The organism is Pseudomonas sp. 65/3-MNA-CIBAN-0223 (genome assembly GCF_040310425.1).
In the GTDB taxonomy this organism is placed as follows: Bacteria; Pseudomonadota; Gammaproteobacteria; order Pseudomonadales; family Pseudomonadaceae; genus Aquipseudomonas; species Aquipseudomonas gregormendelii.
This window is the reverse complement of the sequence record NZ_JBEOPV010000006.1, coordinates 111322-168992: the sequence shown is the minus strand read 5'-3', so window position 1 is coordinate 168992 and position 57671 is coordinate 111322. Positions and strand designations below refer to the sequence as shown.

The following is a 57671-nucleotide window of genomic DNA, read 5'->3' as shown; positions in this document are numbered from 1 at the left end:
ATCGCCCTGGGCCAAGCCCTGGAAGCGCGCCTGAACATCCTCGGCCAGATGAACCAGATCATTGGCCAGTCGCGTACCGAACTGTCGGAAAACGCTCCGACCATGATCGCGATGAAAATCGACACCGACAAAATCCGTGATGTCATCGGTAAAGGCGGCGCGACCATTCGTGCGATCTGTGAAGAGACCAAGGCTTCGATCGACATCGAAGACGACGGCTCGATCAAGATCTTCGGCGAAACCAAGGAAGCGGCTGAGGCAGCACGCCAACGCGTTCTGGGCATCACCGCTGAAGCTGAAATCGGCAAGATCTACGTGGGTAAGGTTGAGCGCATCGTCGACTTCGGCGCATTCGTCAACATCTTGCCTGGCAAGGACGGTCTGGTTCACATCTCGATGCTGAGCGACGCTCGCGTTGAGAAAGTGACCGACATTCTGAAAGAAGGCCAGGAAGTGGAAGTGCTGGTACTGGACGTGGACAACCGCGGCCGTATCAAGCTCTCCATCAAAGACGTGGCAGCTGCCAAGGCTTCGGGCGTTTAATTACCCCCTTCGCTTGAAAGCTTTGACGTTGTAAAAAATGCCCCGCAGTGAACGCTGCGGGGCATTTTTTTGCTCTGTACAGAAAGATCAAAAGATCGCAGCCTGCGGCAGCTCCTACTCGGTTTCAATGTACGAGCTGCCGCAGGCTGCGATCTTTTGTTTTTAGGGCGTATGAAGTTGCCTGACTCTATAGTCAGTGCTAGGTTTAGCCCACTGCCCGTGTAGCTCAGCCGGTAGAGCAGCGCACTCGTAACGCGAAGGTCGCAGGTTCGATTCCTGTCTCGGGCACCAGCGACACGTTGTTTTCAGATGATCCACGAATGGTTCTGAAGGCCAGACAAATCGGGCTTCAATCGGTTTATTTGCGTCAGAGAGATCCTTGATGATCCAGATCCATCTTCCATTCCCCCGATCAAAGAGAACGCCATGACCGTTAAAGAAGTGTCCCAGGAAGCTCGTCACGAAGAAGCGCTGAAGAAGTATTTGCTTGAGTCCCCCCAGCTGGCTGATGAGATCAAGGACCTGCCCGCTGACGATCAGAAAGACCAGATCCAGTGGGCGTTCGAGGACGAAGCAGAATCCCAGGGCCTGCAACCCTGGGAGCTGACGCTCAAGTACACCTCGACACCGGAAGAGTTCGAAGCTGCGCGCCTGGTTTTGCACAAGGAAGCAGCCGAAGTCCTGGGCGTGGAGTGGGACGAGTACTGCGAGATGAATAATCTCGTCGTCTGACCCTTGCAGGAGCAATCCTGCTCGCGATGGGCGCTTACGATAACCCGTGTTTACCGGGTAAACACGGTGTTTTCAGGCTCATCGCGAGCAGGCTCGCTCCCACAGTATTGAAATCAGATACTCAAGCGCATCGACAGATCAACCGCCTTCACATCCTTGGTCATCGCACCGATCGAAATATAATCCACACCGGTTTCAGCAATCGGCAGCAGCGTGCTTTCGTTGACCCCGCCGCTGGCCTCCAGCTTCGCCTTGCCACCGTTCAGGCGCACGGCTTCGCGCATGTCATCCAGGCTCAGCTCGTCGAGCATGATGATGTCGGCACCCGCTGCCAGCGCTTCCTTCAGCTCACCCAGGCTTTCCACCTCGATCTCCACCGGCTTGCCCGGGGCAATCTTGTGCGCGGCGTTGATGGCTTCTGGAATGCCGCCGCAGGCCGCGATGTGGTTTTCCTTGATCAGGAACGCGTCATACAGGCCAATGCGGTGGTTGTGGCAACCGCCGCAGGTGACCGCGTACTTTTGTGCCAGGCGCAGGCCGGGGAGGGTTTTACGGGTGTCGAGCAGCTTGACCTCGGTGTGTGCAACGAAATCCGCCAGGTACCGGGCGCGAGTGGCAACGCCCGACAGCAGTTGCAGGAAATTCAGTGCGCAGCGCTCGCCCGTCAGCAGCGAGCGCGCCGGGCCTTCGAGGTGAAACAGCGCCTGATTGGGTTGCACCCGGTCGCCGTCACTCACCTGCCAGTGCACGGCGACTCGCGGGTCCAGCTGCCGGAACACGGCATCGACCCAGGCGGTACCGGCGATGACGGCGGCGTCACGGGTAATGATGGTGGCTTTGGCCAGGCGTTCTGCCGGGATCAACTGTGCAGTGATGTCGCCGCTGCCGATATCTTCAAGCAACGCACGGCGCACGTTGGCTTCGATTTCGGCAGTCAAATCGGCGAGACGTAGATTCGGCATAAAGGGCTCCACAAACAAAGTGCTCCGATTATAGGGCCATGGCACGCGGCAACCCAAGGCATCAGAGGCCCTGCGCGCTGGTGAAACCTGCATTTGGTCGCCTGGCCCGGGAGATCAATCGTGGCAAGTGATCGCGCAGGGAGGGTCTATCGCGGCATACTGGGGGCCAATACAGTCGACCCTGAAGGAGCCAGTATGCAGTTGGACCCCGCGAGTGGTTGGTGTGAAGGCGCCCAGGTCTGTCCTTCGCCCAACTTCAATGCGCGCCCTACGGATGAAATTTCCCTGCTGGTGATCCACAACATCAGCCTGCCGCCAGCGCAATTCGCCACCGGCAAGGTGCAGGCGTTTTTCCAGAATCGCCTGGATGTCACGGAGCATCCGTATTTTGCGGGGATTGCCGATCTGCGGGTGTCCGCGCACTTTCTGATTGAACGAGATGGCACCCTGACTCAATTTGTCTCTTGCCTTGAGCGTGCCTGGCACGCGGGGGTCTCGGTTTTCGAAGGGCGGGAAACTTGTAACGATTTTTCCGTGGGCATTGAGCTTGAAGGCACCGATGATCAGCCTTTCACTGACGCTCAATACGAGGCGCTGACGGGGCTGACCCGACAATTGCAGAGGGCTTTCCCGGCCATCACGCCACAGCGTATTTGCGGTCATAGTGACATCGCACCCGGTCGCAAGACCGATCCGGGGCCAGCGTTCGACTGGGCACGCTATCGCGCAGCCCTGGCAAAAGAGGAACAACAATGAGTTTTCTGGTGTTGCTGTTGGCGGTCTGGATCGAGAAGTTCTCGGCCCTGCGTCATCGGGTCCAGCGCGACGGCGGATGGTTGCGCGAACTGCACAAGCTTGAAGCCAGCCCCCGCCTGGCGAGCCACCCATGGCTGGTGCTGGTGATTCTGGTGTTGCTGCCTGTTGCGCTGCTGGGCCTGCTGTTGGTCGTCCTCGATCCAGTGGCCTACGGCTTGTTGGCCTTGCCTGTGCATTTGCTGGTGGTGATCTACAGCCTGGGCCGCGGCGATCTGCTCGCCGGCCTCGGCCCCTTCCGCGACGCCTGGCGCCGGGAAGACTTGCAAGCGGCCGGGCATGTGGCGAACCGTGATCTGGCTATCTGCGCAGACAGTGGCGAACAGTTGCTCGAACGCGTCCAGGCGCACTTGCTGTGGGAGGCCTACCAGAGTTTCTTCGCGGTGATCTTCTGGTACTTCCTGCTGGGCCCGGTCGCTGCACTGAGCTATCGCCTGCTGGCACTGGCCGAAGTCCACTCCCAGAACCCCGCAGTCGCCGAGCGTGCCGCGCAATTGCGCCATGCCTTCGACTGGATACCGGTACGCCTGTTGGCGGCGAGCTTTGCATTGGTCGGCAACTTTGTTGCGGTCAGCCGGGTCATGCTCCACGAACTGCTGAACTGGGACATCAGCGCGGCCCAGCTGATCGAAAAAGTCGGCCTGGTGGCCGGCGAGATCCCCGCACCGGTGGTCGGCCCGGACGGCATCAACAGCCTCGACCGGATCTGGGAGCTGCTGCTGCGCGCAGCCGTGCTCTGGTACGCCGGTTTCGCCCTGTGGACAGTCCTTCCCTGAATCCTGCCCCCTGACGACGAAGATCGATGCACACGATCTTCGTCGTTAACCTTAAGTTACAAAAACTCCCGCCGATTTAAGCTATACAGAGACAGCGCTCAATAGTGGCTATCTGCTTTCTCTGTGCGCCTGCCAATAACAATAAGAAATCCAAGGGAGACTTCACAGTGAAGAGCTTGCTCTATCCCGCCGTCGCGCTAATGAATCGCCTGAGCTTTGGCATGAAGTTCAGCCTGATCAGCGTGCTGTTCCTCATACCGATGCTGGTGACCAACTTTTATCTGGTGCGCGATTCCTATCGCGAATTCCAGGGCACGCGGGTCGAACTGCAAAGCATCGACCTGCTGGGCAGCAGTCTGGCGCTGCGCCGGGATCTGGAAACGCTCAACAACCTGGTGCAGATCAACGTCACCTTGGGGCAGTCGGGCAAGGCCGGCAACGTCGAGTCGACAATCAGCGCTTTGGAACAAAGCCTGTTGGCACGCCTGCAGGGGTTGAGCGCCATGTCGTCGGACCCGGAACAGATTGCGGTGTTCGAGGCCAAGCGCGATGAAATGATCGCTGCCTTCAAGGCCCAGCAGGCCGAGAGCTCCGTGCAGAGTAAAAGTGGCATGATCGGCAAGCTGCTTGGCAGCGCGCAGATTTTCAGCCAGATCATTGCCAGTCAGGCCGGCCTGAGCCGCGATACGCAAAGCGACATGCGGCAACTGACCGAACTCATTACCACCGTTACCCCTGCGGTCACCCAGTTGCTGGGTGAAGGGCGGGCCATGGGTGCGTTTTCCCTGGGGCAGGGCTTTCTCAATTCGGCGTCGAGCACCCGCTTCGACGAGCTGTTGGCGCAAATCGAAAAGCTCCAGGGCGAGTACGGGCTGAAGCTGCAGGACGCACTCGGTTCAAGCAAGGCGGCCAGGGAAAGCCTGGCGGCTCAAGCCGATATCAGCCAGTCGACCTTGAAAAAAGCCAGCGAGCTGTTTGAAGAGCAGGTGGTCATGGCTGATACGCTGGACGCGCCGTGGCAGGGTTTCTACGACCAGGTCACGGGCCTGATGGGCCAGACCTACCAGCTCAATGAAGCCACCCTGAAATTCCTCGAGACCCAGCTGCAGCAACGCCTTGAGCAGAACCGCACGCACATGGTGCTGCAGGCTGTGGCGTTATCGGTGGTGTTCATCCTGATTTTCTATCTGTATGGCGGTTTCTACGCGTCCACCCGCACCACCTTGAAGAACCTGGGCGCGATGATGGACAAGGTCGCGGCCGGCGACATGACAGTAACCTTCAACGCCAATAGCCGCGATGAACTGGGTGAGTTGGGCGAGGTGTTCAACGCTACCGTGAAGAAAATCCACGACTTGATCGAGCGCGTGGGGCACACCGTAGGTGAAGTCGAGCGCCAGGCCGGCCAGGTCGAAAACGTCTCCGCGCGCAGCAACCAGGCCGTGGCGGGGCAGCGCCTGCAGATCGAGCAGGTGGCGACCGCCATGAACCAGATGTCGGCGACTTCCCTGGAAGTGGCGCGCAGTGCCGCCGCAGCGGTCAGTAGCGCCCACAGCGTCAATGACGAGACGCTTAGCGGGCGCGGCCTCGTGCAATCGCAACAGGGCAGCATTGCCGCTCTGGCCGGGGAAATCGACCAGTCGGTGCTGGTGATCAATCAACTGGCCACGGACAGCCAGGCCATCAGCCGCGTGCTTGAAGTGATCAAGAGCATTGCCGAGCAAACCAACCTGCTGGCGCTCAACGCGGCCATCGAGGCCGCGCGGGCGGGTGAGCAGGGGCGTGGATTTGCGGTAGTGGCCGATGAGGTCAGGACCCTGGCCAAGCGCACCCAGCAATCGACTGAAGAAATCGAGCAAATGATCAGCAAGCTGCACAGTGGCGTAGGCGCCGCGGTGAAGGCCATGGGCAGCAGTCATCAGATGGCCAGCGGTACCGTGGGGCAGTCGGAGAAAGTCCAGCAGGCGCTGGAAAACATCCTCGACGCAGTCGGCATGATCGTCGACCAGAACCAGCAGATCGCGGCTGCCGTCGAGCAGCAGACGGCCGTGGCGCATGACATCGACCAGAACATCGTCGAGATCAACCGTGCGGGCGAAAGGACGGCCGAAGGGGCGCACCAGACCGAAGACGCGAGCAGGGCACTGTCGCTCCAGGTGGTGGAGTTGAAGCAGCTGATCAGCGCATTCCGGGTGTGACACCCCGGCTGGTCCTGCAGATGCAAACTCAGCGCAAGCAAGGCTTTGTGAAAGCAAACTTTTGTATGAGCCAACCTCTGTAGGAGCAAAGCTTGCTCGCGATGACGGACTGACATTCAGCACCTATGTCGACTGTCATGCCGCAGTCGCGAGCAAGCTTTGCTCCTACAGGCCGCTCTGAGCTGGAATAGTCCAATCGAACACTGCGCACGCATTGGCACTGCTGGCAGCCGCCAACTGCTCTGCACTGACGCCCATGATCGCCGCCAACGCCACACAGATAGCCGGCAAATGCGCCGGGCTGTTGCGCTCGCCGGGGTACATCGCCGGGGCCATGTCCGGCGAGTCGGTTTCCAGCACCACGGCGTCCAGGGGCAACTCGGCCAGCACCCGGTGCATGCGCAGGGCCTGGGGCCAGGTCGCGGCGCCGCCCAGGCCGAGCTTGAACCCCAGCTTGATGTACTCGCGAGCCTCTTCCTTGCTGCCGGCAAACGCGTGGATGATGCCCGCGCGTTTCAGGCGCTGGCGTTTGAGCGTGGCGATCACGGCCGCATGGCTGCGACGCACATGGATCAGCGCCGGCAAGTTGAAATCCGCTGCCAGTTGCAATTGCGCTTCGAACAACGCCTGCTGGCGCTCGCGGTCCAGGGTTTCTATGAAGTAATCCAGGCCGATCTCGCCCACCGCGCACACCTGTCGATGGCCGGCCAAGCGCTCAAGCCAGGCACCCAGCTCAGATAGATCCTCAGGCTGGTGCTGGTCCAGATAAACCGGGTGCAAGCCGAACGCCGCGTACAAGTCAGAATCGCTTTGCACCAGGTCCCACACCCGCTGCCAGTTATCCTGGTAAACCCCTAGCACCACCATCCGCCGCACACCCAGTGCGCGGCTTTCAGCCAGCAGCGCCGTGCGATCGGCGTCGAAATCGGCAAAGTCCAGGTGGGTGTGGGTATCGATCAGCTCCACGATTCAGTCCTGGCGAATACGCTGCTTGAAGGTCCGGGCGATGGCTTGCACGCCAGGTTGATAGTCCGACTGCTCGATGGCCGCCAATGCCAATTGCAGGGCCTTGTCGGCGATCAGCTGATGTTGCTGGGCCATGGCATTCACCGGCAGTGGCAGGAAATCCAGCAACTGGGTGTCGCCAAATGTGCCAAGGCGCAACGGCCGGGATTTCAGTGGGAAATCGTGCAAGGCATCGAACACGCCCTGCAACAACACATAGGAGGTGGTAACCAGTGCATCGGGCAGGTGACCCAGGCGCTGCAGCATTTGCTCCATCAACTGCTTGCCACATTCGCGGCTGAAGGACTCGCCGTGCTCTATCAGCACCTCGCCATCAAACCCGGCCAACGCCTGCTTGAAGCCTGCAGCACGCTCCTGGCTGATGCTGAGTTCAGGGCGCGCGCCGATCAGGGCAATCTGCGTAGGCAAGGGCTGCAACAGACTGCGGGTCAATTGCAGACTGGCTTCGCGGTCGTCACTGATCACCGAACAGAAATGCTCGGGTTCCATGACCCGGTCGATCGCGATGATGGGAATTCCCTTGGCTTGCAGCTGGCGATAACTGTCGTCGCCACTGGGCAGGCAACTGGCGACGATCAGCGCATCGCAGCGCCGGGCGCGAAACAGCTGCAACAGTTGCCGCTCGCTCTCGGGTGCGTCGTCCGAACTGGCGATCAGCAGCTGATAGCCACGGGCCCGCGCGCCTTGTTCGAGCAATTTGGCGATTCGCGCGTAACTGGGGTTTTCCAGATCCGGCAGAATGAACCCCAGGGTGCGGGTGTGCCGACTGCGCAAACCTGCCGCTTGTGGATTGGGGGTGAAGCCATGCTGTTCGACTACCGCGCGCACGCGCTCGACCGTGGCGCTGCTGATGCGCTGCTGTGCAGCCTTGCCATTGATGACGTAACTGGCGGTAGTCACGGAGACCCCAGCCAACTGGGCGATATCACTGAGTTTCAACTCGGGTTTTCCTTGTTTTTTCGAGCTTGCCCGACATTTTCGCAAATCCTACCCGATTCAGGCAGGCGACCATTGTGGCAGCGCATCCGACAATCTGGACTTCAAGGATGGGACATTATCGAGTAACGTGCCAATCTTTCTAGATTAAACGTTTCAGCAGGCGTATTTTCTACGTTTAAGGCGCCTTGGCCAGTTCTGCCGTGAAACTGCCAAATTTGCTGAACAAGCGCCTAAGCTGAACTATCCAAAACAATACCTGGCACCTTGTCGGCGCCAAAAAGGAGAAAGCATGCTCGAGCTCACTATTGAGCAGATATCCATGGGCCAATCGGCCGTGGATAAGTCCGCAGCGTTGCATTTACTGGCCCAGCACCTGGTTGCCGATGGACTGGTCGCCGAGGGGTATCTCCCCGGCTTGCAAGCCCGGGAAGCCCAGGGCTCGACTTTTCTCGGTCAAGGTATTGCCATCCCCCACGGTACCCCGGATACCCGCGACCAGGTGTTTTCCACCGGCGTGCGCCTGATGCAGTTCCCCGAAGGGGTGGACTGGGGCGACGGGCAGATTGTCTACCTGGCGATCGGCATCGCGGCCAAATCCGATGAACACCTGCGCCTGCTGCAACTGCTGACCCGCGCCTTGGGCGAGACCGACCTGGGCCAGGCCCTGCGTCGTGCCAGCAGCGCCGAAGCCTTGCTCAAACTCCTGCAGGGCGCACCGCAGGAACTGGCGCTGGATGCCCAGATGATTGGCCTGGGTGTGTCCGCCGACGACTTCGAAGAGCTGGTGTGGCGCGGTGCCCGTCTACTGCGCCAAGCGGATTGTGTGAGTAATGGTTTCGCTGCGGTACTGCAGCAGGTTGAAGCGCTGCCGCTGGGCGATGGTTTGTGGTGGCTGCACAGCGAACAGACAGTCAAGCGTCCTGGCCTGGCCTTCGTCACGCCGGACAAGCCGATGCGCTACCTCGGCCAGCCGCTGAGTGGCCTGTTCTGTCTGGCCAGCCTCGGCGAGGCGCATCAGGCCCTGCTAGAGCGTCTGTGCGCATTGTTGATCGAAGGGCGTGGCCATGAGCTGGGCCGTGCAACGAGCAGCCGCAAAGTCCTCGAAGTGCTGGGCGGGGAATTGCCTGCCGACTGGCCAAGCGCACGGATCGCCCTGGCCAACGCCCATGGCCTGCACGCACGCCCGGCGAAGATCCTCGCTCAACTGGCCAAGGGTTTTGACGGCGAGATCCGAGTCCGGATCGTCGATGGCCAGGACAGCGCCGTGTCGGTGAAGAGTTTGAGCAAGCTGCTGAGCCTTGGCGCGCGCCGTGGTCAGGTGCTGGAATTTGTCGCCGAGCCGGGAATTGCCGCTGACGCGTTGCCCGTTCTGCTGGCTGCCATCGAAGAGGGCCTTGGTGAGGAAGTCGAGCCATTGCCCGCCGTGAGCCAGCAGCGAGAAGTGCTCACCGACATCGCCGAGGTGCTTCTGGCACCGGCATCCGGCAGCCTGATTCAGGCGATCGCAGCCGCTCCCGGGATCGCCATCGGCCCGGCGCATATCCAGGTGCTGCAAGCCATCGAATACCCGCTGCGGGGAGAGTCGGCTGCCATCGAGCGCGAGCGTCTCAAGCTGGCGTTGGCCCAGGTGCGGCAAGACATTCAAGGGTTGATCGAACGGAGCAAGGCCAAGGCCATCCGCGAGATTTTCATCACCCACCAGGAGATGCTCGACGACCCGGAACTCACCGACGAAGTCGACACCCGTCTCAAGCAGGGCGAAAGCGCGGAAGCTGCGTGGATGGCGGTGATCGAAGCGGCGGCCCGGCAACAGGAAGCCTTGCAGGATGCATTGCTCGCCGAACGCGCAGCCGACCTGCGGGACATCGGGCGCCGGGTACTGGCGCAACTCTGTGGCATCGAGACGCCGAGCGAGCCGGATCAACCCTACATCCTGGTGATGGACGAAGTCGGTCCTTCCGATGTGGCACGTCTCGACCCGGCGCGGGTTGCCGGCATTCTCACTGCACGCGGCGGCGCTACGGCACACAGTGCAATCGTCGCCCGGGCCCTGGGCATTCCGGCCCTGGTCGGTGCGGGCGCGGCCGTGTTGCTGCTGGCCCCAGGTACGCCATTGCTGCTGGATGGCCAGCGCGGTCGCCTGCACGTGGACGCCGACGCCGCCACCTTGCAGCGCGCTACCGAAGAACGTGATACCCGCGAACAACGGCTCAAGGCCGCCGCCGAGCAACGGCATCAACCGGCCCTGACCAGCGACGGCCACGCCGTCGAAGTGTTTGCCAACATTGGCGAAAGTGCGGGTGTCACCAGTGCCGTGGAGCAGGGCGCCGAAGGTATTGGCCTGCTGCGTACCGAACTGATCTTCATGGCTCATCCGCAACTGCCGGACGAGGCCACGCAAGAGCTGGAATATCGCCGCGTGCTCGATGGCCTCGCCGGTCGCCCGCTGGTGGTACGCACCCTCGATGTCGGCGGTGACAAACCCTTGCCGTACTGGCCGATCGCCAAGGAAGAAAACCCTTTCCTTGGAGTGCGGGGCATTCGCCTGACCCTGCAACGTCCCAAGGTCATGGAAGCGCAATTGCGGGCCTTGTTGCGGGCCGCGGACAACCGGCCATTGCGCATCATGTTTCCCATGGTCGGTAGCGTCGACGAGTGGCGCCAGGCCCGGGACATGACCGAGCGCCTGCGCCTGGAAATCCCTGTGGCGGACCTGCAACTGGGGATCATGATCGAAGTGCCGTCGGCGGCCTTGCTGGCGCCGGTGCTGGCAAAGGAAGTCGACTTCTTCAGCGTCGGCACCAATGACCTGACCCAGTACACCCTGGCCATCGACCGCGGTCATCCTACCCTGTCGGCGCAGGCGGACGGCTTGCACCCGGCGGTGCTGCAACTGATCGACATCACCGTGCGAGCCGCCCACGCGCATGGCAAATGGGTCGGTGTGTGCGGCGAGCTGGCTGCCGATCCACTGGCGGTGCCAGTGCTGGTCGGCCTCGGCGTGGATGAGTTGAGCGTCTCTGGTCGCAGCATCGCCGAGGTCAAGGCGCGCATCCGCGAGCTCAGCCTCACCCAGGCCCAAACCGTTGCCCGCCAGGCCCTGGCCGTCGGCAGCGCGAATGAAGTACGCGCACTAGTGGAGGCCCTGTAATGGCCAAGATCCTGACCCTGACCCTCAACCCGGCACTGGACCTCACTGTCCAGCTGCCCCGCCTTGAACCCGGCCAGGTCAATCGCAGTGACGAGATGCACACCCACGCGGCCGGCAAGGGCGTGAACGTGGCGCAAGTACTGGCAGACCTCGGGCATCAATTGACGGTCAGCGGGTTTCTCGGTGCAGACAATCCCCAGGCATTCGAGACGCTGTTCGCCAGGCGCGGCTTTGTCGATGCGTTCATTCGTGTTCCGGGTGAAACCCGCAGCAACCTCAAGCTCGCCGAGAGCGATGGGCGCATCACCGACGTCAACGGTCCGGGACCGCTGGTCAGCGCCGCGGCGCAGCAGGCGTTGCTTGACCGCCTGGATGAAATCGCACCCGATCATGACGCGGTCGTCGTCGCCGGCAGTTTGCCCCAGGGTGTCAGCCCGGCATGGTTGCAGGCACTGATCGAGCGTCTGAAGAATCTCGGCCTGAAGGTGGCCCTCGACACCAGCGGCGAAGCCCTGCGCGCAGCGCTCAAGGCCGGACCCTGGCTGATCAAGCCCAACGCCGAAGAACTGGCCGAGGTATTCGATAGCGAAGTGGTGTCGGTGGCTGCGCAGGCCGAAGTCGCGAGTCGCTTGCACGCGCAAGGTATCGAGCACGTAGTGATTTCCCATGGCGCGCAAGGTGTGAACTGGTTCAGCGTTGGCTCGGCGATGCACGCCACGCCGCCCAAGGTCAGCGTCGCCAGCACGGTGGGCGCAGGTGATTCGTTGCTTGCCGGCATGCTCCACGGTTTGCTCAGCGCCGACACGCCTGAACAGACCCTGCGCACCGCCACGGCGATTGCCGCGATGGCCGTGACCCAGATTGGCTTCGGCATTGGCGACACCGCGCAATTGGCGCAGCTCGAACAGGGTGTGCGCGTACGCCCCCTGACAGAACAATAAGAGGGATTGTCATGAAGTTAGCCATTGTTACGGCCTGCCCGAACGGCATGGTCACCAGTGTGCTGTGCGCCCGTTTGCTGGATGCTGCAGCGCAGCGTCAGGGCTGGAGCACCAGTGTCGAAGTTACCGATGCGGCGCACCCTGAGCGGCAATTGTCGGCGGCCACGCTGGAGGCGGCCGAGTGGGTATTGCTGGTGACCAGTGCGACTGTGGACATGTCGAGATTCGTCGGCAAGCGCGTGTTCCAGAGCACTCCGGCCCACGCCCTGCAGGACGTGGAGGCGGTGCTGCGCAAGGGCGCTGATGAGGCGCAGATTTACGAGGCCCCCGAAGCCGTTGCCCAGGCACTTCCCACCGGCCAGACCACGCCGAGATTGGTGGCGATTACCGCCTGCCCGACCGGTGTCGCCCATACGTTCATGGCCGCCGAAGCCCTGCAGCAAGCGGCCAAGCGCCTGGGCTACGACCTGCAAGTCGAAACCCAGGGGGCGGTCGGCGCGCGCAATCCGCTGAGTGCCGAGGCCATTGCCCAAGCCGATGTGGTGCTGTTGGCCTGTGACATCGAGGTGGCGACCGAGCGTTTTGCCGGGAAAAAAATCTACCGTTGCGGCACGGGTATCGCCCTCAAGCAAGCCGAGGCCACCCTCAAAAAAGCGCTGGCCGAGGGCTCGCAGGAAACTGCAGCGAGTGGAACCAAAGGCCCCGCCAAGCAGGAGAAGACGGGCGTCTATAAGCACTTGCTGACCGGCGTGTCGTTCATGCTGCCGATGGTCGTGGCAGGCGGCTTGATGATCGCCTTGTCGTTTGTGTTCGGCATCACCGCGTTCAAGGAGGAGGGCACCCTGGCTGCCGCGCTGATGCAGATCGGTGGCGATACCGCATTCAAACTGATGGTGCCGTTGCTGGCGGGTTACATCGCCTACTCGATCGCCGACCGCCCGGGCCTCGCGCCGGGGATGATCGGCGGTATGCTGGCGAGCACCCTTGGCGCGGGCTTCATCGGCGGGATCATTGCCGGTTTCATCGCCGGTTATGCCGCCAAGGCGATCAATCGTTATGCGCGATTGCCGCAGAGCCTCGAAGCGCTGAAACCGATCCTGATCATCCCGTTGCTCGCCAGTTTGTTCACCGGCCTGGTGATGATCTATGTGGTTGGCAAACCCGTAGCCGGGATGCTGGAAGGGCTCACTCAATTCCTCGACAGCATGGGCACCACCAACGCGATCCTGCTGGGCGTGTTGCTCGGCGGCATGATGTGCGTCGACCTTGGCGGGCCGATCAACAAGGCCGCCTACGCGTTCTCGGTAGGGCTGCTGGCATCGCAGAGTTATGCACCGATGGCCGCGACCATGGCCGCCGGGATGGTGCCGCCGATCGGGTTGGGCATCGCCACCTTCATCGCCCGGCGCAAGTTCGCCCAGTCAGAGCGGGAGGCGGGTAAAGCTGCTTTTGTGTTGGGGCTGTGCTTCATTTCCGAAGGCGCGATTCCCTTCGCTGCCAAGGATCCGTTGCGGGTGATCCCGGCGAGCATCGCTGGTGGGGCGCTGACGGGTGCATTGTCGATGTACTTCGGCTGCAAGCTCATGGCACCGCACGGCGGGTTGTTCGTGCTGGCCATTCCGAATGCGATCAACCATGCCTTGCTCTATCTGCTGGCGATCGTTGCAGGGAGCCTGGTGACGGCGGTGGCCTATGCGCTGCTCAAACGCCCGGAAGCCGTCGAACTGGCACTCGAGCCCGCCAAGGCCTGATAGCAGTCCCCTGTAGGAGCGAGCTTGCTCGCGAAAAGACCGAGGGCAGCGCGGGGCATCAGCTTCCCCGCGTCTTCGTTAACGACCATCGCGAGCAAGCTCGCTCCTACAGGGTATCGGCGGCGCACACAGAGCCGACTGTGGGAGCAAAGCTCGCTCGCGATAGCGGTCCAGCTGTCACATCAATGCTGGATTGGAGACGCCATCGCGAGCAAGCTTTGCTCCCACAGGGGATATCCCGGGATTTTGGGTTTCAGTAAACGTCGCGTCTGTAGCGGCCTTGCTCGATCAGCTTGTCGACGTGTTCAATTCCCAGCACTTCGTTGAGTACGTGATCCACCCCTGAGGCCATGCCCTGCAGGCTGCCGCAGATGTAGATCACGGCGCCTTCGGCCAGCCATTGCTTGAGTAGATCGGCCGACTCGCGCAGCCGGTCCTGCACATAAATCTTCTGCGCCTGGTCTCGCGAGAACGCCAGGTCCAGACGCTCCAGATCCCCCGAAACCAGCCATTCCTGCAGCTCATCGCGACAAAGAAAGTCGTGCTCGCGATTACGCTCGCCGAACAGCAGCCAATGCCGCTGCTGGCCATCGGCGATCCGCGCCTTGAGCAAGCTGCGCAGCCCGGCCAGGCCAGTGCCGTTGCCCAGCAAGATCATCGGTACCGGCTCGGTTGGCAGGTGGAAACTGCTGTTGCGCCGAACCCGCAGGCTGATGCTGCCACCTACCGGTGCGTGCTCGGTCAACCAGCCGGAGCCGACGCCCAGGCTGCCGTCCGGGTGCACTTCCTGACGCACGATCAGTTCCAGGATGCCGTCGGCGGCGATCGAGGCGATGGAGTATTCGCGCATGGCCAGCGGCACCAGTGCATCCACCAGCGACTGGGCATGCAGGCCGACCAGATGCGCGCGGTTCTGCGGCAGTTGGCGACTGGCCAGGGCCTGCTCCAGGGTTTGTGCCAGGCCATCGAGGGTCACGGTGGCTCGACCGTCTATCCCCAGGCCATCGAGGAAGTGCTCGATCGCCCATGAGCAGTTACGCGGCAGTACCTCCACTAGGTCACCGGCGAGCCAGCCGCTGGCAGTGGGGGCGGTCAGGCCCAACAGGTAGACCGGCGAACCGCTGCTGTCCGGGTTCATCAGTTCGCGGCGGGTCAGCGTCCAGTTGTCGTAGCTGGGTGCTTGCCAGGTGTCCAGGGGCGCCTGTCCGGTCAGCTGGCCGAGTTGCTGCTGCCAGTGACGCAAGGCGTAGGGGTCGCCGCTGTCGACTTCCACCGGGGCGAACAGCGTCTTGCCGCCATGCTCGCCCAGCCAGGTGTGCAAGCGTCGGGCGAATCCGCAGAAGTGTTGATACTGCCGATCACCGAGGCCCAGCACCGCATAGTTCAGGCTGTCCAGGCTCATGGCGCGACCCAGCACCTTGCGCTCGAAACCCCGGGCGCTGTCCGGCGCTTCGCCGTCGCCAAAGGTACTGACCACGAACAGCGCGTTGCTTGAATCCTGCAGGTCCTGCTCGCTGACACTGGCCAGTGGCTGCACTTTCACCGGCAAGCCGGCGGCCTGCAATTGCCCGGCGGTCTGCCAGGCCAACTGTTCGGCAAAGCCGCTCTGGCTGGCGAACCCGATCAACCAGGATGGGGCGTCGACCGACGGTTGGGCAAGGCCGTTGCGAGCGTCTCTGATGTGCTTTTTCTTGCGTCGACGGTCGAGGTACAGCAACCAGCCGGTGATGAAGAACAACGGCATGGTCAGGGCACTGAGGGTCAGGATCACCCGCCCGACAATCCCGAAGTAACTGCCGACATGCAGGGCGTAAATGCTGGTCAGCAACTGCGCCTTGAGGCTCTTGTCGCTGTAGCGGTCATGCCGCTTGACGATGCCGGTGGCGGGATCGAGGGTGATCTGGTTCAAGGCGCGGTCGTGGGGTGAGGTCTTCAGCAGATAGAACACGGTCGCCGGCTGGCCGGCCACAGGCGGCATGCGAATGTTGTAGGCGCTCAGTGCGGGACCCGCAGCGCTGTAGATACTGCTCCACATGGCTGCGTAGTCGGCTGTCGGCGCCGGACCGCTGGGGGCAGGCCCGCGTCCGCCGCGCACCCGCTCATTTTGCGGTGAATCGGACAGCAAGCGGGTCAGGCCCTTGTTGTACCACTCGTAAGACCAGGACAGGCCGGTGAGTGCCGCCAGGAGGTAGAACAGCAGGCACCAGGTGCCGGCGACCGAATGCAGGTCCCAGTTGAAGCTGCGGCCTTTTTTCTTCCAGTCCAGGGTCAGCCAGGCGCGCCAGCTTTTCCACTGGCGGGGCCAGCGCAGGTACAGGCCGGACAGGCAGAAGAACACCAGGATCAGCGTGCATGCCCCGGTGATCTGCCGGCCGGTATCGCCCATGGCGAGGAAGCGGTGCAGTTGCAGCATCAGGCCGAAAAAGCCCTGGCCGGCGGCATCGCCCATGAACTCGGCGGTGTAGGGATCGAAGTAGCGCATCTCGCCGCGGCGCTCGCCGGGCTTGGGGGTGAAGAACACCTTGGCCGCTGCGCCGCTGTCGGTTTCGACGCTGAGCATCGAGACTTTCTTGCCGGAGGCCGCTTCGATGCGTTCCACCAGTTCGGCAGGCGGCAGGACGCCGGCGACCTGCTTCTGGACCTGCAACACCGATGGGTTCAGCGCACTGAGGATTTCATCCTGGAACGACACGGTCGCCCCGGTGATGCCCATCAGGGCCAGGACCAGCCCGGCGCTGATGCCGAAAAACCAGTGCAGCTGGAACAGGGTTTTCTTCAACACGTCGCTCGCCTTGTTCGTTCGAAAATAATCATCACGGCGCGCATTATGCCGTGGGTTGACGGGATGCCTTGTCTATTACGCACAAAAGCCCCGTTCATCTGGATGAACGGGGCCAGGCGGTAACGCTCGGCGCTACCCGTAGGAGCGAGCTTGCTCGCGAAAAACTCGAGAACAGCACGGGGTATCAGGCTGCCCGCGTCATCGTTGACGTCCATCGCGAGCGAGCTCGCTCCTGCTATGGGTGGAGCTCACCCTTTATCAGAAGTGGAAGTTGGTGCTCAACAATGCCGTACGGCCCGCCGCCTGGTTGGCGAAGTGGGTCGAGAAGGCTTTGTCGTAGTAGGTTTCGTCGGTCAGGTTCTGCACGTTCAGCTGCAGGTCCACGTTTTTGGTCAGCTTGTAGGCAACCATCGCGTCGTAGCGAACATAGTCATCAACCATGGTGGTGTTGGCCACGCTGCCGAACACGTCATCGACGTAGAACGCGCCGCCACCGACGGTCAGCTTCGGCGTGACCTGGTAGGTCGTCCAGAGGCTGGCGCTGTTTTTCGGCGTGTTAGGCAGTTCGTTGCCATCGTTGGCTGCGCCCAGTGGGCCGCCGTCGACTTGCTCGCTGTCCATGTAGGCGTAACCGGCGAAGACCTGCCATTTGTCAGTGATCTTGCCGCTGGCCGACAGTTCGATACCTTGCACGCGGGTCTTGCCGGCGTTTTCATAGGACGTGGTGTCCACTTGAACACGAGCATTGTCCTTTTCGGTGCGGAAGATATCGGCGGTCAGGGACAGGCGATCATTGAGCAGATCCCACTTGGTACCGATTTCGTAGTTCTTGGTGGTTTCCGGCTCCATGTCGCTGCTCAGCAGGTTGCCGGTGCGATCCGGAGTGCCACCCAGCGGGTTGCCTTCCTGACCTTCGCCCAGGGTATTGCCCGGCGGCGTCGCTGACGTAGCGTACGAGGCGTAGATGCTGCCGTTCTCAGCCGGCTTGTAGACCACGCCGAACTGACCGGTGATGAACTCGCTGGTGTCCTTGCCTTTGGAGGCGTTGCCATTGGTCACCACGGTCGCGCCGGCAGCGTTGTAGGTCTTGTACTTGGTGTCGAAGTGGTCGTAGCGCAGGCCCATGTTGACCAGCCACTGCTGGGACAATTCCAGGGTGTCGAACACGTACAGTGCGCGGGTGGTGCTGGAGGTGTCGGTGCCGGCGTAGTTACGCGAGATTGCGCCGTTCCACGGATCGCTCGGGTTCGGGTTTGACAGCGAGGTGCAGTTGTAGCCGCTTGGCGCGCCAATCAGTGCAGGGCTGCAGTTGGTGGTGACTGGGTTGCCGCCTGGAGTGGTATCGGTGTCGACGCTGTACGAGGACTTCTGACTCTTCTCGTGGCTCAACTCGATACCGGTGGCGAAGCTGTTCTTGAACCCGGCGATGTACACGTCACCAAACAGATCGGTCTGGTTGGTGGTGGTGTCAGTGTTGCTGACACGGGTGTTGGCACGACGCCAGACGCTGCCATTGTTGACGTTGCCCTTGGAGTCGTCTGGCTGGGTCAGGATGTAATCCTGCATGCTGCTGCCGTGGCGCAGGGTGTTCTTCACGGTCAGGGCATCGTTCAGGTCATGCTCGATGGCGATGGTCGCGGTGTCGGTGCGGCCCTTGCGGAAGTCGCGTCCGTCCAGGCCGTAGAAGTTGCTGCTGTCGCCACCGTCATCCGGCGTGTCCGGGTTGGACTTGGTGCGCGCGGCAGAACCGGCAACCGGAATGCTGTACGGAATGCCCGAGTCTGGCGTGTCGTTGCTTTCCAGATGGTAGTAATCGAGATTGACGCGGGTGTCGGTACCCAGGCCGAAAGCCACGGACGGCGCGATGCCCCAGCGGTCGTAGTCGACGCTATCACGGCCGGCGACGTTGCTTTCGTGGCTCATCAGGTTCAGACGGCCAGCGGCGGTGTCGGTGAACTGGTAGTTGCCGTCGAAGGTGTAGCGTTGCGTCTGGTCCGAACCCCAGGTGAATCCACCGTCGAGGGAATCGCCCAGATGGGCCCTCTTGCTCACCATGTTGATGCTGCCACCGGCAGCGCCACGGCCGCCAATGGCCGAGTTCGGGCCTTTGCTGACTTCGATCGACTCTACCGCGAAGATCTCGCGGCTTTGCGAGCCGGTGTCGCGCACGCCGTCCAGGTACGTATCCCCCTGGGCATCGAAACCACGGATGAATGGGCGGTCACCCTGGGGGTTGCCACCTTCACCGGCACCGAACGTGATGCCCGGAACAGTCCGCAACGCATCCTGCATGTTCAGGGCGCCAGTGTCCTTGAGTACCTGTTGCGGAATCACGGTGACAGAGCGCGGCGTGTCTACCAGTGGCGCGGTGTACTTGGGCGAGGAGGCTTTTTCGACGTTGTAGCTGGTCGCTTCCTGAGATTCAGCGTTGATCGAGGTGGCGTCCAGGGAGATCGTGTTGCCCTGCGCCTTGGCGTCGGTCTTCTCTGCGGCCAAAACCATTTGGCCTGCGGAGCCGGCAGTGATTGCCACGCCAATTGCGGACGCGAGCAAACGCGGTGAACTGACAGTTGATTGTAGTTGTTGGCGTGACATTGAAATTCCCCTCCCCAAGGATTTGAGGTCGCGGAATATAGGGTAAACAGGTATTCGTATCAATTGCGAAACATTACTATTCGCACTGAATTTACATTCTTTACAATTTAACCTTACGGTTTTTGCTGATTCGTTCGTCGCGAGGGTTTTACACAGTCAATAAGAATCAATACCATTGACATCCCTTTGCCTGCAGGTATTGCCTCCATGTTGCTGCACATTCCCGGCGTGTTCGCGAAAGAAGAAGTGCAGCGTATCCGGGAGGCCCTGGAGCAGGCGGATTGGGCGGATGGCAAAATCACGGCGGGCTACCAATCGGCCAAGGCCAAGCATAATTTGCAGCTGCCGGAAGGCCATCCACTGGCCAAGGAAATCGGCGCAGCGATGCTGGAACGGCTGTGGAAAAATCCGCTGTTCATGTCCGCAGCCCTGCCGCACAAGGTCTTCCCGCCGTTGCTGAACTGTTATACGGCGGGCGGCAGTTTCGACTTCCATATCGACAACGCAGTGCGCCAGCCGCAGAACAGTATCGAGCGTGTGCGCACCGACTTGTCGGCCACCCTGTTCTTCAGCGAGCCCGAGGACTATGACGGCGGCGAACTGGAGATCCAGGACACCTTCGGCACCCAGCGGGTGAAATTGCCTGCCGGTGATATGGTCCTGTATCCCGGCACCAGCCTGCACAAGGTCAACGCGGTTACCCGCGGGACACGTTTTGCCTCGTTCTTCTGGACCCAGAGCCTGGTGCGCGAGGACAGCCAGCGCGCGCTGCTGTTCGAGATGGACGGGGCGATCCGTCAGTTGACTCAGGACATGCCCGATCATCCTTCATTGATCCGCCTGACCGGCACCTATCACAACCTGCTGCGCCGCTGGGTCGAGGTATGACTTTTCAATTGCGCCGCGAGGAAGTTCTGGACGGTGAACGGCTCAAGGCGATGCTCGACGAAAGCCCGGCGCGTGCTGCCCAGGCCATCCTGATCGCCGCCCGCGAGAACCTCCTGGATGCCCAGGCATTGCTCGGGCAGATCCTGCTGGACGGGCAAGGTATCGAGCAGGATTTGCCACTGGCCCTGCGCTGGTTCGAGATCGCGGCGAAACGCGGCCACCTGATGGCGCGCAACATGCTGGGTCGCTGCCATGAACACGGGTGGGGGTGCGCTGCGGACGCCGCAGTGGCGGCCGGGCATTATCGGATCGCCGCAGACGCAGGCCTGGATTGGGCGATGTACAACTACGCCAACCTGCTGGCAACCGGGCGTGGGGTGGCGGTAGATCAACGCCAGGCGCTTGATTTGTATCGCCGTGCCGCCGGGCTTGGCCACGCGAAATCGATGAACCTGCTGGGGCGTTATCTCGAAGAAGGCCAGTACTGCCCGGTTGATCCGAAGGCGGCGCGTGACTGGTATCGACGCTCGGCGGTTGGCGGCGATTTTCGCGGGCAGTTCAGTTATGCCGCGGTGCTGGCGAATGAATGCAATGTCGCCGAAGCGCTGGGCTGGTTGCGCAAGGCGCTGGCGGGTGGCAACCTGAATTTCCTGCGGGTGGCGAGCCAGGCGTTGGCAAGCGCCGCCGATCCGCAAATCCGCGCATTGGCAACCGACTACGCCCAGCGCCAAACCGAATTGGAACGCGATCCGCTGTAACGGCTGGCAATGACGAAACCGTAGCTGTAATGCAATTCTGCGTAGGAGCTGCCGCAGGCTGCGATCTTTTGATCTGGCCTTTGAAAAACAAGATCAAAAGATCGCAGCCTGCGGCAGCTCCTACAGGGAATGCGGTTCAACACAAAAAAGCCCATGACGTGTCATGGGCTTTTTGTCTTGCGCGTGTCTACCGCTTACACGTAATACGATTTCAGCGGCGGGAAGCCATTGAACTCTACGGCGCTGTAGCTGGTGGTGTAGGCACCGGTCGACAGCCAGTACATACGGTCACCGATTGCCAGGTTCAGTGGCAGGCCGTATTTGTAGTTTTCGTACATGATGTCGGCGCTGTCGCAGGTGGGGCCGGCGATGACTACTTCTTCCATCTCGCCTTTCTTCTCGGTCCAGATCGGGAACTTGATGGCTTCGTCCATGGTTTCGATCAGGCCGGAGAACTTGCCCACATCCGTGTACACCCAACGCTCGACGGCGGTACGGGATTTGCGCGCAACCAGCACCACTTCGCTGACCAGGATGCCAGCGTTGGCGATCAGCGAACGGCCCGGCTCCAGGATGATTTCCGGCAGGTCGTCACCGAAGTCTTCCTTGAGGAAGCGGATGATTTCCTCGGCGTAGGTTTCCAGGCTGTTGGTGCGGGTGATGTAGTTGGCCGGGAAGCCACCGCCCATGTTGATCAGCTTGAGCACAATGCCGTCTTCTTCTTTCAGGCGCTCGAAGATCACTTTGACCTTGGCGATCGCCGCGTCCCAGACGCTGATGTCGCGCTGTTGCGACCCGACGTGGAAGGAGATGCCGTAAGGCACCAGGCCGAGGTCGCGGGCCAGGATCAGCAGGTCCATGGCCATGTCGGTCTGGCAGCCGAATTTGCGCGACAGAGGCCAGTCGGCGGTGGTCGAGCCTTCGGTGAGAATACGCACGTAGACTTTCGAGCCCGGTGCAGCCTTGGCAATGTTGCGCAAGTCGGCTTCGGAGTCGGTGGAGAACAGGCGCACGCCCTTGTCGTAGAAATAACGGATGTCTTTGGATTTCTTGATGGTGTTGCCGTAGCTGATACGGTCGGCGCTGACGCCGCGGTCCATGACCTTGTCCAGCTCGTAGATCGATGCGATGTCGAAGCTCGACCCCTTGTCTTTCAACAGGTCGATGATCTCGACCGCCGGGTTGGCTTTTACCGCGTAATAGACTTTGGCGAACTCGAAACCGGCGCGCAGGTCATCGTAGGCCTGGCTGATCATCGCGGTGTCGATCACCACGAACGGGGTTTCTTGCTTGTCGGCGAACGCCTTCATTTTGTCAAAGGTGGCGCGCTCGAAATAATCTTCGACGTTGATCGACATGCTGGAGACTCCTAAGGGCAAACTGATTTGGTCAATGGGTGTAAATGAACGTCCTCCGTATCCCCACTTTGGTTCGCCTACTTCCCAAGGCATGTCGCCGAAAGCAAAAAAGGCCACGGGAGGCGGTGCTTCCCTTGGCCTTGCTGTCTCGTCGTCAGTACTTGAGCCGGATGGATCGTTTCCAGCATGGACGTTCGGCGCGAACTTTAGGGCGTGAGGGGCTCGAGATCAACAAAAAATGTCGCGTTTTTGCACGCTTCCGTCGTGCGGTCCTGGACAGTTACTGATGTAACCGACCTGCATGACAGTGTGATGTTCCCCAAGAAGGGAGATTTGAATACGTGTAGGAGCGAGCTTGCTCGCGATGGACCTCAACGATAGCGCAGGGAACCTGATACCCCGCGGCGCCATTGAGTGCATCGCGAGCAAGCTCGCTCCTACAGTTATTTTTTGTCAGGCGACCGCAGTCTCGGCTGGCGAAACAATGCTGGTCTTGCCGCCACGGGACTTGCCGGAGCTCAGGTACTCGGCAATCGACTCCTGGGTCACTTCACCCAGGAACACCCGATCGGCGTCCATCACCGGCAACCACGAGCGGTTGAACTCGTACATGCGCGACAACAGGATGCGCAAATGCTCGTCGTAGGCCGCCGTGGCGTTGAACTCGCGCAGGTATTGCGCGCACGTGCCGGCCTGGCGATGCAGGTCACGACGTCGGACATAGCCCAGCGCCTTGTTCTCACCATCCGTCACCACCACATAACGGCGGTCATGCTCGTCCATCAGCTCCAGGGCGTCGGCCACCGGGGTTTCCGGGCTGACCGATGGCGCGTTGTCCGCCGCGTCTTCAGCCTTCACCAGCAACAGGCGCTTGAGGGTGCTGTCCTGGCCGACGAAGTTGCTGACAAAGTCATCCGCAGGGTGCGCCAGCAAGGTGTCCGGATGATCGATCTGCAACAATTTGCCTGCGCGGAAGATCGCAATCTTGTCGCCCAGCTTGATCGCTTCGTCGATGTCGTGGCTGACCATGATCACGGTCTTGTTCAGCGCGCGTTGCATCTCGAAGAATTCGTTCTGGATCATCTCGCGGTTGATCGGGTCGACCGCGCCGAACGGTTCGTCCATCAACAGCAACGGCGCATCTGCCGCCAGCGCACGGATCACACCGATCCGCTGCTGCTGGCCGCCCGACAGTTCACGCGGGTAGCGATTGAGATACTGCTTGGGTTCAAGCTTGATCATGCTCATCAACTCGCGGGCGCGGTCGTGGCATTTCTGTTTGTCCCAGCCCAACAGGCGCGGGACGATGGTGATGTTTTCCTCGATGGTCATGTTCGGGAACAGACCGATCTGCTGGATCACATAGCCGATGTTACGGCGCAGGGTCACGGCGTCGAGGTCGGTGGTGTCCTCGCCGTTGATCAGGATCTTGCCCGAGGTGGGCTTGATCAGGCGGTTGATCATTTTCAGCGTGGTGCTTTTGCCGCAGCCCGATGGTCCGAGGAACACACAGATTTCGCCTTCATTGACGGTCAGGCTGACGGAGTCCACGGCTTTCACATCTTTGCCGTTGCTTTGGAAGGTCTTGCTGAGGTTTTGAAGTTCGATCATTTGAGCAGTCCTTTTGGAGTCAGCGTGCGTTGCAGCCATTGCAGAAGCAGGTCGGCGAAGATGGCCAGGAGACTGACCAGCACGGCGCCGACGATCAGCATCGACATATCGCTGCGGCTGATTGAAGCGAGAATGAGTACACCCAGGCCACCGGCACCGATGGTGGCGGCGATAGTCATGACACCGATGTTCATGACCACGGCGGTGCGTACACCGGCGAGGATCACCGGCACTGCAATCGGCAGCTCGACCATGCGCAGGCGCTGGCCAAAGGTCATGCCGATACCGCGGGCGGCTTCGCGAATGCCAGGTTCCACGCCCGTCAGGGCGAGGTAGGTGTTACGCATGATCGGCAGCAGCGAGTACAGGAAGACGGCGGTGATCGCCGGCATCGGACCCAGGCCCTGGCCGAATTTGGAGTAGAACGGCAGCAGCAGGCCGAAAAGTGCGATCGACGGCACCGTCAGCAGCACCGTGGCGCTGGCCTGCAGCGGCCCGGCCAGTGCCGGGAAACGGGTCATCAGGATGCCCAGCGGCACGCCGGCTACGATCGCCAGGGTCACGGCAATGCCGACCAGGGTGATGTGCTGCCAGGTCAGATGCGCCACCTGGGCCCAGTCGAGATGGGAAAAGGCGTTCAAAAATTCCATGTCTTTTCCTCCTTAGTTGATTGGGTGCTGGCGCAGGAAATCGGCGGCAACGGATGATGGGCTTTCGTGACCGACGTCGACCCGCGCATTCAGAGCACGCATGGTCTCGTCATCGAACAGCTCGGCCAGCGGTTTGATTTCTTCCGCGAGTTTGGGATGAGCGTCGAGGTAAGCCTGGCGTACCACCGGCGCTGCGGTGTAGTCCGGGAAGTAGTGCTTGTCGTCTTCCAGCAACTTGAGTTTGAAGGCGTTCAAGCGACCGTCGGTGGTGTAGACCAGGCCGGCGAACACCTGGCCATTACGCAGGGCGGTATAGACCAGCCCGGCATCCATCTGGCGCGTGTTTTTCCGGGTCAGGTTCATGCCATAGAGCTCGACCATGCCGGCCATGCCGTCGGAACGGTTGGCAAACTCGGTGTCCAGGGCGACGAGGTGGTTAGTCTTCGCCTCAGCCTGCATCACCGTGTTCAGCTCGCTGATGGTGTTGATCTGCGGATAAGCCTTGGCGGTGGTTTCCGGCAGTGCCAGGGCGTAGGTGTTGCTGAACTTCGACGGGGTGAGCCAGACCAGGCCTTTTTTTGCGTCCAGTTCTTTCACCCGGGCGTAGGACTGGGCGCTGTCGAGCTTTTCAGTGATGTGGTTGTAAGCCACCAGCGACACGCCGGTGTATTCCCAAATCAGGTCCAGTTGACCGCTTTCCTGAGCGCTGCGAGCGAGGTTGCTGCCCAGACCGCCCGTCACCTGGGTGTCGTAACCCTTGGTGCGCAGGTACTGGGAAGTAATTTCCGCGAGCAGGGTCTGTTCGGTGAACACCCGGGCGCCGATGCGAATCACCGGTTTTTCAGCGGCTTGAGCCAATCCTGCGAACAGCAGGACACAGCCCATTATCAAGGTCATGCCTTTCAGGTGGAGAGCTTTCATAAATATTCCTTTGCCGAGGCTTAAGACGGGCGCAAGCCGCGTTCGAGCCAGAGGCGGCTGGCCAGTGTCACCAGACCATCGAGCAGCAAGGCCAGCAAGGCGGTACACGCCGCGCCGAGCAGCAGTTGCGGCTGATTGTTCAGGGCGATGCCAGGGAAAATCAGGCTGCCCAGGCTGTTGGCGCCGATCAGGAAGGCCAGCGGTGCCGTACCGACGTTGATCGCCAGGGCCACACGCACACCACCGATGATGATCGGTACGGCGTTTGGCAGTTCGACCCGCCACAGCACTTGAGTCGGCGTCATGCCGATGCCGACGGCTGCTTCCTTGAGCGAACCCTGGACGTTTTTCAGGCCTTCATAGGTGTTGCGCACGATCGGCAACAGCGAGGCAAGGAACAGGGCGAAGATCGCGGGACCACTGCCGATGCCAAGGATGCCCAGGGCGATGGCCAGTACGGCCAGGGGCGGCACGGTGTTGCCGATGTTGAAGATTTGCATGAAGCGTTCAGCACGGCCAACCATGGTTGGGCGACTGAGGAAGATACCGGCGGGTATGCCCACAACAAGGGCGGCCAGCATGGAAGCGAGGACGAGCATCAAATGGGCTTGCAGGTAAAACAACAAATCGTCGCGGTAATGTTCGATCGTATTGATGCCGATCCAGTGGACCAGCAGGGCCAGGAGTGCGACGACAACCGCACCTCCTATCAGCCCTTTGCCATAGCGAATAGCCACAGGCGGACTCCTTTTTTTCTTTGTCGGCGAACGCAGTCCCGAGTGGCAGTGCCATTCCTGGCTGCCGGGCAATGCAACGTTCGCGAGAAGCAGCTCATGCCGCACGCCTTCCCTGTAGGAGCGAGCTCGCTCGCGAAAAATGTCCCGACACCGCGGTTAACCGAATAGCCCGCGTTATCGTTGACATCCATCGCGAGCAAGCTCGCTCCTACAGGGGAAATGCGTGCGGCTTATCGAGCCATAAGCGCAGCCTCGTCAGGCCAACTTGCTGATTTATCAGCCCCTGACACGAGTGCTGTAACAGGGGAGTGGACGTCTCTACCTTTTAAAAGGTTCCATAAATAACAGCAAATAGCCACCGTCGGAGCTGCCGAAGGTGTTTGGGGGAGGGTACGAGCGGTGGTCCGTGGGGCGCGTTTTAAGCTATACTCGCCGCCCTTTTTTGAATCACCTGCCAGGCGATTTCCCATGACCAAACAGGCCGCCGAAGTCGCGAAACGCCGCACTTTCGCCATTATTTCCCACCCCGATGCCGGTAAGACCACCATCACCGAGAAGCTCCTGCTGATGGGCAAGGCGATCGCGGTTGCCGGCACGGTGAAGTCCCGCAAGTCCGACCGCCATGCCACCTCCGACTGGATGGAAATGGAAAAACAACGGGGTATTTCCATTACCACGTCGGTCATGCAGTTCCCGTATCGCGACCACATGGTTAACCTGCTCGACACCCCGGGCCACGAAGACTTCTCCGAAGATACCTACCGTACCCTGACGGCGGTCGACTCGGCATTGATGGTCCTCGACGGCGGTAAGGGTGTGGAGCCACGGACCATCGCGCTGATGGACGTCTGCCGTCTGCGGGACACGCCGATTGTCAGCTTCATCAACAAACTCGACCGCGACATCCGTGACCCGATTGAACTGCTCGACGAAATCGAAGCGGTCCTGAAGATCAAGGCTGCGCCGATCACCTGGCCGATCGGTTGCTACCGCGACTTCAAGGGTGTGTATCACCTGGCCGACGACTACATCATCGTCTACACCGCCGGTCACGGCCACGAACGTACCGATGTGAAGATCATCGAGAAGCTCGACTCGGACGAAGCCCGCGCGCATTTGGGCGACGAGTACGACCGCTTCGTCGACCAGCTGGAGCTGGTGCAGGGCGCCTGCCACGAATTCAACCAACAGGAATTCCTCGACGGCCAGCTGACTCCGGTGTTCTTCGGTACTGCCTTGGGCAACTTCGGTGTCGATCACGTGCTGGACGCCGTGATCAATTGGGCGCCGAAACCCCTGGCGCGGGTCGCCAACGAGCGCACCGTGGAACCGATCGAAGAGAAATTCACCGGCTTCGTGTTCAAGATCCAGGCGAACATGGACCCCAAACACCGCGACCGTATCGCCTTCATGCGTATCTGCTCCGGCAAATACGAAAAGGGCATGAAGATGCGCCACGTACGCACCGGCAAGGATGTACGGATCGGCGACGCCCTGACGTTCTTCTCCTCCGAGCGTGAGCAACTGGAAGAAGCCTTCGCCGGCGACATCATCGGCCTGCACAACCACGGCACCATCCAGATCGGCGACACCTTCACCGAAGGCGAAGTCCTGGGCTTCACCGGTATCCCGCACTTCGCCCCGGAGCTGTTCCGTCGTGTGCGTCTGCGCGATCCGCTGAAATCCAAACAGCTGCGCCAAGGCTTGCAGCAACTGGCCGAAGAGGGCGCGACCCAGGTGTTCTTCCCCGAGCGCAGCAACGACATCATCCTCGGCGCCGTGGGTGTGCTGCAGTTCGACGTGGTCGCCAGCCGCTTGAAAGAGGAATACAAGGTCGAGTGCTCGTACGAGCCGATCACCGTGTACTCGGCGCGCTGGATCGATTGCGACGATAAGAAGAAGATGGAGGAATTCCGCGTCAAGGCTGTGGAAAACCTCGCGGTCGACGGCGGCGGTCACCTGACCTACCTCGCCCCGACCCGGGTCAACCTGGCGCTGATGGAAGAGCGCTGGCCGGACGTGAAATTCCGTGCGACGCGTGAGCATCACTAAGCGTTGAGCTGTCACACAAAAGCCCCGTTGCGAAAGCCTCGGGGTTTTTGGTTTCTGGCGAAGATCAAAAGATCGCAGCCTTCGGCGTATACCCGTAGGAGCTGCCGAAGGCTGCGATCTTTTGATCTTGGCGCGCTAGAGCACAAACGTCCCCTGATGAAAAACCATCTGCCATCGCCCTTCTCTCTGACGCCAGATTGAGCTGCGCAAGGTGGTGTTGTCATCGGTTAGGCAGCGGTAGGTCACCAGGGCGGTATCAGCCGAGATTGGTTTAACGGCGAACTCGGTGATGGTGCGTTGGACGAAGACCTGATCAGGCAAACTCTCGACCACGTCGGCTTTGCACCACACGGCCCCACTGGCGCCAAACTCCGTGAAGTCGTCGTCGATCAACTGTGAAATCGCTTCGGCATCAATCCGCGTGGCCTGCGCCAGCAGGCGTTGTTCCAGTTCTAGCAGTGTCTGCAATAGCGACATTGCCGCCTCCATCGTCCGTAAAACCGGGCTCATATCGATTCGCCATAATCATTATGCAAAACCAGTCTGCTTGTGAGCGGCATTCTGCTGTTTCATTAACGTCCTATCTGGAGAACCGACTCAATCGGAACTAAATTTCACGGACTGCCCCTCAGGCATCCCATGCTTAACCAAAAGGATGAATTCGGCTATGAGCATTTTTCGACGCATTTTGCTGTTGCTAAAGGTTTTGGTGATTATGTCCGTTGGCATGTCCGCAGCGCGGGCCGAATGCCCCGATCACGGTGAACAGGCATCGAGCGGGCAGGTAGGGCACTCAGGCCTGATGATCGCCAAGTCCGAATCCGAGCCCGGTGACCAGGGGCAGGGAGGTAGCGCGGACGACGATGATTCCACTACCGAAGAGCCGGATTCCGATGACCCGGATGAAGGCGATAGCCAGACGTAAGAGGTAATTTTCGGGCAAAAGATAACCCCTTCACTCCGACCGTTACGCAGTCGAGGTAGAAGAGGTTTTGGGTAACCAACACCTGACCCTGTGGGAGCGGGCTTGCCCGCGATGGCGATGCCGCAGTGACATTAAAGTCGCCTGGTGGGACGCCATCGCGGGCAAGCCCGCTCCCACAGGTTCTTTAGTACACCGTCATGTCGCGCCATCCAGAAGCTGCTCGGCGTAGTGGCAAGCCACCTGGCGGTTGTCGAGCAGGCGCAGGGCCGGTTCTTCGGTGCCGTAGCTCTACACCCTCTCAATCTTCGCCTGGATAATTCACCTCATTTTGGGTGCATTTCCCGCTGCATGGTTACGGCTTTCTGTCGCCCGTATTTAACCCCCCCTGGCTGATGGTTGAGATTTTTCGTTATTGCCAAAACCGTTTCCGGTAAATACCACGCAGTTATTTGAAACATATTGAGATGGTTTAGAGCTTGTCGGTGGCGCGGACCTACAGAATGTTCCTACAGCTATTTCTGTAAATTTATATATCGATTTTTTTCTATTGTGCGATTGAGTGTGATGTCTATATTGAAAACTAGATCGACGCTTGAAGAGTGTCAACGTGATCGAAGCATTAGTGGGGGTGGATAAAACCATTGCGTATCAAGAGCTTTATAGGCTGTCGAATGACCTTGCCAGCCTTTTCATTCAACTGGGGCCACCTATGAATCCCGCATCGGGGTATATGCCGAGGCTTCCGTCGATCTGGTTGTCAGTATTATTGCAATAATTAAGGTTGGCGCAGCCTTTATCCCTTTGGAAGTTGCTGATTCGTCTGGTCGGATAAGTCCATAATTTCAACGAGTTGGTGCGGTTGAAATTTATCCCTGAAGAACGAACTTAACGCCAGCCGGTGCTGCTTAAAACGATGAAGGAGTTGACGAGCGCAACCCGAAAACGCTGCTTGAAAACATCTGAAATCAGAAAGCCATTGCTGCATCCCAGGTTCAACTCTCACGAAGCTGAACCTTCGCTAATCATTCCTGTTCATTCGATCTGAGGAGGTGGTATGACATTTTTGAATGCCGAGTCGGGCTATGTTGTGGTTGTGAACGAGGAAGAACAGTATTCCCTATGGCCTCAAGGAAAAAATCTTCCTGCTGGGTGGAGGTCTGTGTTTGGTCCGTGTCCAAAGGAGGAGTGCCTGCATGAAATAGAGCAGCGCTGGGTCGACATGCGTCCGAAAAGTCTGCGCGAAGCTATGCATCGGGCTGGCCACGACAATGGCTAAAGACTTGGGGAGAGATTTTTCACTGCTCTGGGCTGCACAAGCGGTTTCACTGGTCGGTAGCGAAATTTCGGCAGTGGCCATTCCGTTGTTCGCGATTGGCGTGTTGGGGTTCGATGCTGCCGAACTGGGTATTCTGCTCGCACTGCAAGGTGTTCCGCCAGTGATATTCGGTGTGTTTGCTGGCGTGTGGGTAGACCGGGTTTCGCAGCGACGCCTGCTGCTTGCAAGCGATGTGCTACGAGCTGTTCTAGTTGCTTTCATTCCCCTATTGTATTGGGCTGACAGTCTGAGTACTGCAGCCCTGTTTCTGTGTACTTTCCTCATTGCCAGCGTCACCGTGTTCTCGGATATCGCCTATTGGAGTTTTATTCCCCGGATAGTGCCTGACCAACAGTTGTTGGCCGGTAATTCTCGTTTATCGATGAGCCAGTCCATCGCCACAACCGGGGGGCCGGGGATGGCGGGGGCCATCGCCAGTTTTATCGGGCCAACTATGGCGTTAGTGGTTGATGCCATCTCTTACCTTGTATCGTTTGCATTGACCAAAGGTGTCAGTGTAAAGAAGGCTGATGAGCCTCCCGTTACCCATGAACCAGTGCTTGAGGCTTTGCTATCCGGTCTTCGCTTTGTATTTGGCAACCGTAAGATCCTGTTGTTGGCCAGCGGCGCCGCGATATGGCATCTGGTGTATTTCTCGCTGTTGACGATGCTGTTCATCTATCTGACCAGGGATCTGACTTCACCGGCGTATGTGGTGGGTATCGTACTGACCTGTGGCGGCCTGGGGTCGTTGGTGGGGGCGATCGTTATCTCGCGGGTGAAGGTGAGCATCGGGAGGTTGTTTATGCTGGCCGCTACCTTAATAGGCGCACAACTTCCGCTGGTGCTCATCCCGGTACCCTATTCAGAAATGTGGATCAGCCAGGTCGCCGTTGCTATCGCGCTACTGCTTTCCGGAGTGTCTGCCGCAGCACATTCGATCTTGCACATCACGTTGCGTCAGGAGGAAACGCCGCGGGACTTGCTGGGTCGCATGACGTCTGTGGTCAGGCTCATCAGTTGGGGGGCGATGCCGCTTGGATCGTTGCTGGGGGGGATGTTGCTCAACTATTACTCGGCTGTGGCGGCCTTCCAATTGAACAGTTTGATTGGTGCCGGGCTGACAGTTATATGGCTGGCATGTCTTATTCCCAGTTTGAAGCGTCGAGAGATGTTCGAAAGGTCTGGAGAGCACAGCGAATGATCGGTGATCAGGATGAGGTGGAGGTGCCGCTTTCTTTTGCTCAGGAACGTATGTTCATTTTGAGTAAAGCCGAGGCTGATCCTGCATTATATAACGTTCCCAGAGTTGCATTATCTCGACAGATAAAAGAAAACCCCTTCTATCGAGCTGGGGCGCACTCCAGGAAAAGGGGTTTGGTCAAACAGGTAATGAGCCGGTTCGCAAAAGCGGTGTGTCAGCCACAATAGTAGTGACTGACACCCCATCTTTGTGAGCAGGCTCTCGCCTACATTTTTCAGGCCACGCCGTCGAGAAACTGCTCGGCGTAGTGGCAAGCCACCTGGCGGTTGTCGAGCAGACGCAACGCCGGCTCTTCGGTACTGCAGCGCTCGGTCGCATACGGGCAGCGCTTGTGGAAAGCGCAGCCCGGTGGCGGGTTCAGAGGGTTGGGCAGTTCGCCGACGATCTTGATTTTCGGCTTGTTCGGGTCCGGGTGGATGGTCGGGGTGGCCGACAGCAGCGCCTGGGTGTAGGGGTGCAGCGGGCGTTCGTAGATGTCGTTCTTCGGGCCGATCTCCACCGGGCGGCCGAGGTACATCACCATCACGTCATCGGCGACGTGTTGCACCACCGCCAGGTTGTGGGAGATGAACACGTAGGCGGTGTTGAACTCCTGCTGCAGGTCCATGAACAGGTTCAGCACCTGGGCCTGGATCGACACGTCCAGTGCCGAGGTCGGCTCATCCGCCACCAGCACTTTTGGTTGCAACATCATCGCGCGGGCGAGGGCGATCCGTTGGCGCTGGCCGCCGGAGAACATGTGCGGGTAGCGCTGGTAATGCTCAGGGCGCAAGCCGACCTGCTTCATCATCGCCTGGACTTTCTCGCGACGTTCGGCGGCGCTCAGGTTGGTGTTGATCAGCAGCGGTTCGCCCAGCTGGTCGCCGACTTTCTGCCGCGGGTTCAACGACGCATACGGGCTCTGGAACACCATCTGCACGTCTTTACGCAGCTGCTTGCGCTGGGCCTTGTCGGCGCCAGCGACTTCCTGGCCGGCGATTTTCAAAGAGCCGGATGACGGCTCTTCGATCAGGGTCAGGGCGCGGGCCAGGGTGGATTTGCCGCAGCCCGATTCGCCAACAACGGCGAGGGTCTTGCCGGCCTCCAGTTCGAACGACACGCCGTTCAGGGCGCGTACGGTCGCGTGGCCCTTGAACAGGCCACGGGACACTTCGTAGTGACGGGTCAGGTCGCGGGCGGTAAGTACGACGGCCATTACGCCACCTCCTGATTCAGCGGGTAGAAGCAGCGGGCGAGGCTGTTGCTTTTCGGGTCGAGGGCCGGACGCTGGGTGCGGCAATTTTCTTGCACATAGGGGCAGCGCGGCGACAGCAGGCAACCCTGCGGACGGTCGTAACGACCGGGAACGATGCCCGGCAGCGTGGACAGGCGCGAGGCGCCGAGGCTGTGTTCCGGAATGGCCTTGAGCAGCGCTTCGCTGTACGGGTGCGCCGGGATGTCGAACAGTTGCGGCACCTGCCCGACTTCAACCGCCTGGCCAGCGTACATCACGCACACGCGCTGGGCGGTCTCGGCAACGACGGCGAGGTCGTGGGTGATCAGCACCAGGCCCATGTTCTGCTCTTTCTGCAGGGCCAGCAGCAGCTCCATGATCTGCGCCTGAATCGTCACGTCGAGGGCTGTGGTCGGTTCGTCGGCGATCAGCAATTTCGGCTCGCCGGCAATCGCCATGGCGATCGCGACACGCTGGCTCATACCGCCGGACAACTGGTGCGGGTAGGCATCCATACGACTGGCGGCGCCCGGTATTTCAACTTTTTCCAGCAGTTCGATGGCGCGTTTACGCGCCTGCTTGCCGGACATTTTCAGGTGCAGGCGCAGCACTTCTTCGATCTGGAAACCGACGGTGTAGCTCGGGTTCAGCGCGGTCATCGGGTCCTGGAAGACCATGGACAGGTCTTTGCCGACGATTTGCCGACGTTGACGATTGCTGAGCTTGAGCATGTTCTTGCCGTCGAAATTCAGCGCGTCGGCGGTCACGATACCTGGGTGCTCGATCAGCCCCATCAACGCCATCATGGTCACGGACTTGCCGGAACCCGACTCGCCAACGATGGCCAGGACTTCGCCCTTGTCGACCTTGAGGTCGAGGCCGTCGACCACTGGCACGGCATTCTTGTCGCCAAAGCGAACGTTGAGATTCTTGATTTCTAACAGTGACATTTGAATCTCCTCAGGCGGCGTTCTTGAGTTTCGGGTCCAGCGCATCGCGCAGGCCGTCGCCCATCAAGTTGATTGCCAGCACGCTGAGCAAAATGGTCAGACCAGGCAGACTTACCACCCACCAGGCGCGTTCGATGTAGTCGCGAGCCGAAGCCAGCATCGTGCCCCACTCAGGGGTTGGCGGTTGGACGCCAAGGCCGAGGAAGCCCAGTGCCGCGGCATCGAGAATCGCCGAGGAGAAGCTCAAGGTCGCCTGAACGATCAGCGGTGCCATGCAGTTGGGCAGCACGGTGATGAACATCAGGCGTGGCAGACCGGCACCCGCCAGGCGCGCTGCGGTCACGTAGTCGCGGTTCAGTTCGCCCATCACCGCAGCGCGGGTCAGACGCACGTAGGATGGCAGGGACACCACAGCGATGGCGATCACGGTGTTGATCAGGCCAGGACCGAGGATGGCGACAATCGCCACGGCGAGCAGCAGCGACGGCAGTGCCAGCATGATGTCCATCAGACGCATGATGGACGGGCCAAGCAAGCGCGGGAAAAACCCGGCGAACAGCCCCAGGAGAATACCTGGAATCAGCGACATCACTACCGACGACAAGCCGATCAGCAGCGACAGGCGCGAGCCCTGGATCAGCCGTGACAGCAGGTCTCGGCCCAGTTCATCGGTGCCGAGCAGGAACTGCATCTGCCCACCTTCCAGCCAGGCTGGCGGGGTCAGCAGGAAGTCGCGGTACTGCTCGCTCGGGTTGTGCGGTGCCACCCAGGGGGCGAACAGTGCGCAGAAAATCACCAGCAACATGAACATCAGGCCGGCGACGGCGCCTTTGTTCTTGGAGAAGGCTTGCCAGAATTCTTTGTACGGGGACGGGTACAGCAGGCTTTGATCGACTGCTACCGCTGGAGTTGAAGCTGGAGTGGTCATGGTCATGATCTCAGCGCTGATGACGGATGCGTGGGTTGGCAAAGCCGTAGAGGATATCCACTACGAAGTTGACCACAATCACCAGGCAGGCGATTAACAGGATGCCGTTCTGCACCACGGGATAGTCCCGCGCGCCAATGGCTTCGATCAGCCACTTGCCGATGCCGGGCCAGGAGAAAATGGTTTCGGTCAGTACCGCACCGGCCAGCAAAGTGCCGACTTGCAGGCCGACTACCGTCAATACCGGAATCAGTGCGTTGCGCAGACCGTGCACGAATACCACGCGCGATGGCGACAGGCCTTTGGCGCGGGCGGTGCGGATGTAGTCTTCGCGCAGCACTTCGAGCATCGAGGAACGGGTCATCCGCGCAATGACCGCCAGCGGGATGGTGCCGAGCACGATGGCAGGCAGGATCAGGTGGTGCAGCGCATCGAGGAACGCACCGACGTCATCGGCCAGCAGCGTGTCGATCAGCATGAAGCCGGTACGCGGCTCAATGTCGTAGAGCAGGTCGATCCGTCCGGACACCGGGGTCCAGCCCAGGGACACCGAGAAGAACATGATCAGGATCAGGCCCCACCAGAAGATCGGCATCGAATATCCCGCCAGGGAGATGCCCATCACCCCATGGTCGAACAGGGATCCTCGCTTGAGTGCCGCGATCACCCCGGCCAGCAGGCCCAGGATGCCGGCGAACAGCAGGGCGGCCATGGACAGTTCCAGGGTCGCGGGGAACAGTGAAGTGAATTCAGTCCAGACGCTTTCCCGGGTGCGCAACGACTCGCCGAGATCGCCTTGAGCCAGTTTGCCAATGTAATCCAGGTATTGGGCATACAGGGGTTTGTTCAGACCTAGGCGTTCCATTGCCTGAGCATGCATTTCCGGGTCGACTCTGCGTTCGCCCATCATGACTTCCACGGGGTCGCCAGGGATCATGCGAATCAACGCGAAAGTCAGCAAGGTGATGCCGAAGAACGTGGGGATCAATAACCCCAATCGGCGGGCAATAAAACTAAACATCTTGTGGTGTACCTCATCAGCCGGTTAGGCGTGCCTGGTGTCCCTGGAGTCAGGGACACCGGGAGTTTTCTTATCTACTTCACCTGGGTAGTGGCGAAGTTATTAGTGGTGAGAGGGCTGATGTGATAGCCCTCTACGTTCTTGCGCATTGCGGTAAACATTCTAGTGTGTGCGATGCTGATCCAAGGTTGATCCTGATTAAAAATGACCTGTGCCTGCTCGTAGAGCGCTGCGCGTTCAACCGGATCGACCTTGGAGCGGGCCTCATCAAGTAGGGTCTGGAATTTTTCATTGCACCAGCGCGCGTAGTTTTCGCCGTTCTTCGCCGCTTCGCAACTGAGCATAGGCGTTAGGAAGTTATCCGGGTCACCGTTATCGCCCGCCCAACCTGCAGACACCATGTCGTGCTCGCCGTTCTTCGCGCGTTTGAGCATTTCGCCCCATTCCATCACCCGTATGTCGATTTTGATGCCGACTTTGGCGAGATCGGCCTGCATCATTTGCGCGCCGAGCATCGGGTTCGGGTTGGTCGCTCCGCCGCCGTTACGGGTGAACAGGGTAAACACGGTGCCTTCCGGTACACCGGCTTCCTTCAACAGGGCGCGGGCCTTGTCGAGATCACGCGGCGGGTTCTTCAGACTGTGGTTGTAGCCCAGCAGGGTGTCCGGGTACGGATTGACCGCGACCGTCGCGTTACCTTTGCCAAACAGGGCATTGACCGCCGCTTCCTTGTCGAAGGCGATGTCGATGGCTTTGCGCACGCGCACATCACTCAAGTATTTGTGCGTGGTGTTGATGGCGATGTAGGCGACGGTCATCGCATTCATTTCATCGACTTTCAGCTTGTCGTCTTTCTTGATGCTTGGGATGTCATCGGGTTTTGGATACAACGCTACCTGGCATTCGTTGGCCTTGAGCTTTTGCAGGCGCACGTTGTTGTCGGTGGCGATTGCCAGGATCAGCGCTTCGGCCGGTGGCTTGCCGCGGAAGTACTCCGGGTTGGCCTTGAAACGGACCTGTGCATCTTTGTTATAGCGCTGGAAAATGAACGGCCCGGTGCCGACCGGTTTGTTGTTCAGGTCACCGGTCTTGCCGGCCTTGAGCAACTGGTCGGCGTATTCAGCGGAGTAGATCGACGAGAACGCCATGGCGATGTCGGCCAGGAACGGCGCTTCGCGGCGGGTCAAGGTGAACTCGACCGTGTTGTCGTCAACTTTCTTGACGCTTTTCAGCAGTTCTTTGAAGCCCATGCTTTCGAAGTACGGGAAGCCCACGCTCGACAGTTTGTGCCACGGGTGATTCGGGTCCAGCTGACGCTGGAAACTCCAGACCACATCGTCTGCGTTCATGTTGCGAGTCGGCTTGAAATAGTCGGTGGTATGAAACTTGACGTCTTGGCGCAGATGGAACGTATACGTCAGACCGTCTTCACTGATGTCCCAGGAATCGGCCAGCGCCGGGATCACGTCGGTGGTGCCGGGCTTGAAGTCGGCCAGACGGTTGAAGATGGTCTCGGCCACTGCATCGGCTGTGACTGCAGTGGTGTACTGAACCATGTCGAAGCCTTCCGGGCTGGCTTCGGTGCAAACCACCAGCGGTTTGGCCGAAACGCCGACCGCCACACTCAGCAACGCGGCCGCAATGGCCGCACGTAGGGGAAGCATTTTCATCAAGAACCCTCTGCAATCGGTTGAAAGACAAAAGCCCAACGGCCGATTCATCGTTGAATCAGCCGCAGGGCAGGTGCATTACAGAATGTTGAACGGGATGGTGGTCACGAGACGGAACTCGTTGATGCTGCCATCAGCCTGGTTTTCGCTGGCACGGTGCGCGGTGTAGGTCGCGCGAATCGCGGTGGCCTTGAGCGGGCCGCTCTGTACTGCGTAAGCAGCACCGATGCCATATTCGTAATGGTGTTCGCCGTCCATGGACTGCACGCCGTCGTAGCCGCCACCCTTGTAGTGAGTGCCGTCGATGCCCCAGCCGCGAGCCTGGTAGATGTTGAACTTCAGGCCTGGCACGCCGTATTCGGCCATGTTCAGGCCATAGGCGATCTGGAAGGATTTCTCGTTCGGGCCGTTGAAGTCCGACAGCAGGGAGTTGGCCAGGTAGATGCCGTTGGTTTCGTGCAGGTAATCGAAGTACTCGTTACCGTTCACTTCCTGGTAGGAGAAGGTCAGGCTGTGGGCCTGGTGGGTCAGGCCGAGCGACAGGGAGTAGGTGTCGTTGTCGATTTCGCCCAGCAGTTTTTTACCTTCGTCGACAGTCTTGTAGTAGTTCAGGCCAGTGGTCAGGCTCAGTACCGAGCTGTCGCCCAGCACGTGGCTGGCGCCGAAGTAGTACTGGTTCCACAGGTCTTCGGCCTGGGTGCCCCAGAGGCTGGTGGTCAGGCTGGCGAATGGTGTGTAGGTGATGCCGGCGGTGTTGACGTGATCGGCTTCGGCACTGGAGTCGCCGTATTCGGAGCGGAACTTGCTCAGGCTTTCTTCGGTACGCGGAGAGTTGCGATCGAAGGTGGCCAGGTCGAAGGACAGGTTGTTCAGTTCTTCGCTGTGGATCGCGATCCCTTCGAAGCTCGAAGGCAGGGCACGGTTACCGATGACGTCGACCTGCGGGCTGCTGAAGTTCATGCGGCCGGCGGTCAGGGTGGTGTTGGAAACGCGCGCCTTGACGTTGGCCAGGCCCAGTTTGCTCCATTGGCCTTCAGCGTCGCCGCCTTCGCGGGTCAGGGTGCGGTTGTTGCCCGCGCCTGGACGAGTACCCGGTGCGCCACCGTTGTTGGATGCCAGGTTCTCGCGGTCGCGCTCCAGCGCAATGGCGTTGTAGGCGGCGACTTCGGTGCTGAAGCCGACGGTGCCTTCGGTGAAGCCGGAGTTGTACTTGATGATGGTGCCTTGGACCCAGTTGATACGACGATCAGTCGGGGTCGAAACGCCATTTTTTTTGTAGTTGAACGTGCCGCCACGTTTCAGTTGTTCGTTGGCGTACCAGTTACGTGTAGTGCCACTGATGGATTGGCCTTCGACGAAGCCAGTGGCTTCAGCTTGAGCGCTTTTGGTGTTGACCGTTACCGGAGTGAATTCCTGGCTCTGAGTCTCGGCGTAAGCCGTGGCGGTGATGCTACTGATGGCCAGGGCCAGTAACGCGGTGCTGCTCAGTTTCATGGGTAAAGCTCCTTGGTTTCTCTTTTTTTATACCGGCCTTTTTTTGTGGTCCGGCTATTTGGTTTGGAACTTTTCTCGCTAGGCAAACGTTTGCATTACGCCAGATCGACGAATAAAGGCAATACGCTTGCTTGGGGGCGGAATGCGCCCCCAGCGTTTTTCGGCTAATCGATTATTTTTCTATGCTGACACCCGAGAACACGTTGCGACCGAAAGGGCTGACCTTGAACCCTTCGATTTTGGCGCTCAACGGCTGGTTGACCGTCGAGTGGGCGACTGGCGTGATCGGCACTTGCTGCTTGAGCAATTGCTGCGCCTGCTTGTAGAGCACGGTGCGCTGGTCGCGATCGGTGACGATCTTGGCCTGCTTGATCAGCTTGTCGTAAGCCGGATCACACCACATGGAGTAGTTGTTGCCGCCAATGGCATCGCAGCTGTACAGCGTACCGAGCCAGTTGTCCGGGTCCCCGTTGTCACCGGTCCAGCCGATCAGGCTGATGTCGTGCTCGCCATTCTTGGTGCGCTTGATGTACTCGCCCCATTCGTAGCTGACGATCTTCACCTTGAGGCCGATTTTTGCCCAGTCGGCCTGGAGCATCTCGGCCATCAACTTGGCATTGGGGTTGTAAGGGCGCTGCACGGGCATCGCCCACAGGGTGATTTCGGTGCCTTCCTTGACGCCAGCGGCCTTGAGCAACTCGCGGGCTTTCTCCGGGTTGAAGGCGGCGTCCTTGATAGTCTCGTCGTAGGACCATTGGGTCGGCGGCATGGCGTTGACCGCCAGTTGCCCGGCGCCCTGGTACACGGCGTTGAGGATGCCCTGCTTGTTCACTGCCATGTCCAGCGCCTGGCGCACTTCAAGCTGGTCGAACGGCTTGTGTCGAACGTTGTAGGCGATGTAGCCGAGGTTAAAACCGGGCTTCTCGATGAGCTTGAGTTTCGGGTCGTTTTTCAGCGCGGTGACGTCGGCAGGGCGCGGGTGCAGGGTGATCTGGCATTCGTTGGCCTTGAGCTTCTGGACCCGCACCGAGGCGTCGGTGTTGATGGCGAAAATCAGGTTGTCGAGTTTGACCCGGCTCGGGTCCCAGTACTGCTTGTTGCCGGTGTAGCGAATGTTGGAATCTTTCTGGTAACTCTTGAATACGAACGGGCCGGTACCGATCGGCTTCTGATTGATGTCGCTTGGTTTGCCCGATGCCAGCAGCTGGTCGGCGTATTCGGCGGACAGGATGGCAGCGAAGCTCATGGCGATGTTCTGGATGAACGCGGCGTCGACGCTGTTAAGCGTCATGACCACGGTCAAAGGCCCGGTCTTTTCGACCTTGGCAATGTTCTTGTTCAGGCTCATCCCGTTGAAATACGGGAATTCAGTTGGATAAGCCTGACGGAATGGCTGTTGCGGATCGAGCATGCGGTTGAACGTGAACAGCACGTCATCGGCGTTGAAATCGCGGCTCGGGGTGAAGTACTTGGTGGTATGAAATTTCACGCCTTCGCGCAGGTGGAAGGTGTATTTCAGGCCGTCCTCGGAAATATCCCAGCGGGTGGCCAGGCCCGGCACGACATTGGTTGCGCCTTTTTCGAACTCTGCCAGGCGGTTGTACAGCGGTTCGGCGGCGTCGTTGTCGGTCGCGGTGGTGTACTGCGCGGTATCGAAGCCAGCGGGGCTGCCTTCGGAGCAGAACACCAGGCTGTCACTGGCAGCCTGGCTAATGGACGTAGCGGCCAACAGGCCGGTGCCCAGCAATGCGGATAAAACCAAGGTATGGCGCATGACGCTCCCTCTGTTCTCTGAGTATTTTCGACAAGCCGTCGTTCCGACTGGGGACTTGGGGATCTTGTCGAGCGCAATCCATTTACGTGAAGCAAAACCGAGAGCCCACGCATGAGCTGGTCGACTCCGACGGTATGAGCCATCGGGCCGGCAGTAAATGCGTAGAGTCCTAAACATTCGTAGGAAAAGTAGACGCGTCCTGCGCCGGCGCTGGAGTCGGCGTCGGACCTGGATGTAGGCTCTTTCCTACGCTCTCGGTGGATACAACAACGGCGACGTCATTGACGTCGCCGTTGTTGAACCTTATTTGCTGACGCTGACGCCGTAGAAGGAATTCAAGCCAAATGGGCTGATCTTGAAGTCCTGCACGTTGGCGCGCATGGGTTGATACACCGTCGAGTGAGCGATAGGTGTCATTGGAACAGCGTCCTTGAGGACGTGTTGTGCCTGTTTGTACAGTTCGGTGCGCTTGCCTTGGTCGGTGGTGCGCTTGGCTTCCTTCACGAGGCCGTCGAATTTCTTGTCGCACCATTTCGAGAAGTTGTTGCCACTCAGCGAGTCGCAACCAAACAACACGTTGAGCCAGTTGTCCGGATCACCATTGTCACCGCTCCAGCCAATGATCATTGCCTGGTTCTCGCCACCTTTGGAGCGCTTGATGTACTCGCCCCACTCGTAGCTGGTGATCTTCACGTTCAGACCGATTTTCTTCCAGTCGGACTGGAGCATTTCGGCCATCAGCTTGGCGTTCGGGTTATACGGACGCTGTACCGGCATGGCCCACAAGACGATTTCGGTACCTTCCTTGACGCCGGCTTCCTTGAGCAGCTCCTTGGCTTTCTCAGGGTCGTACTTGGCGTCCTTGATGGTGGTGTCGTAGGACCATTGGGTCGGCGGCATGGCGTTGACGGCCAGTTGGCCCGCGCCCTGGTAAACCGAGTCGATGATCTGCGGTTTGTTGACCGCCATGTCCAGCGCCTGGCGCACGCGCAGGTCAGCCAGCGGGTTGGCCTCGTTGCTGCCTTTGACCTTGTCCATCACGTTGTAAGCGATGTAGCCCAGGTTGAAACCAGCCTGGTCAGGCATCTTCAGCGCCTTGTCTTCCTTCAGCGCCTTGAGGTCAGCCGGACGCGGGAACAGAGTGACCTGGCACTCGTTCTTCTTCAGCTTCTGGATACGTACCGACGGGTCTGTGGTGATGGCGAAGATCAGGTTGTCGATCTTGACGTCTTCAGGTTTCCAGTAGTCCTTGTTCCCGGTGTAGCGGATGTTGGAGTCTTTCTGGTAGCTCTTGAACACGAACGGGCCGGTGCCGATCGGTTTCTGGTTGATGTCGGCAGGCTTGCCGTCCTTGAGCAGCTGGGCAGCGTACTCGGCGGATTGCAGCGAGGCGAAGCTCATGGCCATGTTCTGGATGAACGCAGCGTCGACTTCTTTCAAGGTGAATTTGACGGTGTGATCGTCGACTTTATCGATCTTGGTGATGTTGGTATCCATCCCCATGTCGGTGAAGTACGGGAATTCGGTCGGGTACGCTTTGCGGAACGGGTCGTCCTTGTTAATCATGCGATTAAAAGTGAACAGCACGTCGTCGGCGTTGAACTCACGAGTCGGCTTGAAGTACGGGGTGGTGTGGAACTTCACGCCTTCACGCAGGTGAAAGGTGTACGTCAGGCCATCGTCAGCGATGTCCCAGCTGGTCGCCAGACCAGGAATCACGGCGGTGCCGCCGCGCTCGAACTGGGTCAGGCGGTTGAAAATGGTTTCTGCAGAGGCGTCGAAGTCGGTTCCGGTGGTGTACTGACCAGGATCAAAACCGGCCGGGCTCCCTTCGGAGCAAAACACCAGGTTAGTCGCCGCTTGGGCGAAAGGTGCGGCAGCTAACAAGCTGGCGCCGACTAAAAACGGAATGACCGCGTGTTTGAGCATGGTGGCCTCATGATTTGTTGTCATTTTTGGAATTAGAGGACGACCTCGTGAGTCGTGCCTGCGGATACTTATGCAGGGGCCATACCCAATGCAAGATGCAGGGGGGCCACAAGCATTAAACAGTGGCACGAACGTACCTTAATGTCGCATATGTGTAAATTGACGCGCATTTGACCGTTTGCGCAGGTTTTTTTCGGTGCATATCGCGCACCTACATGGGGCGGCCGGGACGTCTGGCGCCCCCAGTTGGCGCGCGGTGTTACTTATTTATACCCTCGCCAGCGGAGCATCCGGCATATCCCACTTATGCAGCGTAGTCGGCAGATTCCATGTATGCGGCAGTCGTCGGCACATTCCGCGTAGGAGCTGCCGAAGGCTGCGATCTTTTGATCTTTGCGATCTTTTGATCTTGAAGGCAAAGTCAAAAGATCGCAGCCTGCGGCAGCTCCTACAAGGGCAATCAATGCGGTTTAAGGCATCAACACTTCAATCGACCCATCTGCCGTCATGCTGACCTGGCTGGTGCCAGCCTCAACTTCCGGGGTCACCGGAGCGGCGTCCATGCTGGTGGCTTTCATCATCATCGGCCCGCGCATGTACGGTTGTGGATAACCGTTGCTGTTGAGGTTCAGGTTGACGATCTTATAGCCTTTGCCGCCCAGGGCGTCAGTTGCCAGCTGGGCGCGGGCCTTGAAGGCGCTGACGGCGTCCTTGAGCAGTGCGTCTTCACTGGCTTTGCGCGTTGGCGTGGCGATGGCGAAGTCCATGCCGGCCATTTTCAGGTCGGTCAGCAGTTCGCCGGTCAGCTTCGACAGGGCGGCGAAATCGGAGCTTTCCAGGCGCAACTCGGCACGTTCACGCCAGCCGGTGATTTTCTGGCCCTTTGTGTCGTAGATCGGGTAGCTGTTACGGCTCCCCTGGCGCAGGGTGATGTCCTTGACCTGCTTGGCCTGGGCCAGCGACTTGTTCATGGTGGTGCTGATGTCGGCGGCGAGTTTGGCCGGGTCGGTGTTCTGCTCTTCTGTATAAAGAGTCACGATCATCAGGTCGCGGGCCACTTCCTGGCTGACTTCGGCGCGCAGGGAAATCTGGTTGTAATGCAGCTCGTCGGCGGCCAGGGCCGGCAGGCTGGCGACGGTGCCAACACTAAGGGCAAGAAGGGCGGCGCTACGGCGGAAAGTGTGCATGAAAACTCCTTGGGCGATGCGCAGGGGTTAAGGTCCGAGCCTGCGTGAAACCATCAGACTCTAGCTTTTATGAGCCGGTTCGCACAGTTACAACTTCTATACAGATCGAAGGTGACCGTTGCGCGCTCAATCGCGAGCAGGCTCGCTGCCACAGGGATTGCATTTCAATGTGCGAGCGAGTCTGCTCGCGATAGCGGTCTCATAGACGCCACCATGGTTTCTGCCATGTGGCCGTTTGCCGCACTTTTGCCTGCCAGCCCCCGCGCTTGGTTATACTCCTGGCGATCCGCCTGGAGCGCTCATCAGGAGAGCTCATGCTCGCCCCCGTTCAAATCACTTCCGCGACTCGCCAGAACCTCTGGCGGCTGACGTTCATTCGTACTTTGGTACTTGCCGCCCAAGCTGGTTCCGTGGGCCTGGCTTACTGGTTCGACCTGCTGCCGCTGCCCTGGTTTCAGCTGGCCGCGACCCTCGGCTGCTCGATGCTGTTGTGCGCGTTCACGGCCATTCGCCTGCGCACCTCCTGGCCCGTCACTGAACTCGAATACGCCGTGCAACTGGCCTGCGACCTGTTTATCCACAGTGCGCTGCTGTATTTCTCGGGCGGTTCGACCAACCCCTTCGTTTCCTATTACCTGGTGCCGCTGACCATCGCCGCCGTGACGTTGCCCTGGCGCTATTCGGTGATCCTGTCCGGCATCGCATTGACCATGTACACCTTGCTGCTGGCGCGGTTCTATCCCCTGCAGACGTTCCCCATCGCCCGGGAAAACCTGCAGGTTTACGGAATGTGGCTGAGCTTTGCCCTGGCCGCGGCGGTGATCACCTTCTTCGCCGCGCGCATGGCCGAGGAGCTGCGTCGCCAGGAAGAGTTGCGCGCCATTCGGCGAGAAGAGGGCCTGCGCGACCAGCAACTGCTGGCCGTTGCGACCCAGGCCGCTGGCGCCGCCCACGAACTGGGCACGCCTTTGGCCACCATGAGCGTGCTGCTAAAAGAGATGCAGCAGGATCATCCCGACCCGATGTTGCAGGATGATCTGAAGGTGCTGCAGGATCAGGTGAAACTCTGCAAGGAAACCTTGCAGCAACTGGTGCGCGCCGCCGAAGCCAATCGTCGCTTGGCCGTGGAGATGCAGGACGTCACCGACTGGCTCGACGAGGCCCTGAATCGCTGGCACCTGATGCGCCCCGAAGCCAGTTATCGCTTCCAGCGGCTCGGCCAGGGCGCCGTGCCCCGCATGGCGCCACCGCCGGACCTGACCCAGGCCTTGCTGAACCTGCTGAACAACGCCGCCGACGCCTGCCCGGAAGGGTTGCAGGTGACGCTGGACTGGAATGCCGAGGACCTGACCATCAGCATCCGCGACCACGGTGCCGGTGTGCCGCTGGCCATCGCCGAGCAGATTGGCAAACCGTTTTTTACCACCAAGGGCAAAGGTTTCGGCCTGGGCCTGTTTTTGAGCAAGGCCAGCGTGACACGCGCCGGCGGCTCAGTGAAACTCTATAGTCATGAGGAAGGCGGCACGCTCACCGAGCTGCGCCTGCCCCGTGTCGCCCGAGGAGACGAACATGAGTGACGATATCCAAGTCGAAGGCGAAGGCGAAGAACTCCCGCATTTGCTGCTGGTAGACGACGACGCAACCTTTACCCGCGTGATGGCCCGCGCCATGGCCCGTCGCGGCTTTCGCGTCAGCACCGCCGGGTCCGCCGAGGAAGGTCTGACCATCGCCCAGGCGGACCTGCCGGATTACGCCGCGCTGGACCTGAAAATGGACGGTGACTCCGGCCTGGTGCTGTTGCCCAAGCTGCTGGAGCTGGACCCGGAAATGCGCGTGGTGATCCTCACCGGTTACTCGAGCATTGCCACCGCCGTCGAGGCGATCAAGCGCGGTGCCTGCAACTACCTGTGCAAACCGGCCGATGCCGATGACGTCCTCGCCGCACTGCTGTCCGAGCACGCCGACCTCGACACCCTGGTACCGGAAAACCCGATGTCGGTGGACCGCTTGCAGTGGGAACACATCCAGCGGGTGCTGACTGAACACGAAGGCAACATCTCCGCCACTGCCCGCGCCCTGGGCATGCACCGGCGTACTCTGCAGCGCAAATTGCAGAAGCGCCCTGTCCGGCGCTGAACCGGTGCTGAACAATTGTTGTCACACCGCGTTGCAACACGAGCCGATCATCTATGATCGGTTCGTGTGATGTTCTTTTTTCCAATGAGCCTTTTCCATGAATCAGAACGCTGAGTACTCCGCGGTCAATGATGCTGTGCGCGGGCAGTTTTTTCGCAAAGTCTGGGCGATGATCACGCCTTACTGGCGCAGTGAAGAGAAGGCCAAGGCCTGGACGCTGCTGATCGCCGTAATCGTTCTATCGCTGGTCAGCGTAGGCATTTCGGTGTGGTTCAACACCTGGTACAAGGATTTTTACAACGCCCTGCAACAGAAGGATGAGGCAGCATTCTGGCGGTTGATCCTGTATTTCTGCGCGATCGCGGCCGTCGCGATTGTGGGCGCGGTTTATCGGCTGTACCTGACGCAGATGCTGACCATCCGCTGGCGGGCCTGGCTGACCGAAAAACACTTCGCCCGCTGGCTGGGCCATAAGAACTACTACCACCTCGAGCAAGGCGGTTACACCGATAACCCCGACCAGCGCATCTCCGAGGACCTCAACAGCTTCACCTCCAACACCCTGGAACTGGGGATCGGCCTGCTGCGCAACATTGTCAGCCTGGTATCGTTCTCGATCATCCTGTGGGGGGTGTCGGGCAGTATCGAGGTCTACGGGTTTACCATTCCCGGCTATATGTTCTGGTGCGTGCTGGTGTATGCCGTGATCGGCAGCTGGGTGACGCATTTGATCGGTCGTCGCCTGATCGGCCTGAACAACAACCAGCAACGCTTCGAAGCCGACCTGCGATTTTCCATGGTGCGCATTCGCGAGAATGCCGAAAGCATTGCGCTGTATGACGGCGAGCCCAATGAAAATCGTCGCTTGAGCAGTCGCTTCGGCCTGGTCTGGCACAATTTCTGGGACATCATGAAGGTGTCCAAGCGCTTGACGTTCTTCACGGCCGGTTATGGCCAGGCAGCCATCATCTTTCCATTCATGGTCGCGGCACCGCGCTACTTCGCGGGCAAGATCGAGCTGGGGGAGCTGATGCAGATCAGCTCGGCATTCGGCAACGTGCAGGAGAGTTTCAGCTGGTTTATCAGTGCGTACCAGAGCCTCGCGGCCTGGCGCGCCACCTGTGATCGTCTGCTCAGTTTCCGTCAGGCCATGACCGAGAATGAGCAAAAGCCGCAGGCCATCGACGTGCAGAATTCGGGCTCGGCGTTAAAAGTACACAACCTGGGGCTGGATCTTGCTGATGGTCGCCACTTGCTGGCCGGCGCCGACATGACGGTGGAGGAGGGGGATCGTGTAATGATCAGCGGCCGCTCCGGCAGCGGCAAATCGACGCTGCTGCGGGCGATGGGGCATTTGTGGCCGCGGGGCCATGGCAGCATTCGCCTGCCGGCCGAGCGGTACCTGTTCCTGCCGCAAAAACCCTACCTGCCAATTGGCACCTTGCGTGAAGCGCTGAGTTATCCACAGGTCGCCGAGACATACCCTCAAGAGCGCTACGCCCACGTGCTGGAAGTGTGCCGCCTGCCGCACCTGCTGGGCCGCCTGGACGAACCCAATCACTGGCAGCGCATGTTGTCCCCGGGTGAACAGCAACGCCTGGCGTTTGCCCGCGCGCTGCTTTATGCCCCTCAGTGGCTCTACATGGACGAGGCAACGTCGGCGATGGATGAAGAGGATGAAGCCTCGCTGTATCAGGCGCTGATCGACGAGATCCCGGGCTTGAGCATTGTCAGCGTCGGCCACCGCAGCAGCCTCAAACGCTTCCATCCGCGGCATGTGCGTATCGACAATGGCCACCTGGTGGAGCAGCCAGTCACCGCCTAGACGCCGATATCCCTGTAGGAGCGAGCTTGCTCGCGATGGTCTTGAGGACGCGACGGCAAGCCTGTTGCCCCGTGTCATCGTTGACCACCATCGCGAGCAAGCTCGCTCCTACAAGGGGTAGAGGTGATCGTACAACCGCGTTGAGCTATGATGCGGTTTCAACCGAATTTTTCGAGACCGATGTTCACCATGGAAAACCCGATCGCCACACCACGTCTCCCTCGCAAGCGCCGTAGCCTCGCTCAGGAACTGGTGACGGTGCTGTCCGAGCAGATCCGCGACGGTCATCTCAAACGCGGTGACAAGTTGCCGACGGAATCGGCGATCATGGACGCCCATGGCGTCAGTCGCACCGTGGTGCGCGAAGCCATTTCCCGGTTGCAGGCTGCCGGGCAGGTGGAAACCCGCCATGGCATCGGTACTTTTGTGCTCGATACCCCAAGCCCGAGCGGCTTTCGCATCGATCCCGCCACCGTGGTCACCCTGCGTGACGTGCTGGCCATCCTGGAATTGCGCATCAGCCTGGAAGTGGAGTCCGCCGGACTTGCCGCGCAACGCCGCAGCGCCGAGCAGTTAGCCTTGATGCGTGCCGCGCTCGATGCCCTGAACGAAAGCGCGGCCCATGCCAGTGACGCCGTAGCCTCGGACTTCCAGTTTCACCTGCAGATTGCCCTGTCGACCGGCAACCGCTACTTCACCGACATCATGACGCACCTGGGCACCAGCATCATCCCGCGCACCCGCCTCAACTCGGCGCGGCTGGCCCACGACGACCAGCAGCACTACATGAGCCGCCTGAGCCGTGAGCACGAAGAAATCTACGACGCCATCGCGCGCCAGGATTCCGATGCCGCACGGGCCGCCATGCGCCTGCACCTGACCAACAGCCGCGAACGGCTGCGCCATGCCCATGAAGAGGCTGAGGCGCAGCGGGGCTAAACCTGACGGGAGCCGGGCTTGCCCGCGATGGCGGCGGAACATCCACTATCGACGCGACAGGAACACTGCGATCGCCAGCAGCCGCACTCCTGCAAGAGTCATGAGCGAAATCCGGTTGTGTGGCCCTCGACGCTCCCTGTGGGAGCCGGGCTTGCCCGCGATGAAGCCAGCGATCATCCCGCGTCGGCTCTGAGGGTACACATCCTCGGACAACCTACCTCTCAGCCGTAGCTATCCAGCACCCATCCTGCTGCAGGTTTCCCCACTTATTCCCATCCTGACGATGAAATGCAGTTGACGATTAAATTTTAAGTTGTACGATGACCTACAACTCGGCGAAAGCTGAACGGTTTTCCAACAACATACGTCGCTACCCAGGGTGTTCGAATAATGAATCCACAAGAACTGAAGTCCATCCTCTCTTCCGGCCTGCTGTCTTTTCCGGTAACCGATTTTAATGCCCAGGGCGATTTCAATCGCGCTGGCTATATCAAGCGCCTTGAATGGCTGGCCCCGTATGGCGCCTCGGCCTTGTTCGCCGCAGGCGGCACCGGTGAGTTCTTCTCCCTGGCGGCCAGCGAATACTCGGAAATCATCAAGACTGCCGTCGACACCTGCGAAACCAGCGTGCCGATTCTGGCGGGTGTCGGCGGTTCGACCCGCCAGGCCATCGAATACGCTCAAGAAGCCGAGCGCCTGGGCGCCAAAGGCTTGCTGCTGCTGCCGCACTACCTGACCGAAGCCAGCCAGGACGGCGTTGCCGCCCATGTTGAAGCCGTGTGCAAATCGGTGAACATCGGCGTGGTGGTTTACAACCGTAACGTCTGCCGCCTGACCGCTCCGCTGCTGGAACGCCTGGCCGAGCGCTGCCCGAACCTGATCGGCTACAAGGATGGCCTGGGCGACATAGAGTTGATGGTGTCGATCCGTCGCCGCCTCGGCGATCGCTTCAGCTACCTGGGTGGTTTGCCGACCGCCGAAGTGTACGCCGCTGCCTATAAGGCACTGGGCGTGCCGGTCTACTCCTCGGCGGTGTTCAACTTCATCCCGAAAACCGCGATGGATTTCTACCACGCCATTGCCCGCGAAGATCACGCCACCGTTGGCAAGATCATCGACGACTTCTTCCTGCCGTACCTGGACCTTCGTAATCGCAAAGCCGGTTACGCAGTGAGCATCGTCAAGGCCGGGGCAAAAATTGCCGGCTACGACGCAGGTCCTGTACGTGCGCCGCTGACCGACCTGCTGCCAGAAGAGTACGAAGCTCTGGCTGCGCTGATCGACAAGCAAGGCGCGCAATAACAATTGATTGAGCAAGGCCGCTGAGCAATCAGCGGCCTTTTGCGTGAGGAGATAGATCCGTGGCAGATACAAAGCGTTTCGACAATTACATCAACGGCGAATGGGTTGCCGGCAGTGATTACTGCGCCAACATCAACCCTTCCGAGCTGACCGATACCATCGGCGAGTACGCCAAGGCGGACCTGGCCCAGGTCCACGCCGCCATCGACGCCGCTCGCGCTGCGTTTGCGGCCTGGTCCACTTCGGGCATTCAGGCCCGTCACGATTCGCTGGACAAAGTGGGCACTGAAATCCTCGCCCGTCGCGAAGAGCTGGGCACCCTGCTGGCTCGGGAGGAGGGCAAGACCCTGCCTGAAGCCATTGGCGAAGTGACCCGCGCCGGCAACATCTTCAAGTTTTTCGCCGGTGAAACCCTGCGTCTGTCCGGCGATTACCTGCCGTCGGTGCGTCCGGGTGTCCACGTCGAAGTGACCCGCGAAGCCCTGGGCGTGGTCGGCTTGATCACCCCGTGGAACTTCCCGATCGCGATCCCCGCCTGGAAAATCGCCCCGGCCCTGGCCTATGGCAACTGCGTGGTGCTCAAGCCCGCTGACCTGGTACCGGGTTGCGCCTGGGCCCTGGCCGAAATCATCTCCCGCGCGGGCTTCCCGGCCGGCGTGTTCAACCTGGTGATGGGCAGCGGTCGGGTGGTTGGCGATGCGCTGGTGCAAAGCCCGAAAGTCGATGGCATCAGCTTCACCGGTTCGGTGGGGGTGGGGCGGCAGATCGCAGTCAGCTGCGTGTCGCGCCAGGCCAAAGTGCAGCTGGAAATGGGTGGCAAGAACCCGCAGATCATTCTTGACGACGCCGACCTCAAGCAAGCGGTCGAGCTGTCGGTGCAGAGCGCGTTCTACTCCACCGGCCAACGTTGCACCGCTTCGAGCCGCTTCATCGTCACCGCCGGAATTCATGACAAATTCGTTGAGGCCATGGCCGAGCGCATGAAGTCGATCAAGGTTGGACATGCGCTGAAAACCGGCACCGATATTGGTCCGGTGGTCTCCCAGGCGCAGCTTGAACAGGACATGAAGTACATCGACATCGGCCAGTCCGAAGGTGCGCGCCTGGTCAGCGGCGGCGGCTTGGTGACCTGTGATACCGAAGGCTACTACCTCGCGCCAACCCTGTTTGCCGACAGCGAAGCCGCGATGCGCATCAGCCGCGAAGAGATTTTTGGCCCGGTGGCCAACATTGTTCGAGTAGCCGATTACGACTCCGCGCTGGCCATGGCCAACGATACCGAGTTCGGTCTGTCAGCGGGCATCGCCACCACTTCGCTGAAGTACGCCAACCACTTCAAGCGCCACTCCCAGGCCGGGATGGTGATGGTCAACCTGCCGACGGCTGGCGTGGATTACCACGTTCCATTCGGCGGGCGTAAAGGTTCATCCTATGGCTCCCGCGAGCAAGGTCGCTACGCGCAAGAGTTCTACACGGTCGTGAAAACCTCTTACATCGGCTCCTGATACACCGCAATACCTGTGGGAGCTGGCCTGCCAGCGATGGCATCACCGCGGTGTAACTGACACACCGAGGTGCCCGCATCGCCGGCAGGCCAGCTCCCACAAAAACAACACCGTTATTACCCGCATAAAAATAATCAGTGGGAGTACATCTACATGCAAGCGACCAAGCCGACCCACGTCCGCTATTTGATATTGCTCATGCTTTTCCTGGTGACCACCATCAACTACGCCGACCGGGCAACCATTGCCATCGCGGGCTCCAGCCTGCAAAAAGACCTCGGCATTGATGCGGTCACCCTCGGTTACATCTTCTCTGCATTCGGTTGGGCCTACGTGGCCGGGCAAATTCCCGGTGGCTGGCTGCTGGACCGTTTCGGCTCGAAAAAAATCTATGCACTGAGCATTTTCACCTGGTCGCTGTTTACCGTGTTGCAGGGTTATGTCGGCGAGTTCGGCATGTCCACGGCGGTTGTGGCGCTGTTCATGCTGCGTTTCCTCGTGGGCCTGGCTGAAGCACCTTCTTTCCCCGGCAACGCGCGCATCGTCGCGGCCTGGTTCCCGACGGCGGAACGCGGCACCGCTTCGGCGATCTTCAACTCGGCGCAATACTTTGCCACCGTGCTGTTCGCGCCGCTGATGGGCTGGATCGTCTACAGCTTTGGCTGGCAGCACGTCTTTATCGTGATGGGCGTAATCGGCATCATCTTCTCGGGCATCTGGCTGAAAGTGATCTACAGCCCGCGTCAACACCCGATGATCAACGAAGCCGAATTCAAGCACATCGCCGACAACGGCGGCATGGTCGACATGGACCAGGACAAGGGCAAAGGCGCCAAGGCTGACGGACCGAAGTGGGACTACATCCGTCAATTGCTGACCAACCGCATGATGCTCGGTGTCTACCTGGGCCAGTACTGCATCAACGGCATCACCTACTTCTTCCTCACCTGGTTTCCGGTATACCTGGTGCAGGAACGCGGGATGACAATCCTCAAGGCAGGTTTCATTGCCTCGTTGCCGGCCATCTGTGGCTTTATCGGTGGTGTACTCGGCGGGGTGATTTCCGATTACCTGTTGCGCAAGGGGCACTCCCTGACCTTCGCTCGCAAGGCGCCGATCATTGCCGGCCTGCTGGTCTCCAGCAGCATTGTGGCGTGCAACTATGTCGATGTTGAATGGATGGTCGTCGGCTTCATGGCCCTGGCTTTCTTCGGCAAAGGCGTCGGTGCGCTGGGTTGGGCAGTGGTGTCCGACACGTCGCCCAAGCAGATTGCCGGTCTGAGTGGTGGCCTGTTCAACACGTTCGGTAACATCGCCTCGATCACCACGCCGATCGTGATCGGCTACATCATCAGCTCCACCGGTTCGTTCAAATGGGCACTGGTGTTCGTCGGTTGCAACGCACTGGTTGCGGTGTTCAGCTACCTGGTGATCGTCGGTCCGATCAAGCGCGTGGTGCTCAAGGAACCGCCGGTGAGCGGTCCTGAAACTCATAATAAATTGTCTCAAGCGCATTCCTGAGGAGCGGCGTCATGCAGTTGATTGAACATTCCGACTCGCCGCGCTACATCCGCCTCAACGAGCGGGACAACGTGGTTGTGGTGGTTAACGATCAGGGCGTGCCGGCGGGCACAGCGTTTGCGGACGGTCTGGTAACCCTGGACTTTGTGCCGCAGAGCCATAAGGTCACCCTGGAAGACATTCCCGAGGGTGGCCAGGTGATTCGCTACGGCCAGACCATTGGCTACGCGTTGCAGCCGATTCCCCGCGGCAGTTGGGTCAATGAGGATCAACTGCGCATGCCGACCGCGCCACCCCTGGACAGCCTGCCGCTGTCCACCGAAGTACCGGCGGCGCAGGCTCCGCTGGAAGGCTTTACCTTCGAGGGTTATCGCAACGCCGATGGCACCGTGGGCACGCGCAACATCCTCGGCATTACCACCACGGTGCAGTGCGTCACCGGCGTGCTCGATCATGCGGTCAAGCGCATCAAGGACGAGTTGCTGCCCAGGTATCCGCATGTCGACGACGTGGTGGCGCTGACCCATAGCTATGGCTGTGGCGTGGCGATTACCGCAACAGACGCGTACATCCCCATCCGTACCGTGCGCAACCTGGCGCGCAACCCGAACCTGGGTGGCGAGGCGCTGGTGATCAGCCTGGGCTGCGAGAAGTTGCAGGCCGGGCAGGTGATGCACGAAGGGGACAGTTCGGTAGACCTGAGCGACCCGTGGTTGTACCGACTGCAGGATTCCAGTCACGGGTTCACCGAGATGATCGAACAGATCATGGCGCTGGCCGAGACTCGCTTGAAAAAGCTCGACCAGCGTCGTCGCGAAACCGTGCCGGCATCCGAGCTGATTCTGGGTATGCAGTGCGGCGGCAGCGATGCGTTTTCCGGGATCACCGCCAATCCGGCCCTGGGCTACGCCTCGGACTTGTTGTTGCGGGCCGGTGCCACGGTGATGTTCTCCGAAGTCACCGAGGTGCGCGACGCGATCTACCTGCTGACCTCCCGCGCTGAAACCGAGGAAGTGGCGCAGGAACTGGTGCGGGAAATGGACTGGTACGACCGATACCTGGCCAAGGGCGAAGCGGATCGCAGTGCCAACACCACGCCGGGTAACAAGAAAGGCGGGTTGTCGAACATTGTCGAGAAGTCGCTGGGCTCGATCGTCAAGTCCGGCAGCAGCGCGATCAATGGCGTGCTGGGCCCTGGCGAACGCTTCAAGCGCAAAGGCCTGATTTTCTGCGCGACCCCGGCCAGTGATTTTGTCTGCGGGACCTTGCAGCTGGCGGCCGGGATGAACCTGCACGTATTCACCACCGGGCGCGGTACCCCGTATGGTCTGGCGATGGCGCCGGTAGTGAAGGTCTCGACCCGCACCGAGCTGGCGCAACGCTGGCCTGACCTGATCGATATCGACGCCGGGCGGATTGCGACAGGGCGGGCTTCGATCGAGGACCTGGGGTGGGAGTTGTTCCACTTTTACCTGGATGTTGCCAGCGGCAAGAAACAGACATGGGCCGAGCAGCACAAGCTGCATAACGACATCACCTTGTTCAACCCAGCGCCGATTACCTAAGACCGCGTCGCCTGCATCGCTGGCAAGCCAGCCCCCACAGGGATTTCTGCGTTGCATAAAACGTATGAACACGACGAATCTGTGGGAGCTGGCTTGCCAGCGATAGCGGTCTACCAGACGCCAACGTCCCGGGTGGCTTATCATTAGCCACCTAACGACGCTTACCCAAGGTTAATTCCGGCATGCTGGCGATCTTCCTCGAAACCCTGAACATCACCGCCCCGGTGTTTGCCATGCTGTTTCTGGGTGTGCTGCTCAAACGCATCGACTGGATCAACGACAACTTTATCCACACCGCATCGGCCCTGGTGTTCAACGTCACCATGCCGGCGCTGCTGTTCCTGGGCATCCTGCATGCCGACCTGCATGCCGCCCTGCAACCGGAACTGCTGATCTATTTCTCGGTGGCGACCCTGGTGTGTTTCGCCATCGCCTGGGGCTGGGCGATCTGGAAATGTCCGCGGGAAGATCGCGGGATCTACACCCAGGGCGCATTCCGCGGTAACAACGGGGTGATCGGCCTGGCGCTGGCGGCGAGCATGTACGGCGACTACGGGATTTCCCTTGGGGCGATTCTCGCGGCGCTGGTGATCCTGTTCTACAACACCCTCTCGACTATCGTCCTGGCGGTGTACAGCCCGGTGATCAAGTCCGACCCCTGGAGTATCTTCAAGAGCGTGATGATCAACCCGTTGATCATCAGCGTGATTGCAGCGGCACCCTTTGCCTATTTCAAGATCGGCCTGCCGGGCTGGCTGGAAACCTCCGGGCAGTACCTGGCGCAGACCACTTTGCCCCTGGCCCTGATCTGCATTGGCGGCACCCTTTCGCTGGCAGCGATGCGAAAAAGTGGCTCGATGGCGCTCAGTTCCAGCCTGGTCAAGATGATCGGCCTGCCGGTACTGGCGACGCTGGGCGCGTGGCTGTGGGGGTTTCGCGGGGCGGAACTGGGGATTTTGTTCCTGTACTTCGGCAGCCCGACCGCTGCAGCCAGTTTTGTCATGGCTCGCCAGGCCAATGGCAACCATGAGCTGGCGGCAGCGATCATTGTCATCACCACGTTGATGGCGGCGGTGACCACCAATGTCGGGATCTTTTTGTTGCAGTGGGGCGGGTGGATTTAGCCCAGGGGGTTGCGGCGTTCTCCAGGGCCTCATCACGAGCAGGCTCGCTCCCACATTTGGAATGCATTCCCCTGTGGGAGCGAGCCTGCTCGCGATGGCGGCAGACCTGTCACCACAACTTTCGAATAATCATTCCGGCTTCTGGTAAGTATCAATCACTTCCTGCGCCGCCCTGAACGCATCGATGGCCGCCGGTACTCCTGCATACACCGCACAATGCAACAGCGCCTCGCGAATCTCTTCCACTGTGCAGCCATTGTTCAGCGCCCCGCGCACGTGCCCCTTCAATTCCTGCGGACACTTGAGTGCGGTCAGCGCGGCAAGGGTGATCAGGCTGCGGGTTTTCAGCGGCAGGCCCTCGCGATTCCATACGCTGCCCCATGCGTGCTCGTTGACGAAGTCCTGCAGCGGCTGGGTAAAATCGGTGGCATTGCCCAGTGCGCGATCGACGAAAGCATCGCCCATCACTTGCCGACGCACTTCAACGCCGGGTTTTTTATTATCGGTCATGGCACTTCCTTTTTGTGGTGTTGGCGACGCCAGGCGAGCAGTGACGTAAGCAGCACAAACGCCCCCAGGGCCGGCAGGACGAAAAACAGCATCAGGTGTTCAAGCTTGCCGGCCAGCGGCATGCCGGTGGTGAAGGACACCACATGCAGGCCGTAGGCCAGGTACAGCCCCAGGAAAACCAGGCCTTCGGCACGCGTCACCCGGTAACCGGAGTAGAAGATTGGCAGGCACAGCGCGGCGACGCCGAGCATCACCGGCAGGTCGAAATCCAGGGCGTTGGGCGAGACCGACAAGGGCGTCGGAGCAATCAGCGCCGTGACGCCGAGCACGCCCAGCAGGTTGAAAAGGTTGCTGCCAATGACGTTGCCCACGGCAATTTCACGCTGGCCGCGCAAGGCCGCAATCAACGAGGTGGCCAATTCCGGCAGGGAAGTGCTGATGGCCACTATGGTCAGGCCGATGATCCGTTCCGAAAGCCCAAGATCAGTCGCGACCGCGACCGCAGCGCCCAGTAGCAAGTGGCCGGCATACACCAGCATCCCCAGGCCGGCGACGATCATCAGCAGGCTGCTGAACCAGGGCGCCTGGCGAGTTTCATCGTGAGATGGCGGCCGCGTCGAGTGGCGCGACTGGCGCAACAACAGGCCCAGGTACAACACCAGCGCGGCCAGCAGCACCATGCCGTCGAAGCGGGTCAGTTCTTCATTCCAGGCGAGTATGAACACCAGCAGGCTGGCGCCGATCATCAGTGGAATATCCAGGCGCACCACCTGCCGGGACACCCGCAGCGGGATAATCAGCGCCGACAGGCCAAGCGTTACCAGGATGTTGAAAATGCTGCTGCCGATGACGCTGCCCACCGCGATGTCGACGTTCTGTGCCAGGGTCGCCTGCAGGCTGATGGCCATTTGTGGTGCGCTGCTGCCGAGGGCGACGATGGTCAGGCCGATGATCAGCGGCCGCACGTGCAGGCGTGCGGCCAGGCGTACGGCGGCCCGCACCATCAGCTCGGCGCCGGCGATCAGTAGAACCAGGCCGCTGAGCAATTCAATCACGTTGATCAGGGGCAAATCTGCAAGTCCGAAGATGGTCGGCGCTCCAGCTGTCAGTCGTCGAGGGCTTGCACACGCACCCGGGCGGTCCCGCTTCTGAGCATGCCCAGGCGTGCGGCAGCCTCGTGGGAAAGGTCAATCAGTCGCCCACGGGTGTGCGGCCCGCGGTCATTGATGCGGACCACGCAAGACTTGTCGTTGCTCAGGTTGGTGACCTTCACCCGCGTACCGAAGGGTAGTTGGCGATGGGCTGCGGTCAGGGAATTCTTGTTGAAACGCTCGCCACTGGCGGTGCGTTTACCTTGGTGTTTGGCGCCGTAATACGAAGCCGTGCCGGT

46 protein-coding genes, 1 tRNA gene and 1 pseudogene (2 of these 48 only partly in view) are annotated in these 57671 nt (G+C 60.1%); 25 read left to right on the top strand and 23 right to left on the bottom strand.

Going from position 1 to position 57671, the window contains the following annotated elements:
- The 3 genes from pnp to AAEZ09_RS08915 form a co-directional block, all read left to right on the top strand.
- On the top strand, nt 1-543 hold the final stretch of the coding sequence (gene pnp / locus AAEZ09_RS08925) for a polyribonucleotide nucleotidyltransferase (protein ID WP_045060037.1). 1563 nt of this gene lie to the left of the window's left edge; 543 of the gene's 2106 nt are visible here — the last part of the coding sequence; its start codon lies beyond the left edge, outside the window; its stop codon occupies nt 541-543.
- A gap of 215 nt (nt 544-758) precedes the next feature.
- Nucleotides 759-834 (top strand) — tRNA-Thr (locus AAEZ09_RS08920).
- Between the two features lie 135 nt (nt 835-969).
- The gene (locus tag AAEZ09_RS08915) at nt 970-1275 is read left to right on the top strand and encodes a DUF6388 family protein (protein WP_045060036.1); all 306 of its coding nucleotides are present in this window, start codon (nt 970-972) and stop codon (nt 1273-1275) included.
- Between the two features lie 113 nt (nt 1276-1388).
- Here the strand turns inward: AAEZ09_RS08915 and nadC are convergent, their stop codons facing one another.
- Nucleotides 1389-2237 carry a carboxylating nicotinate-nucleotide diphosphorylase gene (gene nadC, locus AAEZ09_RS08910; RefSeq protein ID WP_350599101.1) on the bottom strand — a complete coding sequence of 283 codons (849 nt, stop codon included), beginning with the start codon at nt 2235-2237 and terminating at the stop codon, nt 1389-1391.
- Between the two features lie 195 nt (nt 2238-2432).
- On the opposite strand from nadC, the gene ampD reads away from it, so the two are divergent.
- The 4 genes and pseudogenes from ampD (at nt 2433) to AAEZ09_RS29395 (ending at nt 6024) form a co-directional block, all read left to right on the top strand.
- Nucleotides 2433-2993, top strand: a complete 561-nt coding sequence (gene ampD, locus AAEZ09_RS08905) for a 1,6-anhydro-N-acetylmuramyl-L-alanine amidase AmpD (protein WP_045060034.1) — start codon at nt 2433-2435, stop codon at nt 2991-2993.
- Nucleotides 2990-3826 carry a regulatory signaling modulator protein AmpE gene (ampE, locus tag AAEZ09_RS08900; RefSeq protein ID WP_045060033.1) on the top strand — a complete coding sequence of 279 codons (837 nt, stop codon included), beginning with the start codon at nt 2990-2992 and terminating at the stop codon, nt 3824-3826. The genes ampD and ampE overlap by 4 nt, the downstream gene beginning before the upstream one ends.
- A 200-nt stretch (nt 3827-4026) precedes the next feature.
- Nucleotides 4027-5118: pseudogene (locus tag AAEZ09_RS29400) on the top strand (methyl-accepting chemotaxis protein); the annotation flags it as partial.
- Nucleotides 5095-6024 (top strand): methyl-accepting chemotaxis protein, encoded by a 930-nt coding sequence (locus tag AAEZ09_RS29395; RefSeq protein ID WP_442963628.1) that lies wholly within the window; start codon nt 5095-5097, stop codon nt 6022-6024. The pseudogene AAEZ09_RS29400 and the gene AAEZ09_RS29395, both read left to right, overlap by 24 nt.
- 165 nt (nt 6025-6189) lie before the next feature.
- On the opposite strand, the gene AAEZ09_RS08890 is transcribed toward AAEZ09_RS29395, so the two are convergent.
- Nucleotides 6190-6990, bottom strand: coding sequence for a TatD family hydrolase (locus AAEZ09_RS08890; protein WP_350599097.1), 801 nt, complete (start codon nt 6988-6990; stop codon nt 6190-6192).
- Nucleotides 6991-6993: 3 nt separating this feature from the next.
- Nucleotides 6994-7989, bottom strand: a complete 996-nt coding sequence (cra, locus tag AAEZ09_RS08885; protein WP_045060030.1) for a catabolite repressor/activator — start codon at nt 7987-7989, stop codon at nt 6994-6996.
- Nucleotides 7990-8278: 289 nt separating this feature from the next.
- Between cra and ptsP the strand changes: the two genes are divergently transcribed.
- The 3 genes from ptsP to AAEZ09_RS08870 are packed head-to-tail and all read left to right on the top strand — an operon-like array spanning nt 8279 to nt 13832.
- A complete protein-coding gene (gene ptsP / locus AAEZ09_RS08880; RefSeq protein WP_350599095.1) occupies nt 8279-11140 on the top strand; it encodes a phosphoenolpyruvate--protein phosphotransferase in 2862 nt (953 codons plus the stop codon).
- Entirely contained in the window at nt 11140-12081 is a 942-nt protein-coding gene (gene pfkB / locus AAEZ09_RS08875; RefSeq protein WP_045060028.1) for a 1-phosphofructokinase, read from the top strand. Before ptsP ends, pfkB begins: the two co-directional genes overlap by 1 nt.
- 11 nt (nt 12082-12092) lie before the next feature.
- The gene (locus tag AAEZ09_RS08870; RefSeq protein WP_350599093.1) at nt 12093-13832 is read left to right on the top strand and encodes a PTS fructose-like transporter subunit IIB; all 1740 of its coding nucleotides are present in this window, start codon (nt 12093-12095) and stop codon (nt 13830-13832) included.
- Nucleotides 13833-14085: 253 nt separating this feature from the next.
- On the opposite strand, the gene AAEZ09_RS08865 is transcribed toward AAEZ09_RS08870, so the two are convergent.
- Together AAEZ09_RS08865 and AAEZ09_RS08860 are read right to left on the bottom strand one after the other, a co-directional pair.
- Nucleotides 14086-16614 carry a PepSY domain-containing protein gene (locus AAEZ09_RS08865; protein WP_350599092.1) on the bottom strand — a complete coding sequence of 843 codons (2529 nt, stop codon included), beginning with the start codon at nt 16612-16614 and terminating at the stop codon, nt 14086-14088.
- A 258-nt stretch (nt 16615-16872) separates the two neighbouring features.
- Nucleotides 16873-19209 (bottom strand): TonB-dependent receptor, encoded by a 2337-nt coding sequence (locus AAEZ09_RS08860; protein WP_350599091.1) that lies wholly within the window; start codon nt 19207-19209, stop codon nt 16873-16875.
- Between the two features lie 207 nt (nt 19210-19416).
- On the opposite strand from AAEZ09_RS08860, the gene AAEZ09_RS08855 reads away from it, so the two are divergent.
- Nucleotides 19417-20097: a Fe2+-dependent dioxygenase gene (locus AAEZ09_RS08855; protein ID WP_045060023.1), complete on the top strand. Its 681-nt coding sequence runs from the start codon at nt 19417-19419 to the stop codon at nt 20095-20097.
- The gene (locus AAEZ09_RS08850) at nt 20094-20855 is read left to right on the top strand and encodes a tetratricopeptide repeat protein (RefSeq protein WP_350599088.1); all 762 of its coding nucleotides are present in this window, start codon (nt 20094-20096) and stop codon (nt 20853-20855) included. Before AAEZ09_RS08855 ends, AAEZ09_RS08850 begins: the two co-directional genes overlap by 4 nt.
- Before the next feature lie 194 nt (nt 20856-21049).
- Here AAEZ09_RS08850 and AAEZ09_RS08845 read toward each other — a convergent pair whose 3' ends face one another.
- The 5 genes from AAEZ09_RS08845 to AAEZ09_RS08825 form a co-directional block, all read right to left on the bottom strand.
- Nucleotides 21050-22213 (bottom strand): type III PLP-dependent enzyme, encoded by a 1164-nt coding sequence (locus tag AAEZ09_RS08845; protein ID WP_045060021.1) that lies wholly within the window; start codon nt 22211-22213, stop codon nt 21050-21052.
- Between the two features lie 453 nt (nt 22214-22666).
- On the bottom strand, nt 22667-23824 hold the full coding sequence (locus tag AAEZ09_RS08840) for an osmoprotectant ABC transporter ATP-binding protein OsmV (protein WP_045060020.1): 1158 nt from the start codon (nt 23822-23824) through the stop codon (nt 22667-22669).
- Nucleotides 23821-24474 (bottom strand): ABC transporter permease, encoded by a 654-nt coding sequence (locus tag AAEZ09_RS08835; protein WP_350599085.1) that lies wholly within the window; start codon nt 24472-24474, stop codon nt 23821-23823. The genes AAEZ09_RS08840 and AAEZ09_RS08835 overlap by 4 nt, the downstream gene beginning before the upstream one ends.
- A gap of 12 nt (nt 24475-24486) precedes the next feature.
- Nucleotides 24487-25395: a glycine betaine ABC transporter substrate-binding protein gene (locus tag AAEZ09_RS08830; RefSeq protein ID WP_414704656.1), complete on the bottom strand. Its 909-nt coding sequence runs from the start codon at nt 25393-25395 to the stop codon at nt 24487-24489.
- A gap of 20 nt (nt 25396-25415) precedes the next feature.
- A complete protein-coding gene (locus AAEZ09_RS08825; protein WP_045060018.1) occupies nt 25416-26132 on the bottom strand; it encodes an ABC transporter permease in 717 nt (238 codons plus the stop codon).
- 468 nt (nt 26133-26600) lie between these two features.
- Here AAEZ09_RS08825 and AAEZ09_RS08820 point away from each other — a divergent pair, with 468 nt between their 5' ends.
- The gene (locus AAEZ09_RS08820) at nt 26601-28184 is read left to right on the top strand and encodes a peptide chain release factor 3 (protein ID WP_045060017.1); all 1584 of its coding nucleotides are present in this window, start codon (nt 26601-26603) and stop codon (nt 28182-28184) included.
- A 135-nt stretch (nt 28185-28319) separates the two neighbouring features.
- Here the strand turns inward: AAEZ09_RS08820 and AAEZ09_RS08815 are convergent, their stop codons facing one another.
- Nucleotides 28320-28661, bottom strand: a complete 342-nt coding sequence (locus tag AAEZ09_RS08815; protein ID WP_350599082.1) for a nuclear transport factor 2 family protein — start codon at nt 28659-28661, stop codon at nt 28320-28322.
- 190 nt (nt 28662-28851) lie between these two features.
- Between AAEZ09_RS08815 and AAEZ09_RS08810 the strand changes: the two genes are divergently transcribed.
- From AAEZ09_RS08810 to AAEZ09_RS08800, 3 genes are all read left to right on the top strand, one after another.
- Nucleotides 28852-29109 (top strand): hypothetical protein, encoded by a 258-nt coding sequence (locus tag AAEZ09_RS08810; protein ID WP_350599080.1) that lies wholly within the window; start codon nt 28852-28854, stop codon nt 29107-29109.
- Nucleotides 29110-30163: 1054 nt separating this feature from the next.
- Nucleotides 30164-30385: an MbtH family protein gene (locus tag AAEZ09_RS08805; protein ID WP_350599078.1), complete on the top strand. Its 222-nt coding sequence runs from the start codon at nt 30164-30166 to the stop codon at nt 30383-30385.
- Entirely contained in the window at nt 30378-31628 is a 1251-nt protein-coding gene (locus AAEZ09_RS08800) for an MFS transporter (RefSeq protein ID WP_350599076.1), read from the top strand. The genes AAEZ09_RS08805 and AAEZ09_RS08800 overlap by 8 nt, the downstream gene beginning before the upstream one ends.
- Before the next feature lie 274 nt (nt 31629-31902).
- On the opposite strand, the gene AAEZ09_RS08795 is transcribed toward AAEZ09_RS08800, so the two are convergent.
- The 9 genes from AAEZ09_RS08795 to AAEZ09_RS08755 all read right to left on the bottom strand — a co-directional run bounded on the left by AAEZ09_RS08795 (nt 31903) and on the right by AAEZ09_RS08755 (nt 43854).
- Nucleotides 31903-32883, bottom strand: coding sequence for a peptide ABC transporter ATP-binding protein (locus AAEZ09_RS08795; protein WP_045061495.1), 981 nt, complete (start codon nt 32881-32883; stop codon nt 31903-31905).
- On the bottom strand, nt 32883-33851 hold the full coding sequence (locus AAEZ09_RS08790; RefSeq protein ID WP_205893544.1) for an ABC transporter ATP-binding protein: 969 nt from the start codon (nt 33849-33851) through the stop codon (nt 32883-32885). Before AAEZ09_RS08790 ends, AAEZ09_RS08795 begins: the two co-directional genes overlap by 1 nt.
- A 10-nt stretch (nt 33852-33861) precedes the next feature.
- On the bottom strand, nt 33862-34779 hold the full coding sequence (locus AAEZ09_RS08785) for an ABC transporter permease subunit (protein WP_045061493.1): 918 nt from the start codon (nt 34777-34779) through the stop codon (nt 33862-33864).
- Between the two features lie 10 nt (nt 34780-34789).
- Complete coding sequence (locus AAEZ09_RS08780) at nt 34790-35800, bottom strand: ABC transporter permease subunit (RefSeq protein ID WP_045061492.1); 1011 nt, start codon at nt 35798-35800, stop codon at nt 34790-34792.
- A 74-nt stretch (nt 35801-35874) separates the two neighbouring features.
- The gene (locus AAEZ09_RS08775) at nt 35875-37470 is read right to left on the bottom strand and encodes an ABC transporter substrate-binding protein (RefSeq protein WP_350599074.1); all 1596 of its coding nucleotides are present in this window, start codon (nt 37468-37470) and stop codon (nt 35875-35877) included.
- A 78-nt stretch (nt 37471-37548) separates the two neighbouring features.
- Entirely contained in the window at nt 37549-38964 is a 1416-nt protein-coding gene (locus tag AAEZ09_RS08770) for an OprD family porin (RefSeq protein ID WP_350599071.1), read from the bottom strand.
- Nucleotides 38965-39136: 172 nt separating this feature from the next.
- On the bottom strand, nt 39137-40738 hold the full coding sequence (locus AAEZ09_RS08765; protein ID WP_045061489.1) for an ABC transporter substrate-binding protein: 1602 nt from the start codon (nt 40736-40738) through the stop codon (nt 39137-39139).
- 303 nt (nt 40739-41041) lie between these two features.
- Nucleotides 41042-42667, bottom strand: coding sequence for an ABC transporter substrate-binding protein (locus AAEZ09_RS08760; protein WP_045061488.1), 1626 nt, complete (start codon nt 42665-42667; stop codon nt 41042-41044).
- Between the two features lie 470 nt (nt 42668-43137).
- Entirely contained in the window at nt 43138-43854 is a 717-nt protein-coding gene (locus AAEZ09_RS08755) for an SIMPL domain-containing protein (RefSeq protein WP_350599069.1), read from the bottom strand.
- 314 nt (nt 43855-44168) lie between these two features.
- Here AAEZ09_RS08755 and AAEZ09_RS08750 point away from each other — a divergent pair, with 314 nt between their 5' ends.
- The 9 genes from AAEZ09_RS08750 (at nt 44169) to AAEZ09_RS08710 (ending at nt 55771) form a co-directional block, all read left to right on the top strand.
- Complete coding sequence (locus AAEZ09_RS08750) at nt 44169-45431, top strand: ATP-binding protein (protein ID WP_045061486.1); 1263 nt, start codon at nt 44169-44171, stop codon at nt 45429-45431.
- Nucleotides 45424-45990: a response regulator transcription factor gene (locus tag AAEZ09_RS08745; protein WP_045061485.1), complete on the top strand. Its 567-nt coding sequence runs from the start codon at nt 45424-45426 to the stop codon at nt 45988-45990. The genes AAEZ09_RS08750 and AAEZ09_RS08745 overlap by 8 nt, the downstream gene beginning before the upstream one ends.
- A 97-nt stretch (nt 45991-46087) precedes the next feature.
- Complete coding sequence (locus tag AAEZ09_RS08740) at nt 46088-47815, top strand: ABC transporter ATP-binding protein/permease (RefSeq protein ID WP_350599065.1); 1728 nt, start codon at nt 46088-46090, stop codon at nt 47813-47815.
- A 189-nt stretch (nt 47816-48004) separates the two neighbouring features.
- Nucleotides 48005-48754, top strand: a complete 750-nt coding sequence (locus AAEZ09_RS08735; protein WP_205940042.1) for a FadR/GntR family transcriptional regulator — start codon at nt 48005-48007, stop codon at nt 48752-48754.
- Between the two features lie 390 nt (nt 48755-49144).
- On the top strand, nt 49145-50056 hold the full coding sequence (kdgD, locus tag AAEZ09_RS08730) for a 5-dehydro-4-deoxyglucarate dehydratase (protein WP_045061482.1): 912 nt from the start codon (nt 49145-49147) through the stop codon (nt 50054-50056).
- Between the two features lie 59 nt (nt 50057-50115).
- Entirely contained in the window at nt 50116-51561 is a 1446-nt protein-coding gene (locus AAEZ09_RS08725) for an aldehyde dehydrogenase family protein (RefSeq protein WP_350599062.1), read from the top strand.
- Between the two features lie 153 nt (nt 51562-51714).
- On the top strand, nt 51715-53082 hold the full coding sequence (locus AAEZ09_RS08720) for an MFS transporter (RefSeq protein WP_350599060.1): 1368 nt from the start codon (nt 51715-51717) through the stop codon (nt 53080-53082).
- Between the two features lie 11 nt (nt 53083-53093).
- Nucleotides 53094-54647 carry a galactarate dehydratase gene (garD, locus tag AAEZ09_RS08715; protein ID WP_350599058.1) on the top strand — a complete coding sequence of 518 codons (1554 nt, stop codon included), beginning with the start codon at nt 53094-53096 and terminating at the stop codon, nt 54645-54647.
- Nucleotides 54648-54829: 182 nt separating this feature from the next.
- A complete protein-coding gene (locus AAEZ09_RS08710; protein ID WP_045061478.1) occupies nt 54830-55771 on the top strand; it encodes an AEC family transporter in 942 nt (313 codons plus the stop codon).
- A gap of 129 nt (nt 55772-55900) precedes the next feature.
- Here AAEZ09_RS08710 and AAEZ09_RS08705 read toward each other — a convergent pair whose 3' ends face one another.
- The 3 genes in view from AAEZ09_RS08705 to AAEZ09_RS08695 are tightly spaced (at most 50 nt apart) and all read right to left on the bottom strand, a layout consistent with a single transcriptional unit that may run on beyond the window.
- Entirely contained in the window at nt 55901-56281 is a 381-nt protein-coding gene (locus tag AAEZ09_RS08705) for a carboxymuconolactone decarboxylase family protein (protein WP_045061477.1), read from the bottom strand.
- Nucleotides 56278-57336, bottom strand: a complete 1059-nt coding sequence (locus AAEZ09_RS08700; RefSeq protein WP_350599258.1) for a calcium/sodium antiporter — start codon at nt 57334-57336, stop codon at nt 56278-56280. The genes AAEZ09_RS08705 and AAEZ09_RS08700 overlap by 4 nt, the downstream gene beginning before the upstream one ends.
- A 50-nt stretch (nt 57337-57386) precedes the next feature.
- Nucleotides 57387-57671 carry the 3' portion of a septal ring lytic transglycosylase RlpA family protein gene (locus AAEZ09_RS08695; RefSeq protein ID WP_045061476.1) on the bottom strand. The gene runs 90 nt beyond the window's last position, so 285 of the gene's 375 nt are visible here — the last part of the coding sequence; the start codon falls outside the window, past its right edge — the gene reads right to left on this strand; its stop codon occupies nt 57387-57389.

What these genes read in the sequence shown, in the direction of transcription:
- AAEZ09_RS08915 (WP_045060036.1), top strand. Translation starts at nt 970, where the DNA reads ATGACCGTTAAAGAAGTGTCCCAGGAAGCTCGTCACGAAGAAGCGCTG.
- nadC (WP_350599101.1), bottom strand. Translation starts at nt 2,237, where the DNA reads ATGCCGAATCTACGTCTCGCCGATTTGACTGCCGAAATCGAAGCCAAC.
- ampD (WP_045060034.1), top strand. Translation starts at nt 2,433, where the DNA reads ATGCAGTTGGACCCCGCGAGTGGTTGGTGTGAAGGCGCCCAGGTCTGT.
- ampE (WP_045060033.1), top strand. Translation starts at nt 2,990, where the DNA reads ATGAGTTTTCTGGTGTTGCTGTTGGCGGTCTGGATCGAGAAGTTCTCG.
- AAEZ09_RS29395 (WP_442963628.1), top strand. Translation starts at nt 5,095, where the DNA reads ATGACAGTAACCTTCAACGCCAATAGCCGCGATGAACTGGGTGAGTTG.
- ptsP (WP_350599095.1), top strand. Translation starts at nt 8,279, where the DNA reads ATGCTCGAGCTCACTATTGAGCAGATATCCATGGGCCAATCGGCCGTG.
- pfkB (WP_045060028.1), top strand. Translation starts at nt 11,140, where the DNA reads ATGGCCAAGATCCTGACCCTGACCCTCAACCCGGCACTGGACCTCACT.
- AAEZ09_RS08870 (WP_350599093.1), top strand. Translation starts at nt 12,093, where the DNA reads ATGAAGTTAGCCATTGTTACGGCCTGCCCGAACGGCATGGTCACCAGT.
- AAEZ09_RS08860 (WP_350599091.1), bottom strand. Translation starts at nt 19,209, where the DNA reads ATGTCACGCCAACAACTACAATCAACTGTCAGTTCACCGCGTTTGCTC.
- AAEZ09_RS08855 (WP_045060023.1), top strand. Translation starts at nt 19,417, where the DNA reads ATGTTGCTGCACATTCCCGGCGTGTTCGCGAAAGAAGAAGTGCAGCGT.
- AAEZ09_RS08850 (WP_350599088.1), top strand. Translation starts at nt 20,094, where the DNA reads ATGACTTTTCAATTGCGCCGCGAGGAAGTTCTGGACGGTGAACGGCTC.
- AAEZ09_RS08845 (WP_045060021.1), bottom strand. Translation starts at nt 22,213, where the DNA reads ATGTCGATCAACGTCGAAGATTATTTCGAGCGCGCCACCTTTGACAAA.
- AAEZ09_RS08840 (WP_045060020.1), bottom strand. Translation starts at nt 23,824, where the DNA reads ATGATCGAACTTCAAAACCTCAGCAAGACCTTCCAAAGCAACGGCAAA.
- AAEZ09_RS08835 (WP_350599085.1), bottom strand. Translation starts at nt 24,474, where the DNA reads ATGGAATTTTTGAACGCCTTTTCCCATCTCGACTGGGCCCAGGTGGCG.
- AAEZ09_RS08830 (WP_414704656.1), bottom strand. Translation starts at nt 25,395, where the DNA reads ATGAAAGCTCTCCACCTGAAAGGCATGACCTTGATAATGGGCTGTGTC.
- AAEZ09_RS08820 (WP_045060017.1), top strand. Translation starts at nt 26,601, where the DNA reads ATGACCAAACAGGCCGCCGAAGTCGCGAAACGCCGCACTTTCGCCATT.
- AAEZ09_RS08815 (WP_350599082.1), bottom strand. Translation starts at nt 28,661, where the DNA reads ATGTCGCTATTGCAGACACTGCTAGAACTGGAACAACGCCTGCTGGCG.
- AAEZ09_RS08810 (WP_350599080.1), top strand. Translation starts at nt 28,852, where the DNA reads ATGAGCATTTTTCGACGCATTTTGCTGTTGCTAAAGGTTTTGGTGATT.
- AAEZ09_RS08805 (WP_350599078.1), top strand. Translation starts at nt 30,164, where the DNA reads ATGACATTTTTGAATGCCGAGTCGGGCTATGTTGTGGTTGTGAACGAG.
- AAEZ09_RS08800 (WP_350599076.1), top strand. Translation starts at nt 30,378, where the DNA reads ATGGCTAAAGACTTGGGGAGAGATTTTTCACTGCTCTGGGCTGCACAA.
- AAEZ09_RS08795 (WP_045061495.1), bottom strand. Translation starts at nt 32,883, where the DNA reads ATGGCCGTCGTACTTACCGCCCGCGACCTGACCCGTCACTACGAAGTG.
- AAEZ09_RS08790 (WP_205893544.1), bottom strand. Translation starts at nt 33,851, where the DNA reads ATGTCACTGTTAGAAATCAAGAATCTCAACGTTCGCTTTGGCGACAAG.
- AAEZ09_RS08785 (WP_045061493.1), bottom strand. Translation starts at nt 34,779, where the DNA reads ATGACCACTCCAGCTTCAACTCCAGCGGTAGCAGTCGATCAAAGCCTG.
- AAEZ09_RS08780 (WP_045061492.1), bottom strand. Translation starts at nt 35,800, where the DNA reads ATGTTTAGTTTTATTGCCCGCCGATTGGGGTTATTGATCCCCACGTTC.
- AAEZ09_RS08775 (WP_350599074.1), bottom strand. Translation starts at nt 37,470, where the DNA reads ATGAAAATGCTTCCCCTACGTGCGGCCATTGCGGCCGCGTTGCTGAGT.
- AAEZ09_RS08770 (WP_350599071.1), bottom strand. Translation starts at nt 38,964, where the DNA reads ATGAAACTGAGCAGCACCGCGTTACTGGCCCTGGCCATCAGTAGCATC.
- AAEZ09_RS08765 (WP_045061489.1), bottom strand. Translation starts at nt 40,738, where the DNA reads ATGCGCCATACCTTGGTTTTATCCGCATTGCTGGGCACCGGCCTGTTG.
- AAEZ09_RS08760 (WP_045061488.1), bottom strand. Translation starts at nt 42,667, where the DNA reads ATGCTCAAACACGCGGTCATTCCGTTTTTAGTCGGCGCCAGCTTGTTA.
- AAEZ09_RS08755 (WP_350599069.1), bottom strand. Translation starts at nt 43,854, where the DNA reads ATGCACACTTTCCGCCGTAGCGCCGCCCTTCTTGCCCTTAGTGTTGGC.
- AAEZ09_RS08750 (WP_045061486.1), top strand. Translation starts at nt 44,169, where the DNA reads ATGCTCGCCCCCGTTCAAATCACTTCCGCGACTCGCCAGAACCTCTGG.
- AAEZ09_RS08745 (WP_045061485.1), top strand. Translation starts at nt 45,424, where the DNA reads ATGAGTGACGATATCCAAGTCGAAGGCGAAGGCGAAGAACTCCCGCAT.
- AAEZ09_RS08740 (WP_350599065.1), top strand. Translation starts at nt 46,088, where the DNA reads ATGAATCAGAACGCTGAGTACTCCGCGGTCAATGATGCTGTGCGCGGG.
- AAEZ09_RS08735 (WP_205940042.1), top strand. Translation starts at nt 48,005, where the DNA reads ATGGAAAACCCGATCGCCACACCACGTCTCCCTCGCAAGCGCCGTAGC.
- kdgD (WP_045061482.1), top strand. Translation starts at nt 49,145, where the DNA reads ATGAATCCACAAGAACTGAAGTCCATCCTCTCTTCCGGCCTGCTGTCT.
- AAEZ09_RS08720 (WP_350599060.1), top strand. Translation starts at nt 51,715, where the DNA reads ATGCAAGCGACCAAGCCGACCCACGTCCGCTATTTGATATTGCTCATG.
- garD (WP_350599058.1), top strand. Translation starts at nt 53,094, where the DNA reads ATGCAGTTGATTGAACATTCCGACTCGCCGCGCTACATCCGCCTCAAC.
- AAEZ09_RS08710 (WP_045061478.1), top strand. Translation starts at nt 54,830, where the DNA reads ATGCTGGCGATCTTCCTCGAAACCCTGAACATCACCGCCCCGGTGTTT.
- AAEZ09_RS08705 (WP_045061477.1), bottom strand. Translation starts at nt 56,281, where the DNA reads ATGACCGATAATAAAAAACCCGGCGTTGAAGTGCGTCGGCAAGTGATG.